We start from the raw sequence: 41,008 nt of genomic DNA, 5'->3' as shown, positions 1-41,008 counted from the left end.
TCGTCATGCCGCACGAGGGACTGACCAACCTCCTCACCTGGCACACCGCGACCTTCACCGGCACCGCCCCACGACGCACCGCCCAACTCACCGCCGTCGGCTTCGACGTGTCGCTGCAGGAAATGCTCACCCCTTTGGTGACGGGCGGTGCTCTCGTGGTGCCGTCGTCGGAGGTCCGGCGTGACCTCAACCAAGTCGTGGGGTGGATCGACCGGCACCAGGTGAACGAGATCTTCGCACCGACCCTGGTCATCGAATCGCTCCTGGAGGCGGCCGAGGCCCGGGGCAGCAAGCTGGACTCGGTCACGGATCTCTTCCAAGCAGGTGAGGCCCTCGTCATCGGTGAGCGGCTGCGCGACTTCTGCGCCGCGGTGCCGGGACGGCGCCTGCACAACAACTACGGCCCGGCGGAAACGCACGTGGTCACCGGAACCGTGCTCCCCGGTGACCCCGGCACCTGGCCGGTCGTGGCACCGATCGGCACCCCGATCAGCAACTCGCAGGCGTACGTCCTGGACGGGGAGCTGCGTCCGGTGCCGGCGGGGGTCGTGGGGGAGCTGTATCTCGCGGGTGCCGGAGTAGCGCGCGGTTATCACGAGCGGCCCGCCCTGACCGCCGAACGCTTCGTGCCCGATCCCTTCACTCCCGGTGGCGGGCGCATGTACCGCACCGGGGACCTGGCCCGCTGGAGCAGCGACGGCCGGCTGCACTTCACCGGACGTGCCGACCGGCAGGTCAAGATCCGCGGCTTCCGCATCGAACCCGGCGAGATCGAGGCGGCCCTGCGCAAGCACGACCAGGTCGCACAGGCCGTCGTCGTCGCCCGCACTGGGCCCACCGGCAAGACCCTCGCCGCCTACCTCGTCCCCGAACCCGGCACCACCCCCGACCCGGGCCTGCTCCGCCAACACCTCACCGGCGACCTGCCCGACTTCATGATCCCGTCGTCCTTCACGCTGATCGACGCGCTTCCCCTGACGCCGAACGGCAAGCTCGACGCCCGTGCGCTGCCCGAACCCGACCAGGACACCGGGGTGGAGTTCGTGGCGCCCCGCACGGAGACGGAGGCGCGGCTGACGGGGATCTGGGCCGAGGTGCTGGGCCGGGAGGAGGTCGGCGTCCACGACGACTTCTTCCTCCTGGGCGGCCACTCCCTGCTGGCGACCACGCTGATCGCCGAGGTACGGGAGGCGTTCCAGGTGGACCTGCCGCTGCGGCTGATGTTCGAGCACCCCACAGCGGCGGCCGTGGCCGTCGAGATCGAGGCCCGTACCGGACCCGGCGGTGCGGAGGTGGAGGACTTCGACGAACTCGACGCGCTGGCCGACGAGATCGCGCGACTGTCACCGCCCCAGCCCGAGGACCGGTGACGGCGCCCCGCTCCGCGCCCCCACCACCCGCAAGTCAACGAGAGGGAAAACGACCCATGTTCACCGATGAAGCGGATGACGCACGCGCCTACGCCGTCGTGGTCAACCACGAGGAGCAGTACTCCATCTGGCCGCAGGCCATGGACGTGCCCGACGGGTGGCGCCGAGAGGGCGTGACCGGCAGCAAGGCGGAGTGCCTGGAGCACATCGAGCAGGTGTGGACGGACATGCGCCCGCTGAGCCTGCGCCGTCGGATGCAGGAGCAGGTGGACGCCGGCGGGGAGCGCGCGTGAGGGCGTACTGCAAGGCCTACCGGCTGGGCGAGCTGCGGGCGTTTCCCGAATGGGACGGGCTTGCCGGCGGAGCCGACGCCGGTCTGGCGGACGACGTGATCGTCTACCTCTGGGACGACTTGACCGTGGTGCGCACACCGGTCCTGCGTGACGAGGGTGTCCTCGTCGACGAGGCCACCCCGCGGTGGCGGGAGTTCTGTGCGACCGGGCTCCGCTTCACCGCGCGGGACGGCGCGACGCCCCCGGCACCGATGGGGGCACCCGGATGAGTACCACCCCCGAACTCGTGAGGGCGGCGGAACGGCGGGACGGCGCCACCCCGGTGCACCGGCACCCGCAAGACCCCACCCTGACGGGGATACTGCGCTGGACGGCCCGGCACCACGGGGACCGGACCGCCTGCCTCACACTGGGCCCGGACGGCACGGAGAAGGACCGCGTCACGTACGGCGACCTCGACCTGCGGGCCAGGGCCGTCGCGGCGGCCCTGCGGGACACGGCCGGCCCTGGTTCCCGCGCCCTGCTGGTGCTGCCGCCCGGGCTCGACTTCCTGACGGCCTTCTTCGCCTGCAGCTACGCGGGCGTCGTCGCCGTCCCGGTGCCGAGCCCGGACAGCCCGTTCGGGGCCCAGCGGCTCCGGGACCGCCTCGACGGGATCGTCGCCGACTGCGCACCGAGCGTGGTGCTCACCACCCCCGAACTCGCCGGGGCGGGTCCGGACGGGCACACCGTGGCCGGCGACATCCCGAAGCTGGTGGTCCGTGACGTGGACGTCGACTCGGCCGCGAACTGGCGTGACCCGGGCAGCGACGGCGAGACCGTGGCCCTGCTGCAGTACACCTCGGGATCCACCAGTGCGCCCAAGGGCGTCGTCCTCACCCAGGCCAACGTCACCGAGAACCTCGCGGCGCTCGCGGGCGGCCTGGGGGAAAACGCCGGCACGAGCGACGACTTCACCTGCGTCACCTGGCTCCCGCCGTTCCACGACATGGGCCTGGCCGCGCTGCTGCTGCCCTGCTTCCTCGGCGGCCGTTGCGTGGTGATGGCCCCCATGACCTTCCTGATGAACCCACTGCTCTGGCTGCGGACCATCGACCGCTACGACGCCCGGTTCTGCACCGCGCCCAACTTCGCCTACGACCTGTGCGTGGAGCGGATCTCCCCCGAGCAGCGCGCGGAACTCGACCTGAGCCGGTGGAAGTTCGCGCTGAGCGGCGCGGAGCCGGTCCGGGCGGCCACGCTCAGCCGCTTCGCGGCGGCCTTCGCAGGCAGTGGCTTCCGTTCGTCCGCCTTCCGGCCCAGCTACGGACTGGCCGAGGCCAACGTGTACGTGAGCGGCAGCCGCCGGCCCCGCGACGTGCGCGTGCTCCGTGCCTCGACGACCGCACTGGAAAACCGTGGGACCGTCGTCCCCGCCGTCGCGGACGAACCGAACCGGCCCCTGGTCGGCGTCGGGAGACTGCCCGCGAACCTGCGGGCGAGGATCGTCGACCCCGAGACCCGGCGCCCGTGCCCCGACGGCCACGTCGGTGAGATCTGGCTGGCCGGTGCGAGCGTCGCCCAGGGCTACTGGGGCAATCCGGACGCGACCACCGCGACGTTCGGCGGCCGGATCGCGGACACCGGCGAAGGCCCCTACCTGCGCACCCGCGACCTCGGATTCCTCCAGGACGACCAGCTTTTCGTCACCGGAAGGACCGACGACCTCGTCATCGTCGACGGACGCAACGTCCACCCGCAGGACCTCGAGCTGACCGTCGAGGAGAGCCACCCAGCCGTCGGCCGCAACCGGGTCGCGGTGTTCGGCCGGCCGGACGGTGAGGTGACGCGGATCGGGGTCGTGGCCGAGATCGCCCGCCCGTACCGCGTCGTGGACACCACCGGGACGCCGTCAGGAGACCGGGAGGTTTCCCGGGAGGAGCTCACGCGGGCGATGCGCAACGCGGTCTCGCAGGCCCACCAGGTGCACATCACCGATGTGGCGCTCCTCAAGCCGGGCGCACTGCCACGGACCACCAGCGGGAAGGTGCGGCGCTCCGAGGCGCTGCGGCTGTTTCTGGAAGGCGGACTGAATGCCTGGTAAGGACGCCCCCTCCGGTGTGCCGGAGTTACTGGCCCGGATCGACGCGCTGCCGCCCCGCCGCCGGGCGCAGCTGTGGCAGCGGCTGTGGGAGCGCGGGGTGTCGCTGTCGGCACTGATGCGGCAGGGCGAGGACGAGGCATCCGCACCCGCCTCCTTCACCCAGCGCCGCATGGTGTTCCTGCACGAGTTCGACCCGCTCAGCCCCGCCTACAACTGCCCCGCACCGCTGAGGCTGCGCGGCCGGGTCTCCCCGGAGGCCGTCGAGGGGGCACTGAACGACATCCTGCGGCGACACGACGCGCTGCGCACCCGGCTCCCCGTGCGCGACGGCGACCCGGTGCAACTGGTCGCGCCGCCGCGGCACCAAGAGCTGCCGGTGATCGACCTGACCGGGCTGAGCGAACGGGAACGGGAGCGGGAGAGCGACCGCCTCGTACGCGCCGAGCAGGCGGAGCCCTTCGACCTCGCGCAGGGACCGCTGGTCCGGTTCCGGCTCGTACGGATGGCCGACGACGACGCCCTCCTGCTGCTCACCTTCCACCACGCGGTGGTGGACGGCTGGTCGTACAGCGTCATCTCGCGCGAGCTCGACGCCTTCTACGGCGCGCGGCTCGCCGGCCGGCCGTCGCCGTTGCCCGCGCCGCGGCTCCAGTACGCGGACTACGCCCGCTGGCAGCGCGACTGGCTGGAGAGCGAGGAGGCGGAGCGTCAGCTCGACTACTGGACCACTCGGCTCGCGGGGGCGCCCGAGAGCCTGGCCCTGACCACGGACCGGCCGCGCACCGCGAACAGCACACGTCACGGAGCGGTGCACCAATTCCTGCTGCTGCCGGCCCTCGGAAAGGCCGTCGACGCGCTGGCCGGGGACACCGGCTGCACCCCTTTCATGGTGCTGCTGGCCGCTCTTCAGACGGTGCTGGCCAGAATGACCGGTCAGGACGACATAGTGGTGGGGACGCCGGTCGCCAACCGCCGGTACAAGGAGTTCCACGACCTCGTCGGCTTCTTCGTCAACTCCGTGGCCCTGCGCGCCCGGCCCCGCGCGGAGCTGACCTTCGAGGAGTTCCTCGCCGAGGTCCGCACGACCTGCCTGGACGCCTACGAGCACCAGGACATCCCCCTCGACGTCATCGCTCAGCGGGTGTTCCCCGACCGAGAGGTCGGCCGCAACCCGATCTACCAGGTCAACCTGGCCCTCCACAACACGCCGCCCCCGCAGGAGACGGTGGCCGGTGTCTCGCTGCAGCCGCTCGACCTGGACCACGAGGGCGCGCGCTTCGACCTCGATCTGGTGGTGCAGGAGACGGACGCCGGGCTGGAGTGCCGGTTGATCTACGCGGCGGACCTCTTCGACGAGCCGACCGTCGTACGGATCGCCGACGGGTTCGTGACCCTGCTGACGGCCGCGCTGGCGGACCGGACCGTCCGGCTGGAAGACCTGCCGATCATGACGGCGGCCGAGTCGGCACGGGCGGTCGCGGCCGGGACCGGCCCCCGACTGGAGCGCCCCGAGCCGCTCTGCGTGCACCGGCTGTTCGAGGAACGAGCCCGCCAGACGCCGGACGCCCCGGCGGTGTCCGCCGCCGGCCGCGACACCCTCACCTACCGCGAACTCGACGGCCGTGCCAACGCGTTCGCCCACCACCTGCGCGACCTCGGAGTGCGGCACGGCTCGGTCGTCGCCCTGCTCCTGAACCGCACGCCGGACGCGGTCGCGGCCTTCCTCGGCGTCCTCAAGGCCGGCGCCGCCTACGTCCCCCTGGACCCGGCCTATCCCTCGGCGAGGCTGGAGCACATGCTCGCCGACAGCGGGGCGCAACTGCTCGTGGCCGAGTCGTCGACCACCGAACGCGTCGACGGGGGCGGGCTCACCACCACGCTCCTGGAACAGGTGCCCTGGACGTCGTCGTGCGGCACGCCCCCCGAGGTCGCGTCGCACGAGGACGACCTGATGTACCTCATGTACACCTCGGGGTCCACCGGCCGCCCCAAGGGTGCGATGCTCGCGCACCGCCAGGTCGTCAACTACCTGCTGTGGGCCGCGGAGACCTACCGGGCCGCCGAGGGCGACGGCGTCCCGGTGCACTCGTCGCTCAGCTTCGACCTCACCGTGACCAGCGTGTTCGCACCGCTGCTGGCCGGGCAGCAGCTCGTGGTCCACGGTTCCCGGGAAGGAACCGACGGCGGCGTACCCGCGTACGCCGACCACGAGGGCACCCTCAGTTTCGTCAAGCTCACCCCCTCGCACCTGCGCCTGCTGGAGGCGCACGGAGTCGACCAGCGGCCCGGCGTCTGGGCGAACGCCCTGGTGATCGGCGGAGAAGCCCTGTACGAGGAGCAGCTGGCCCGCTGGCGCGACGGCGGAACCCGGCTGATCAACGAGTACGGCCCCACCGAGGCGGCCGTCGCCTGCGCGTTCCACGAGAGTGACGGAACCGCGGAGCGGGGCCCGGTGCCCATCGGACGGCCCATCACCAATGTCAGCGTCCACGTCCTGGACCGTTCGATGCGGCCGGTGCCGCCCGGCGTCACCGGAGAGCTGTTCATCGGGGGACAGGGCGTCTCCTACGGCTATCTGGGCCGGGCCGCGCAGACCGCCGACCGTTTCGTCCCCGACCCGTACGCGACGGTCCCCGGTGCCAGGCTCTACCGCACCGGTGACCTGGCCGTCCGGCGGGACGACGGTTCACTGGTCTATCTCGGCCGGGGCGACGAGCAGGTCAAGATCCGCGGACACCGGGTGGAGCCCGGCGAGGTCGAGGCGGCCCTCACCGCCCATCCGCAGGTGCGGCAGGGCGTGGTCGTCGCCGACGCCGACCGCCTCGTGGCGTTCTTGCGGGCCGACCCGGAGGACACCGTCCCGGCCGGCCCCGACCGGGCCGCCGACGCCGACCGGGTGGCCCAGTGGCGCCTGCTGTACGACAACACCTACGGCGCCGACGAGGGCCCGGAGACCCTGACCGGCTGGGACAGCAGCTACACCGGCCAGGCCATCGAGGCCGAGCAGATGCACGCGTGGCTGGACGACACCGTCGCGCGCATCGAGGAGCTGCGGCCCCGAAGGGCGCTGGAGATCGGCTGCGGCACGGGCATGATCCTCGGCCGTGTCGCCCCCGGGTGCGAGCACTACCGTGGCACCGACCTGTCTCCCGTTGTCGTCGAGCACCTGCGCCGCGATGCGCGGGCCGCGGCGAGCGGGACCGTGGAGCTCTTCGCGGCACCCGCGCACCGCGCCGTGCGCGACGGCGACACCTTCGACACGGTGATCCTCAACTCCGTCGTCCAGTACTTCCCTTCGGTGACCTACCTGTTGCGGGTGCTGGACACGGCCCTGGCCGCGGTGCGGGACGGCGGCCACGTCTTCATCGGCGACGTACGCAACCTCGACCTGCTGGAGCTCTTCCAGACCTCGGTCGCGGTCTATCAGGCCGCCGCCGGCACCAGAGCGGGCGATGTGCGGGCCCGGGTGCGGCACATGGTGGAGAGCGACGAGGAACTCTGCCTGTCGCCCGGCTTCTTCAGGGAACTCGGACGCCACCGGCCGCAGATCTCCGGTGTCCGGATCATGCCCAAGCGGGGCCGCCACCGCAACGAGCTGACCTGCTACCGGTACGACGTCGTCCTCACCGTGGGAGGACCGGCGACGCCCGAACCCCGCTGGCTGGGCGCGGACCACGCCGGCGCAGACCGGCTCGCCAAGCTGCTGGAGGACGAACGGCCCGACAGCGTGGGCCTCAGGTCACTGCCCAACGCCCGCCTGCAGTACGACCTGTCCCTGCGCCGGCTGTTGCGGGACGCGCCCGCCGGCCTGCCCGTAGCGGAGGTGCGGATCCGGTCCGCCGCGGCCACCGAGCCCGGGCACGACCCGGAGGACTACGCCGCGCTCGGCGACCGCGGGCCCTACGAGGTGGAGCTCGGCTGGGCCGACGGCGGGGACGACGGCACCTTCGACGTCGTCGTGCGCCGACGCGACGCGCTCCCGGGACCCGCGACGACGCATACCGCGCAACAGCCGGAGCTCGGGGCACCGCGCTGGGCCGAGTACGCCAACGACCCCCTGTGGCGGGAGGCGTGCGCCACCGCACTGCCGGGCATCGAGACACATCTGCGGCAGCGGCTGCCGGAGCACATGGTGCCCTCGCGGTTCCTCTTCGTCCGCGACATCCCGCTCACCCCCAACGGCAAGGTGGACACCGCCTCCCTGCGGTTCCTGATGCACGCGCAGGGGGAGCGCGGGGTCCGGGCCCGCTCCGGGCGCCGCCCGCTGACCCCGACCGAGCGGAAGATCGCCGCCATGTGGCGCGAACTGCTGTCCTGGGACGACATCACAGCCGACGACGACTTCTTCACCTTGGGTGGTCACTCGCTGCTGACCTTCCAGCTGGTGCTGCGCCTGCGTGCGGAGTTCGGCGTGGACGTCCCCACCGGGCTGCCCTTCGAGACGCCCGGTCTCGCCGCGATGGCCGAACGCATGGACGACCTGTGCGCGGGGGACGCCGGCACCGGCGGAACGCCACGGCTGGTGAGCAACCCTCGCAAGCCGCTGATGCCGACGTCGTCGGCGCAGGAACGGCTGTGGTTCCTCCACCAGCTCGACCCCGGAAGCCACTCCTACAACGTGCCGATCTTCTTCCGGCTGTCGGGCCGGCTGTCCGTACCGGCCTTCCACAAGGCACTGGACGGCGTGGTGCGGCGGCACGAAGTGCTGCGCACGCTGTTGGTCAGCCAGGACGGCCGCCCCTTCCAGGAGATCCTGCCGCACCGGCCGCTGGACCTTCCGGTGCTGGACCTGACCGGCCTGCCCGGAGAGACGTCGCAGGAGGAGGTCACGCGGCTCGCCGCCGCCGAGTACGCCCGTCCCTTCGATCTGGCCCGTGAGACGGCCCTGCGGGCCGCGCTGCTGCGAGTCGCCGAGGACGAGCACGTCCTGTTGCTGTCCTCCCACCACATCGCGTTCGACGGCTGGTCCGGCGGCCTTCTGCTGTCCGAAGTGGTGCAGCTGTACACCGCGGCGCTCGACGGCCGGCCGGCGGAGCCACTCCCTCCCCTGGAGGTCCAGTACGCCGACTACGCCCTGTGGGAACGCCGCATGGCCGACGAGGGGCACTTCGACCGGCTCGACGCGTACTGGGTCCGGCAGCTGGAAGGCGTCGCCGACCTGCCCGGCATCCCCCTGGACCGGCCGCGGCCCGCGCGGCCCGCGCAGCGCAGCGAGAGCCTCGGCTTCCGTCTCCCCGCCTCCGTGGCCGAGCCGTTGCGTGCCCGATGCCGGGAACAGGACGCCACCCTCTTCATGGGGCTGCTGGCCGGCGTGTACGCCGTGCTCCACCGGCACAGCGGGGCGACCGACGTGGTGGTGGGAACGGACGTGGCCGGCCGGACGGACGTGGGGACCGAGCGGCTCATCGGATTCTTCGTCAACCAGGTGGTGCTGCGCGCCGACCTGTCCGGCACCCCGGACTGGCCGGAACTCGTGCGGCGGGTACGCACGCTGGCCCTGGAGGCCTACGCGCACCAGGAACTGCCCTTCGACCGGGTCGTCCGCCAGGTCAACCCGCGCCGCGGACGCAACCGCAGCCCGTTGTTCCAGGTGAAGGTGACGCTGAACAACACGCCGCAGGAACACACCACCATGCGCGGAGTGGAACTCACCCCGCTCCCGCTGGCGCACGGCGGAGCCCGCTCGGACGTGGCGGTCGAGCTGTCGGAGGAACCGGACGGCGCCGTTTCCGGGGTGTGGGAGTACGACACGGAGATCTTCGAGGCGGCCACCATGCGGCGGCTCCTCGACTGCTACCTGTCCCTCCTGCGGACGCTGGCCGACCAGGTTCCCGGACCGGTCGCCGACCTCCCGCTGCCCGGGGAGGAGCAGTGAGGACCGAAACCGGGGGACAGGGTGCGGCCACCGGCCGGGACGCGGGCATCCCCGGGTCCTTCCGGGTGCTGTGGGTCGCCTCCACGTTGTCGACGCTCGGGGACGGCATCCGCACGGTGGCCTTCCCCCTGCTGGCGGCCGGCATCACCAAGGACCCCCAGGCCGTCTCGTTCATCTTCGTGGCGGGCTACCTGCCCTGGCCGCTGTTCGGACTGGTCGGCGGCGCCATCGTCGACCGGACCGACCGGCGGCGGCTGATGTGGACGACCGACCTGGTCCGCGGTGTGCTGATCGGCGGGTTCGCCGTACTGGTGAGCGCCCAGGAGTCCCCGGTGCTGCTGCTGGCACTGGTGTCCTTCTCGCTCGGCGTGGCGGAGACACTGTTCGACAACGCCGCGTCCGCGATGGTGCCGATGCTGGTCCGGGGGCCCGCCCTGGAGAGGGCGAACGCCTGGCTGTTCTCGTCGCAGACGGTGATGACGACGCTCCTCGGGGCGCCCGTCGGGGCCGCGCTCTTCGCGGTCTCCCACGCGCTGCCCATCGCCGTCGACGCCGTGACCTTCATCCTGGCCGCACTGCTCGTGTTCTTCCTGAAGGGCACGTACAGGGTCCGGGTCCCGACCGCCCGGACCAGCCTGCGGCAGGACATCGGGGAGGGCCTGCGCTGGCTGCTGCGCCACCGGCTGCTGCGCACCCTGTGCGTCCTGGTCGGGCTGACCAACGCGGCGCTCGCCGCCGCCGAGGCGGTCCTCGTGCTCTACACCCTCGACGTCCTGGGCGTGGGCAACCTCGGCTACAGCCTGCTCCTCGCGGTCCTCGCCGTGGGCGGCGTCGTGGGTTCCGCCCTGGCCTCGACCGTGCGGCGCCGGCTGAGCACCGGGACCGTCCTCATCGGCGCCATGCTGGCCCAGGCCGTGGCGTTCGCCGCACCGGGAGTCTTCCCGAACGTCCCCGTCGTCGTGATCGCCCTCGCACTGGCCGGCGCCGGCGGCGGCGTGTGGAACGTGGTGACTGTCTCCCTGCGGCAGAGCCTGGTGCCCGCCGAGATGCTGGGCCGTGTCACCAGCGGCTACCGGACCGTGGCCTTCTCGGCGATGCCGGTCGGGGCCGCGCTCGGCGGGTTCACCGCCGACCATTTCGGGCTGCGGTCCCCCTTCGTCATCAGCGGTGCGCTGCTCCTGGTGGCGACCGTTCTCTGTCGGCCCCGGATGAGGGCCATGACCTTGGAAGTGGAAAGGAAGGAGGCGTCAGAATGAAGAAGAGCGATTTCTCCGGCATCGGCCGCGCAAGGTCACTCGTTCCCCGCCCCGCCGCCCCCCGGGCGGAGGAGGCCGTACGCAGGTCCGCCGTCGGTGCGGGAGCCACCAGGCTGGCCCTGGTCGAGGCCACCGGCCCGCAGGCCGACCTGCCCGGCTGGGCCGGGGACAACGTGCCGGAACTCTCCGCCATGCTCCGGGAGAACGGCGGGATCATGTTCCGCGGTTTCGGGGTGACCGGCCCGGACACCTTCGAGAAGTTCGCCTCGGTCTTCGTCGACGACCTCTTCAACGAGAACGGCGAACACCCTCGTGCCTCCGTCTCGGGAAACGTCTACACCCCGGTCTTCTACCCCCCGGAGGAACGTCTCCTGTGGCACAACGAGAACTCCTTCAACCGGAGAGGCCCGACCCGTATCTGGTTCTGCAGCGTCAAGAGCGCCGAGGTCGGGGGAGAGACCCCCGTGGTGGACAGCCGTGAGGTGTTCGCCCGCCTCGCCCCCGCGGTGCGCGACCCCTTCCTGGAGAAGGGGGTCATGTACGTACGCAACTACGGCACCGGTCTGGGCCTCCACTGGCGGGACGTCTTCCGCAGCGCGGACCCGGACACCGTCAGCGAGCGGTGCCGGGCCGACGACCTGGACCACGAGTGGATCGGCGACCGGCTGCGCACCCGGGCGGTGCGTCCGGCGGCCATCCGCGCGGACGACGGCCGGATGTCCTGGTTCAACCAGTTGCAGCACTGGCACGTCTCCTGCCTGAGCGAGGAAACCCGGGCGGCTCTGGAGTCCGTCTTCGACCCGTCCGACATGCCACGGAACTGCTACTACGGGGACGGCACCGTCATTCCCGACGAGGTCGTGTCGGAGATCCTCGCCGTGTACCAGGACCTGGAACTCGCACTGCCCTGGCAGACCGGCGACGTCATGATGGTCGACAACCTCGCGATGGCGCACGGACGAAACCCGTTCCAGGGGGAGCGGAAGCTCCTGGTGGCCATGGGCGGCATGGTCGACTACTCCGCGGGAGAGGTCCCCACACCATGACGACCGGCGCGAACGGCTTCGAGACGTCGTGGCAGCAGAAGGAGACGTGGCTCGCCGGGCAGGAAGGGCACCGGGTGCGGACCCAGGCCCTGTTGCGCGTCGACGGACCGGCGACGGCCGAGGAGATCACCGCCGCGCTGGAGGGAGTGCTCGCGCGTCACGGGACGCTGCGCACCCGGTTCGTCCGGACCGGCGGCCGGCGCTACCCCCTCCAGATCGTCGGCGCCGACGCCACGGCGCCGGTCCGGGACCGGCACGACCTGACCGGCAGGCCGGCGGCCGAACAGGACCGGGTGATGGAGCGGGCGGCCGGGACAGCACGGGAAGCCCTGCCGGAGCCGGACGCGCTCGGCGCTCCGCGGCCGGTCCTCTTCTCGCTCGGCGGCGACCGTCACGCACTGCTCATCACCGCGCACCCGCTCCAGGCGGACCGGGCGAGCCTGGTCAACCTGGCGGCCGAACTGGCCGAGGCACTGGACGCCGGCGGTCCGGTCGATGAGCCTGCCCTCCAGTACGTGCAGTTCTCCCAGTGGCAGCAGGAAGTCCTCGACGGCGTCGTCGAACCCATGACCACACCGGCCGACGACCCCCGGGAGAGCTGGCCCGACACGGTCGCCGGTGAGGTCGACGGCCGGGGAACGGTGCGTACCGGTCTGACCGGTGAAGCGGCCCGTGGCCTCGACGCGTTCGCCCGGGAGCACGGTGTGACGGTGGAGGCCGTACTGCTGGCCGCCCAGCACGTCCTGCTGACGCGGGAGCCGGGCTTCGGCGCGCCGCTGCTGTCCGTGTACCGCGGCGGACGCGGGCACGAGGAACTGAACGATGCCGTCGGCCCCTACGCCTTCCACGCGGCGATGCCGTACGAGACCGACCTGGGCCGGCCCCTGGCCGAACTGGCCGCCGGCTGGCAGGAGGAGCTGGAGACGGCGGACGGATCCGCGGCCCCGCCGCCGCACGGCGGCGGACACGGCGCGGCGGGGCACTTCGAGTACCACGAGGACCCCGGCCCCTTCCGGGTCGGCCGCGTGTCCGTCTCGGTGCTCCGCGCCACGGCCCACGACGACCGGCCCGGCCTGAGACTGATCGCCGAACGGCACGACCGGGCCGACGGCCCCCGGTTCGTCTTCCGCTGGGAGCACGACCGGAGGCTGATCGCCGACGCCTACGCGGCCAGGCTGGCCGAGCGCTACGGGGCCCTGCTCACCGCCGCAGTGCGCGAGCCGGCCGCAGCCGCCGGCGACCTGCCGCGCACGGGACCGCAGGAACGCGACGACCTGCTCGTCGCCTACCAGGGGGGCGCCGCCCCCGCGAGCAGCGGCCCGGCGCACTCCCTCATCGAGGCGCAGGCCGCCCGGACGCCCGAGCGAGTCGCCGTCGTCGAGGGGCGGCGCTCCCTGACCTATGCAGGCCTGCTGCGGGAGGCGACCCGTCTGGCCGCCCGGCTGAAGCGGCTCGGCGCCGGCCCCGGGACCCGGGTCGGCGTCCGCGTCGGTCACACATGGGAACTTCCGGTGGCGATCCTGGCCGTCCTCAGGACCGGCGCGGCCTTCGTCCCGATCGACCCCACCCATCCCGGGCGGCGGGCGCTCGACCTGCTCGCCCAGGCCCGCAGCACCGTGCTCCTGACCAGCGGCGACCACACCCTGCCCGAATTCCCCGGCACACACTGCGTACTGGGGGAGCAACCGGACGACGCGACCGGCTCCCAGGCCGCCGCCGACGCGGAAGCGGACGACCCGGGCACCGGCCCCGACGACCTCGCCTACGTCATGTTCACCTCGGGGTCCACGGGGCGGCCCAAGGGAGTGATGGTGCAGCACGGCGCGCTCGCGCACTACCTGGCCTGGAGCGCCGACAGCTACCTGAGCGACGGCGAGGGCAGCTCGGTCGTCCATTCGTCCATCGGCTTCGACCTCACGATCACGTCGCTGCTGACCCCACTGGTGGCCGGACGCACCGTGAGGCTGCTGGCGGACGCGCCCCGCGACGTCCTCGCGCTCTCCCGCGCCCTCGTCGAGCACGAGGACATCAGCTTCGTGAAACTGACGCCCTCTCACCTGCGTCTGCTGAACGGCCAGTCGACCCGGGAGCGGATGGGGGACCGCCCCGTGACATTGGTGATCGGCGGCGAGGCCCTCGTCTCGGAAGACCTCACCCCCTGGCAGGGCGCGCGGATCGTCAACGAGTACGGACCCACGGAGACGGTGGTCGGCTGCACCGAGGCGCAGTGGGTCCCCGAACGGCACGGTACCGGTGCGGTACCCATCGGCCGGCCCATCACCGGCACCAGCGTCCACGTCCTCGACGGCGCGCTGTGCCCCGTCCCCGTCGGCTCACCAGGCGAGGTGTACATCGGCGGCCCGGCCGTGGCCCACGGCTACTTCGACGAGCCGGCCCGCACCGCCGAGGCGTTCGTGCCGGACCCCTTCTCCGACGAGCCGGGCGGACGTCTCTACCGCAGCCGGGACATCGCCTGCCGTCTCCCCGACGGCCAACTGCGCTACCTGGGGCGCGACGACGCCCAGATCAAGATCAGGGGTGTCCGGGTCGAACCCGAGGAGGCACGCGGTGTGCTGCTGCGGCACCCCGGCGTCCGGGACGCCGCCGTGGTCGCGCGGCGCACGGAACGGGACGACAGCGAACTCGTCGCGTTCGTCGTCGCCGCCCCCGGTACGGCCGTCCGGCCCGCGGAGCTGCAACGCTTCGTCACCGAGCGAGCACCCGGCCACCTGGTCCCGGCCTCCTTCCACCCGGTCGACGAGCTCCCCCTCAACGCCAACGGGAAGACCGACACCGGCGCCCTGCTGGCCCGCGCCGAGAGCGCGGCGGCCGGGCACCCCGACGGTGACGACGCTCCGGCGGCACAGCCTCGCGACGACATCGAGCTGCGCCTGCTCACGCTCTTCGAGGAACTCCTGAAGCGGACGGACATCGGGATCGGGGACGACTTCTTCGACCTGGGCGGCCACTCGCTGCTCGCGGTCCAGCTGGTCGCGGCCATGGACAACGTGTTCGGGACGACCGTCCCCCTCCCCATGCTCTTCGACGAGGACACGACCGACGCCGCCACGGTGACCGGCCTCGCCCGGGCCCTGCGCTCCGGCACACCCGGCAGCGGCGCCGGGGACCGGCTGCTGTGCCTGCAGCGGAGCGGCGAGCTGACTCCGCTCATTCTGGTCCACCCGGGCGGCGGTGAGGTCCTCGGCTACCGGGACCTCGCCCGGCGACTGGGCCCGCACCGGCCGGTGTACGCGTTCCAGCACTCTCCGGCGGACACCGGCTCAGGGCTCCACGCCGACGTGCCCGATCTGGCCGCAACCTACTGCGAGACGCTCCTGGAGCGTTTCCCCGCCGGCCCCTACCTGCTGGCGGGCTGGTCGTTCGGCGGTGCCGTGGCCCACGAGATGGCGCGCCGCCTGCGTGCCGACGGCCACCCGGTCGGCCAGGTGCTGCTCCTGGACAGCTACCTGCGGGTGCCGGAACCCTCGTCGTCCCAGCTCCTGACGGGCTTCGCCGAGGAGTGGGGGAGGATCCTCCAGGGCCGCATCCCGGTGTCCGAGGAGTTCCTCGGCACCTGCACCCCCGCCGAGGGAATCAGCCACATCGTCAGCCGCGCGGAAGCGCACGGCCTGATACCGGCGGGTCACGACAACGACTACATGCGCCGCCGGTTCGAGCTCTACCGCGCGCATGCTCTCGCACTGCACCGCTACCGCCCGTCACCCGCTCCCGGCACGGTGACGCTCCTCCAGGCGACCGACAGCGACCCCCGCGACCGCGAGGCCGCCCTCTCAGCCTGGCGGGACGTCACCGACGGGGTGTCCCGGCACATCGTCGCCGGCGACCACTTCTCGATGATGCGTCCTCCGCACGTCGACGGCCTCAGCACGCTGCTGCGGCAGGCACTCGGCGACGACTGACCGATCACCGGGCGGCCGGCAGACGCCGCCCGGTGCCCTGACCACCATGTGAAGGAAGAACATGCAGACTCTGGTCCTGACACAACAGCACGTGGGAAAGATAGTCGGCCTTCTGGGCCGCGACCGCTTCACGGAGCGGGTCATCGACCGGCTTCAGGCGGCTCTGGGCGACCCGCACCACGGTACGGCGCCCGCACGGGACGGATTCACCCGCTGCCCCGGAGACTCCGGGGTGGTCGAGTGGATGCCGTACCACGTGCCGGACGAGTCCATGACGTTGAAGACCGTGTCGTACACCCCCGCCAACCCCACAAGCCGGCACCGGCTGCCGACCATCAACGGGACGCTGACGCGTTTCGACGACGAGACCGGCCGACTGGTCGCGGTGTGCGACGCGGGACTGCTCACCGCGGTGCGCACGGGCGCGGCCTCCGCCGTGGCCAGCCGACTGCTGGCCCGCCCGGACAGCCGGGTGCTCGGCCTGGTGGGAGCGGGCGCTCAGGCGGTGACCCAGGCCCACGCGCTGAGCCGGGTCTTCCCCATCGAGGAGATCCTCGTGCACGACTGCGAACCCGACCACGCGGCTTCCTTCCTCGACCGTACGGACTTCCTGAACCGCAAGGTGCGACAGGCGGATCCGGCGGAGCTGGCGGCCGCGGCCGACATCATCTGCACGGCCACCACCGTCGGTGTCGGACAGGGCCCGGTGCTGCCCGACGAAGGTCTCCGTGACCACGTCCACATCAACGCGGTGGGCGCCGACCTCGTCGGCAAGACGGAACTTCCGCTCTCGCTGCTGCGCTCGGCGCTGGTCGTGCCCGATCACCTGGCCCAGGCCCGGAACGAGGGGGAGTGCCAGCGGCTGGCCGAGGACGAGATCGGTCCCGATCTGTCGACCGTGTGCCGCGACCCCGAGAGCTGGGTGAAGCACCGGGAGGGCAGGACGGTGTTCGACTCCACCGGGTACGCCCTGGAGGACCATGTGGCCCTGGACGTCCTCATCGAACTGGCGGAGGAGACGGGCATCGGCGAGCGCATGCTCATCGAACACCTGCCGACCGACGCCCTGGACCCCTATGCGTTCGCCAACTGAGCACCCGGCAGGCCGCTCCCTGTCGGCGAGGAGGACGCCGTGACAGCGGCCTGCGTACTGGAACGGCTGGCCGGGTGGATGCCGCCGCTGCGCGTCACCAACGACGAACTCCCCGCCTCCTGGGGGGTGTCGGACGACTGGGTCCGCTCACGCACCGGCGTCGTCAGTCGCCACCGCGCGGGCCCCGGCGTCTCGACGTCGGACCTCGCCGCCGAGGCGGCCGAACGCGTGCTGGGCGGCGATCGCCGGGTGGACACGCTGATCCTCGCCACCTCGACCCCCGACCATCCTCTGCCGGCGACCGCACCGGCGCTCGCGGCCCGGCTCGGGCTCGGTACGGCCGCCGCGTTCGACGTGTCCGCGGTGTGCAGCGGCTTCGTCTACGCGCTGGCCACAGCCGCCGGCCTGGTCACGGCCGGAATCTCCGAAAGGGTGCTGCTGGTCGCGGCCGACGTGTACTCCACCCTGCTCGACCCCGAAGACCGGTCGGCGGGCATCGTGTTCGGCGACGGCGCGGGTGCAGTCCTGATGCGCCGGGGGGAGGCCGGCGAGCCGGGGGCCCTGCTCGGATTCGACCTGGGCAGTGACGGAGCACATGCGGACCTCATCAGGGTGTCCGCGGGAGGCTCCCGTCACCGCGCCACCGGACAGTCGCCCGCCGACGGCGACCACTTCTTCCGGATGCGCGGGTCGGAGGTCTACAAGCACGCCGTGATCCGCATGACAGGATCGGTGCGGTCCCTGCTCGACCAGGTCGGCTGGCACCCGCACGACGTCGACCGGTTCGTCGGCCACCAGGCGAACGCCCGCATCCTGGCGTCCGTCCGGGAGCGGCTGGGAATCCCCGCCCAGAACAGCGTGGGCAACCTCCAGGAGGTCGGCAACACGGGGGCCGCCTCCATTCCGCTCGCCCTGGCCCAGGCACACTCCGACGGCCTGCTCCCCCCTGGCCGGCGGGTCCTGCTCACCGGCTTCGGAGGCGGCCTCACCTGGGGGTCCACCGCGCTGATCTGGCCCGACCTCAGCCCGACCCCGACGCCACGTCCTTGATCGTTCCCGATCGCCGGGCCGAGGGCCCGGAAAGGAGACCACCATGTCCACCAGCACCAGCACCGTCTACGGAACCCTGCGCGAGACCCTGGTGACCAAGTTCGCCATCCCCGACGAGGAGATCCGGCCGGGCACCACCGTCGGAGAGCTGGACCTCGACTCGCTGGCGCTCGCCGAGTTGGCGGTCGTCATGAGTGAGGAACTCGGCATCACGGTGACCGAGGAGGGCATCACGGCCGACACCAGTCTCGAGGAGTTCACCGAGCACATCGCGAGCGGCGTCCCGGCCGGAGGGGACGCCGCGTGAAAGGTCTTCCCGCGATCGCCGTCACCGGTCTGGGGGTCATCACCCCGGCCGGTGACGGGACCGACGCCACCTGGGAAGGAGTGTGCGGGGGCAAGCCGACCGCGGCTGCGGACCCGTCACTGGACGGCCTGCCCGTGGAGTTCTCCTGCCGGCTGCCGTCCGGGAGCGAACCGGTCCGCGGCATACCGCGGCGTGCCGCCTGGCGCATGAGCCCGGTCGGGAAGGCGGCCGTCGCCGCCGGCCACGACGCCGTCCAGGACGCCGGGCTGGACCCGGCGTCCTGGGAGTCGGCCCGGGTCGGGGTCGTCATCGGCTGCGGAGTGGGTGACCTCGCCTCATGGCGCGCCCAGACCCTCCGCCTGACGGACAAGGGCGCCGCCAGCGTCTCCCCGTTGACGATGCCGATGGCGCTGCCGAACATGCCGGCCGGAGAGGTGGCACTGGCCCTCGGGATCCACGGGCCCAGCCTGGGGACCGCGACCGCCTGCGCCTCGGGCGCCAGCGCGCTGATGACGGCCCGGTGGCTGCTGGCGTCCGGGCAGTGCGACATCGTGCTCGCGGGCGGGGCGGAGATGGCGGTCGACCCCCTGTCCGTCGCCGCGTTCCACCGCATGGGAGCGTTGTCGATCCGAGGCGACGACATATCCGGCGCATCGCGGCCCTTCGCCCCCGGGCGGGACGGTTTCGTCATCTCCGAGGGCGCCGCGGTCCTGGTCCTGGAGCGGACCGAGGACGCGGCTGCCCGTGGCAAGGACCCCCGTGCCCTGCTCGTGGGCTGCGGTGCGAGCACCGACGCACACCACCCCACCACTCCGCATCCGGAAGGGGCCGGCACGGAGGCGGCGCTGCGCCAGGCGCTGGCCGACGCAGGACTCGTTCCCTCCGACATCGACCACGTCAACGCCCACGCCACCTCGACTCCGTCCGGCGACGCGTCCGAGGCCGCGATGATCGGCCGGGTCCTCCCGCACGGACCGAGCGTCACGGCGCCGAAGGGTGTCCTGGGTCATGCGCTGGGGGCGGCCGGGGCCATCGAGGCGGCCCTGACCGTCCTCACCGTCGAGCGGGGCCTGGTACCGCCGACGGCGAATCTCGACGGAACCGTCGCCGAAGGAGACCTCAACCACGTCACGGGCAGTGCCCGCCCCCAGCGGGTCCGGGCCGCGGTGAGCAACTCCTTCGGATTCGGAGGGCACAACGTCGTCCTGGCCTTCACCTCCGACGCCCCGGCCTGACCCGGAGCCCGGGGCCGGCCGTGCCCGGGGCCGACCGGAACAGACTCGGCCGGCGCGCCGCCCGGCGGCGCAGGGCGGGGACGCGGCGGCGGACCAGCATGGTGCTGCGGGGTCTGGGCAGCGCAAGGCGGTGAGTGACGCGGTCCGGTTGCCGGTCGCACCGCGGGACGGATCCGCTCAGGAGTTGTGCCGAGGAGGAGGCTTGTATGCCGTGGGCGGGCGGCGGACGCGGTGACCTCGACGCCGACCATCGGCGCTAGCAGCGCTAGACAATCGAGCATCAGCAGTATTAGCGTTGCCTCGACAGCTAGCGCCGCTAGATGCCGCTCGGGAGGGGTCACCATGCTCAACGCACTCGAGGTCTTCACCACCGTGGTCGTCGGCCTGATGGTGGGGGTGGAGTTCTCCGTCGCCTTCGTCATGAACCGGATCTTCAACGCCCTTCCCGAGGACAGCGACCAGCTCGCCCGCGCCCACGGGGGCCGGATGCTCGGCGCCGTCATGCCGTTCTGGTACATCGGTTCGCTCGTCCTCAGCGCGCTCTGGGCCTTCGCCGGATGGGACCGTCCCGGCTCCGGGCTCGTCGTCGTCGCTGCCGTGCTGCTGATCGTGAGCGTGATCATGTCGCTCCTGTTGCTCGTCCCGATCAACAACCGGGGCAAGACATGGACCCCCGAGAACCGTCCCGCGGACTGGAAGGAGCAGATGAACCGCTGGGACCGCTACCACTACGTCCGCGTCGCCGTCATCGTCGCCGCCTTCGCCGTGCTGGTCACGGCCCTTGTGTGAGTGACGCGTACGGAACCACCCGGGTGATCGCGCGGCTCGACCCGCTACCGCACGATCCCGGAGACCATGCCTTGGCCGGAAGCCGTGCCCGCCGGAGCGCCCGAGAAGGTGGCAACTGTCAACGCCGACCGCATCGCCGTCCGGCAGTAGTAGTAAGTGTGGAAACTCCCGAGGTCAGCCCCATGGGAGGGTTCCGTGGTGTTCTTCGACTCATGGCGTGACATGCACGAGCACTCCGCACCGCTGCCTCCTGTGATCGGAAGGCGCTGCGGGCGATGCCGGACGGCGGCGCCTACGCGAGAGGAGTCGTCCCGCACGGCTAGTGTGCTCGGATGACCGCACCGATCGCTACTGTCGCCGAACTGCTGGACGCGTGGCCCGCTTTGGCGCCGTACGCGCGTACCGCGACACTGCTCAGGCCTTCGGCCGGGAGGCCTTCTCCGTACGAGAGTTCCATCGGTGGACGGCTGTTGTGGCCCGAGGGCGAGCCCTGGCCTCGATGTCGGCAACCGCACCTGGTGTACGTGCGGGAGAAGCTGACCGACACCGAGCGGGAGGCGTGGCGGGGCATCGAGCGGAACCGCGGCCGGCGCCGTCGTTCCGGTGGTGCACACGTGATGACCGCCGAGGAGGCGGAGACCCAGTCGCGGATCATGGACGGTGGTTCGCTGGACCTGGTCGCCTGGGAGCGGGTCCGATTGGTGCCGCGGCCGGTACCCGGCGACGGACTTCCGATGGTCCCGGTGCTCCAGCTCTGCGCCCGCGACGCTCCGACTCTGGACTGGCCGACCGGGACCGATCTGCTCCAGCTCCTGTGGTGCCCGCAGGACCACGCCGAACCGGAGGGACAGCCCCGGTACTGGGGCCCGGTCGTGGAGCTTCGCCACCGGGCCTCGGCGGAGATCGGTGTCCCTTCAACGGCGCCGCCCGTACCCGGCGGAGCCAAGGAGGTGTACTTGCCCACGCCATGCCGGCTCAGCCCTGTTGAGGTGCTGGACCTGCCGGATCAGGACGAGCTGCCACGGGAACTCTACGCAGCCGTCGAGGAGTGGGCCGGGGAGCGTGGAACCGACTACAACCAGGTGCTCGGGTGTCTCCCCGGATGGAAAGCCGGCGGTTGGCCCAGCTGGCACCTCACCGACTTCATACCTCTGGACTGCAGGTGTGGGGCCCGGATGAGGCTGCTGCTCACCCTGTCCAGCGGAGGGGACCCGGGGCTTAATGTGGGACGCTACGGAGAGCTCCGGGTGTTCCGCTGCCCAGAGAACACGGACCACCCGATGCGCCTGAACCTTCAGTGAAGGTACGGGTCGCGGCTCCCCCCTCGCGTTCGCTCGGTGACAGCAGCCTCGGGCGAGCCAGGAGGTGTCTGAGATGTGCTCGTGGGGACTGGTGGAACCTGGCGCGGCGCGGTCTGCCCCACACGGGCGGTCGTCGGGTGTGCCGGTTGCCGTTCCCCCGTGACAGAAGAACCGATAACCATCGAATTCATACGCGATCAGGCTTGCCGAACTCCGACGAGCGTCTGAAGGCGGCGCGTCAGCGCCTGCGCCGAGGGACCAGCGGCAGGTCTTCGACGGGATCTGGTGGCGGGCCAGGACCGGCTCACCGTGGCGGGACGTCCCCGGGCGGTACGGGCCGCCGTATGCGCGACGTCAGGAGGACCCCAGGGCTCGGGATCTGTCACGTAGTGGCCCCGCTGAACGGTGGAAGGTGCCCGGCGTGTCTCCTGGTCCCGGTCGCGTGCGTCGTCTGAGACGTCGGGGATGGAGACGAGCTCGGCCAGCTCCGGCGTGATCGCGGTGCCGCACTTGGAGCAGAGGAAGACAGTCATCCTCTCGCTCTGGGCCGCGGACCGGTCCACCTTCTTCCGCGGATCGAACCCGACTCCAGGACGTCGTCGCGCGACTCGGTTCCGGCTGGCGGTAGGCGGGGGCGAGGGAGGTCCGCTGCTCTCCGGGGCCATCGACCAGCTGATGTACGACGGCGGGCGTACACGCATGCTGTCGACAGTCGAGTCAGAGCGCCGCGTCGGCCGGGCACAGGCCGGCTTCCTCCGCCGAGTAGGACGAGGCAAAGGTGAACGCGTCCGGGCCCGGCCCCTGGGCGCGCAGTGTCGCCAGTCGCTTCAAGGCCTCCTCGATGGTGGGGATGTGACCGACCGGGACCCACCAGAGCACCAGGTGTGCCTGCACGTGCCGGTCGAACCATTCGCGTCGGCGCCGCATCACCTCGAGATGCCCGCTGCGGTAGGTGAAGTCCCACAGCGCCTCCTGGCTCTCCCATACCGAGAGGTTGACGACCACGTCCTCGCCCGCGGGCCGCAGTCCGGTGGCGTCGTTCGCCCCGTCGGCCACAAGCCGCCAGACGAATCCCGGTGCGGCATCCGCGTCGGCGTTGATCGGGTCGAGCTGTGCGACGAACTCTGCCATGTGCGGGTCGTCGAAGGAGTGGCGAAGCGTGACGACGTTCAACTCGGCCAGGTGGAAGGCGCGTTGGGGTGTGGTCATGCTGACATCCCAGCATGAGCCCGTTTCTATGTCAATGAGAGTTATTTTTAGAGCTTCCCTCTGTCCCTGAGTCTTCGAGGACCACGCAGCACCCTCCTGGCCGAGCCTCCATCCGCACCGCCACCGGGCCGTCTCCGATCAGCCCTTCGAGCAGGGCCAGATTCATACCGCAGACGAGCGGCGGAAAGCGTTCGGCGACCGTGTGGAAGGGACAGTTGCGCATCCGGACGACGCGAGGGGCCACCCCGCCGTCCTCCTCTCCGCCGCCCTCCAGGTGCGGCGCATAGCCTCGGGCCGCCAGCACCCCCATGGCCTCCTCCAGGTCCCCACAGGGCGTCACAGGTCCACGGTCGGCCTCGCCCCGTCGGCGGGCCGTCGCGAAAAGCCGACTGTCGAGCCCAGCTTCCTCGGCCGCTTCCGCGAGGAGACTGGCTACCGTGCGGTAATCCCGGGCGGGCAGCGACACCGACCGCTCCGCGCGGGCGGGGGAGTAGACCTTGGCAGGGCGGCCCGCGCCGGGCCCCGAACGGCCGGTCAGGCGGCGGCTGCCGCTGTTCAGCAGCCCGACCTCGGCGAGCTTGTCCAGGTGGTGCGCGGCCAGGGTCCTCGCCACGCCGACCGCTTGGGCCGCCTCGTTGCGCCCGACCTCACGTCCCTGGTCCACCACGTACTCGTACAGGCGCCTTCGCACCGAGTCCTGCAAGGCCGCGATCGCTTCGATGTCTTCCACCCGGCCAGTCTATGAACAACGCAGGTTGGCGGTAGAGAGGTGCGGAAGCTGCTGGTCCGGTGCCCGGCGGACTCACCGCACGACGAGACTGCCGCGACGTCTTCTGCATGCCCTCGACGGGTTCAACGCCACCCACCCCTGGGAGCACAACGCCCACTACCACCGGTGGATCATGCGACAGATTCCCGGGGACTTCGGCACCGTCCTGGACGCCGGCTGTGGCACCGGTGAGCTGGCCAGGCGGCCGGCACGGAGTCCGGCTTGGCTGCGACTGCCGAACCACTCGGTGACCTTTGCGGCAGCTGTCGGCTTCCCAGCCGACGCGCCGTCACCGATCCTCAGTCGCGGTACGCCGGAACGCGACGGCGACTACGCTGACCGAGGCGGTCCTTACGCTTGGGGGGCATCGGATGGATCCCGCAGTCATCGGCACACGCCTGGCTTCGAGCGTGGTCGCACCGCTGGTGAAGAAGCTCCTCGTGAAGGAGGAGCCAGGCGCCGGGCTGGTCAACAGGCCCGTGCGGCTGTCGGCCCTGGTCTCTTTCCGTGGCGAGAAGCGGACCTTGACCGAAAAGGATGTGCGCGTGCTCGCCGCCCGCTTGGTCCGGGAAGCGGTGGAGTCGCCGGGAGAGGTGCCCTTCCCCGAGCAGGAGAAGACGGCGGTCACTGATGCGCTGACGGCCAAGTTACTTGCGCTGGGCGAGCTCGACATGGATGACGTCCAGGCGGTACAGCTCGGCTACAGGGAGCTGACTCGCAAGCTTCACCATCAGGCGCCCACCCGAGGCCTGTCAGCCGACGCCTCGTTGTTCGTGGACTCCCTCACGGAGTGGGCCTGCGTTCACATCATCAACTTCTTCACCCAACGCTCGACCTTCGTCGCCCGCACGCTTGTGGAGCAGAGCCGTCAACAGGCCGAGGTCATCGCCAAACTGGACGAACTGATCACCCGGAATCCACGGCCGGACGCCCGGGACACCGCGTTCGAGCGACGCTTCCTCTCGTACATAGCGAAGAAACACGGCCGGCTGCAGATTTACGGCATCGACCTGGTCAATTCGGCGGACAAGTGGCCACTGGACGTTGCCTACATGCGCCTGGAGGCCATATCGCCGGTGGACGCGTATGAGGACTACCTGCGTCGGCAGCCTCGGCTCCGGCAGCGGCAGCACCAGCCCGCAGACGAGGCCCTCGCCGGCCATGACCGCGTCCTCCTGCGCGGTGAGGCGGGCTCCGGCAAGACGACGCTCATCCAGTGGCTGGCCCTCTCCGCCGCACGCCGCGACCGCGACGACCGCATGACGTATCTCGCGGACCTGATCCCCTTCGTCCTCCCACTGCGCAGCCTGACCCGCCACGGCGGTCACCTCCCCGCCCCCAAGGATTTCCTGGCCGCTGTGGGCGCACCCCTGGCCGGTGAGGAACCGCCCGGCTGGCAGTCCCGCGTCCTCACCGCTGGCCGCGGACTGCTCCTTGTCGACGGCATCGACGAAGTTCCCGAGAGTGAGCGGGCGCACGCGCACGGCTGGCTCAGCGACCTGGCCGCCGCCTACCCGGGCAACCGCTGGCTGGTCACTTCCCGCCCGTCCGCCGTCGCCGAGGACTGGCTGACGGCTGAGGGCTTCGTCGAACTGAGGCTGTCCCCGATGCGCCCCGCGGACGTCCAGTCGTTCGTCGGACGCTGGCATACGGCCGCACGCACGGGCATCACCGAGGAGGACGAGGTTCTCGCCTCCTACGAGGCCCAGCTCCTTCACGCCATCCGGATCAAAACCGATCTGGGACGACTCGCCACCAACCCTTTGATGTGCGGCCTGATCTGTGCCCTTCACCGGGACCGCCACGGCTTCCTGCCGATCGGACGCAAGGAGCTGTACCAAGCCGCGCTCACCATGCTCCTCACCCGTCGTGACCGCGAGCGCGGGGTGACGGGGACCGAGCTCAGGGAGGAGCCGCAGCTCCAGATCCTCCAGCGGCTCGCGTACTGGTTGATCAAGGACGGTCGTACCGAAATGACCCGCGACCGAGCACTCACCGAGATCGGCAAGGCACTGCCCGCCCTGCCGGAGGTGGCAGCCTTGGGTGAGGCCGAGACGGTCCTCACCCAGCTGATCAACCGCAGCGGTCTGCTGCGAGCCCCCGCCCTTGAGACCATCGACTTCTGCCACCGCACCTTCCAGGACTTCCTGGGCGCGCGGGCGCTCCTGGACGAGGGCACATTCGGGATGGTCCGCAAGCATGCCGCCGACGACCAGTGGGAGGACGTCATCCGCATGGCGGTGGCGCAGGGGCGTCCGCGCGACCGGGCGGACATCCTGCGCGAGCTCTTGCGCGACGGGTCGGCCCGTGCCGTCGTGCTTGCCGCATCCTGCCTCGAACAGGCTACGGAACTGGACCCTGCCGTGAGGGCCGAACTTGAACGCAGCATGTCCGCGCTGCTTCCGCCGCGGACGCCCGAAGCGGTGAGTGACCTCGCGTCGGTGGGACTGCTCGCTCTCGACTTCCTGCCGGGACCCGAGGAACTGAGCGCCGCGTGGCGTGCCTCGGACAGCGATGAGTACGCCCAGCTGTGCATCAGAACGGCTGCCCTCATCGGAACCGACGAAGCGATTCCCTACCTGGCTCGCTTCAGGAAGCACCCGTCATCACGGGTGCGTAGTCAACTCGCGTTGTTCTGGCACCGGTTCGATCTGGAGGCGTACGGCAGCGAGGTCATCGCCCAGCTGCCGTACGACGACCTCTACTTCATCGCCCAGTCCGTGGCGGAACTCCGCGCCCTACGGGAACTGGGGGGCCGCCCGTGGATAAGACTGGTGGGCGACTTCACGGCCGTGAGTCTCCTCGTGTACCTGGACCCGGGCCAACTCGCCCGCCTCGACCTGCGAGGCACCGTGGCCGACATGGCAGTGCTGGGTGAATTCCCCCTCTTGGAAGTCGTTTCGGTTTCCGAGTGCCCTGAGCGCACCTCACTGGCCGGTCTGCAGAATCTCCCCAAGCTGCATCAGCTGGGGCTGTCGGCGCGACATGCCTCCTACGCCGCGCAATCGGGACTGCGCTTCCCTCAGATCCGACGTCTCGACCTGCACGACACGGAGACCGAGGCGATGCTGGACCCGCTGCCGCAGGCTTTCCCCTCGATCGAGACCCTGCATCTGTCCGTCGCCCCGGGCCCGGGCAACCGCGTGGACCGCATCAGCCTTCGCACCCTTTTCCCTCAGGCGTCGATCAGCGTGACCGAGTAGGGCCACCCTCAGGAAGCGACAACGGTCCAGCCGCAGCGCTGCTGCAGGCCGACCCGAGCGGCCGTCACGACTCGTAGCCGACCCGCTGACCTCAGCGCCCGCCTGCTCGGCCCAGGACGTCTTTTCGCCTCCGGCTGACGCATCCCGAGGTCACCGTCTTCGGTCCGGGCCGCGACCACATAGAAGACGCGCCGCCTCGGCCGCCGAACCGGCACCAGGATCGCCTGAGACGCAAGCGAGGACCAGGATCTCGTCTGGTTCCTGCGAGAAGGGCGAGGCACCGAAAGCGGAACGAACGAGTTCGCCTTGAACTCCGTCATGGTCATGAACTGATCGGCGGCCGCGTCCTGGGTCCAGACGTCCCAGGGGGCAAGCGGCACCCGGGGAGACGGAGCGCGCACACGCTCCGGAAGGAGCCCACCGATGCGAACCAGCATGTCAAGCCGACGTATTGCCGCCGTGCCGACGCGGTCGCGGCAACTGCCGTGGTATTCGACCATGGTCGTGATCGCGGCCGCGCTGACGACCGCCTGCACGGCGCAGGGCGGCGGCGGGGAGGCCGAAGGCTCATGCGCGATCACCGCCCTGTACGAGGGCCGCACGTATACGCAGGTGGCCAACGTCAAGTTCACCCTTGGTGAGGAACTTGGTCCCGTCGAGGTCCCGCCCTGCGATGACACGCCGGGCCACAACGACAATGCCGTACAGTCCGAACCGACCACGGCCTATGTCGTCGACGGCTTGAATGCACGCGTGGCCATTGCGATGCGGTACGCCTCGGACGAGGTCATGCTCCTCGCCGTCCAACCCGGTGGCAGCCTGCCCCCAGAGGTCAAGGACCTGGTACAAGGCTAGGGTCGGATCGTTCGGGCGGCCGATGGAAGGCCGCCCGCCACGTGCAATCCAGCCGGGTGGACGGCCGCCGTCTTCGCACACAGCGAGTGGCGACGCCTCGCCCCTGCTTGACCGGATCTTCTACGACCTGCCAGCACCGCGCCGACGCGACAGACCTGATCACCGGGGACATCAACCGGAGGTCTCCGGGGCTCGGAACCGGCCGCGCAGTGACCCGCTGAACGGCGGAAGGTGGCCGGCGCTTCTTCTTGTCCCGGTCTCGCTCGTCGTCCGAGACGTCGGGGACGGAGGCAAGCTCGGTCGGCACCGGCGTGATCGCGTCGCCGGCCGAGCCGCAGGGCCGTCCCCGGAGGTGGGTTCTGGCATCCGGATTGATCACAGTGCCTGGGGTGACTGGGCGGGAGGGCCCCGGTTGCGCAGCCACAACAGCCGGTGCGCCATGAATTCACCAAGGCCCGGGGCGTTCATCCCGGGCTCGTGGTTGGTCAGGCAACCGCCCCGCCCGCGTTACGGATCAGCTGCTGGAGCACCTTCAGCGTGATCACGTAGTCGGCGTCGTCGATGCCTTCGTGCAGGACGGCACGGATTGCGGGGGCGTTGCGGGCCAGGTCGACACGGGCCTGTTCGCCCTCCGTGGTGAGCCGCAGCCGGTCCTTGGCGTCCCGGGTCAGCCAGCCGCGTTCCAGGAGCACCGCGGCCTCCGCCGCCAAGTCGTCCTCGGGGCGGATGTAGGAGGCCATGGCCCGGCGCAACTCGGGCAAGGTCATGCCCTCGCCGTCCGGCGAAAGGTCGTTCTTCGAGAGGTGGCGCAGTAGCCAGAACTGGGGCTGGGTGTAGCCCTTTTCGGCCTGTTGGGCGCGGGTGTAGGCGATGAGCGCCTCGTAGGCGACGCCGGTCCAGTACGCGGCGGGTTGCCCGGCGAGTTCGGTGTCGGAGATCTGCTCGGTCGTCATGGGGTGTCCTCTACAGGTTCTTCTCAGCGGAGCCCGCACACCGTGCAGGCCGGGGGAAGAACGTAGGACCTCAAGTCTGGTTGAGGACAAGCGTGCGATCGTCCGGGCGACTGTCGAGGTGGGAACTGGGACCTGCGGTGGTGTCCGAGTTGTTCCCGCTCCGGATCACCGGCCAGGTGACCGTCCTGGGGGCGCGGAGGTCTCGTGAACGGGGAGTTACCGGTCAAGGACGGATGAGGGCCTTGAGGGCGCGGCGGACGGCCATCGCCCGGTAGGCGTCCGGAGTCCGGTCGAGAGGGAAGGTTTCACTGAAGACGAGCCCGGGGACGATCGTGCCGTCCAGGACGTCGGGCAGCAGTTGCGGGATGTAGGCGCGGGCGGGGCTTGCGCCACCGGTCAGGGTGACGTTGCGCATGAACTCGGCGGGACCGAGGGAGACTTGTGCGTACTGGGGCACGCCCAGGCGGCTGACGGTGCCGCCGTCCAGGACGGCGCCCAGTGCGGTGTCGAAGGCGGTGCGGGTACCGACGGCCTCGATGGCCTTGCCGACGCCGCCGGTCAGCTCGCGGATCCGCGTGATGCCCTCCTCGCCGCGTTCGGCGACGACGTCGGTGGCACCGAAGTCGCGGCCCAGGCTGGTGCGGGTCTCGTGGCGGCCGGCGAGCACGATCCGCTCGGCGCCCAGCCGCTTGGCGGCGAGCACCGCGCACAAGCCGACCGCGCCGTCGCCGATTACCAGCACCGTGTCACCGCGGCCGACGCCGGCGGTGACGGCGCCGTGGTGGCCGGTGGTCATCACGTCCGATAGGGCAAGGAGCGACGGGATGAGCGCGGAATCGGCGGCCACGGGCAGCCTGACCAGGGTGCCGTCCGCGTACGGGACACGGACGGCCTCGCCTTGCCCGCCGTCGACGCCGTCGAAGCCGTACCGGCCGCCGTTGCGGCAGGAGATGTGCAGGCTCTTGGCGCAGTAGTCGCAGGTGTTGTCGCTGTAGGTGAACGGTGCGACGACGAGTTCCCCCGCCGTGAGGGTGGTGACGTCCGTGCCGGTCTCCTCGATGACGCCGAGGAACTCGTGCCCCATGGGGCGGCCGGTGCCGGTGGCGGGCATGGACGCGTACGGCCACAGGTCGCTGCCGCACACGCAGGAGGCGACGACGCGGACCACCGCATCGGTCGGCCGGACGATCTTCGGGTCGGGCCGGTCCTCGACACGGACGTCGCCGGCTCCGTACATCACTGCAGCACGCATGGGGTCTTGCTCCAAACAGGGTGGGGGGATCGCAGAGGGGCGTCGTCAGCGTTCGAGCATCCGGGCCTGGCCCTCCTTGTGGGTGGCGCCGGCGGCGGGGGGCAGGCCGGAGAGCCGCTCCAGCTGGTCGGCGCTGAGCGTGAGGGCGTCGGCGGCGGTGTTCTCCTCGACGCGGGCCACGCGTTTGGTGCCGGGGATCGGGGCGATGTGGTCGTCCTGCGCGAGCAGCCAGGCGAGCGCCACCTGCCCCGGTGTGGCCCCGGCCTCGTCGGCCACGGCCCCGACGCGGTCGGCCAGGGCGAGGTTGTGCTGGAGGTTGTCACCGGTGAAGCGGGGGTTGCCGTGCCGGAAGTCGTTCTCGCCGTACTGGTCCGTGACGCGCACGGTGCCGGTCAGCAGACCGCGGCCCAGCGGGGCGAACGGCACGAGACCGATGTTCAGCTCCCGCAGCACCGGCAGGACGCGGTCCTCGATCCCGCGGGTGAACAGGGAGTACTCGGACTGGACCGCGGTGACCGGCTGTACGGCGTGGGCCCGCCGGATCGTGTCGGGCCCGGCCTCCGAGAGCCCGAAGGCGCGTACCTTGCCCTCGGCGATCAGCTCGCCGACAGCGCCGGCGGTCTCCTCGATGGGTGTGTTCGGGTCGACCCGGTGCTGGTAGTACAGGTCGATGTGGTCGGTGCCGAGCCGCTTCAGCGAGCCCTCGACGGCGGTGCGGATGTTGGCCGGACCGGAGTCGAGATTCCAGGCGCCGCCTCCACGATGGGAGACCATGCCGAACTTGGTGGCCAGCACCACCTGGTCCCGGCGCCCCTTGAGCGCCCGTCCCAGGAGTTCCTCGTTGACGTACGGGCCGTAGATCTCGGCGGTGTCGATCAGCGTGACGCCCAGGTCCAGCGCCCGGTGCACGGTCCTGATCGACTCCGCGTCGTCGGTGCCCGAGTCCGTGTAGCCGTGGGACATGCCCATCGCGCCCAGCCCGATCCGGGAAACCTCCAGGTCACGCAGGTTGATGTAGCGCATCGTGCCCTCTTCGCGTCGTAGCGTCGCCCGGCGTCCTCATCGTCGTCCCGGCCGGCGGACGGTGCCCGTGCCGGGCCGGTCGAGGTGATCAGGATGTCGGCGTCTTGCTGCTTCACCTTCGCCCGGATTCCGGCGGTGCGGCAGGGCGGGCTCTTCGGGGGTAGTGGCAGGGCCCCTCTCCCGGCTTCGCGGCAGGCGCGCGGTGCGTGAGACTGGGACCATGGCATCCCAGAGCGCACCCGGTGACGGCGCCGAGCTGGGCCGTTACCTTCGCGCCCGCCGGACCCAGACCAGCCCCGAGCACGTAGGGCTCACTCCCGGCGCCGGCCTGCGGCGCACCCCGGGGCTGCGCCGCGAGGAGGTGGCCACCCTCGCCGGCATCAGCATCGACTACTACGTCCGCCTGGAGCGCGGCAAGGAGACCCGCCCCAGCCCCGCCGTCCTCGACTCCCTCGCCCGCGCCCTGCGCATGGACGACCAGGAGCACCAGCACCTGCGCGAGCTCGCCGCCCGCGCCGCCCGCTACATCGGCGAACCGCCACCTGCACCCAGCCCGACCGTGCGCCCCCACCTGAAGCTGCTGCTGGAGTCACTGCGGCCGAACCCCGCCTACGTCATCAGCCGCAGCATGGACATGCTCGCCTCGAACCCCGGCGGCCTCGCCCTGTACGCGGGCCTGGACGACTGGCCCGTCAAGCACCGCAACCTCGCCCGCTACCTCTTCCTCCACCCCGCTGCCCGCGATCTGTTCCCCGACTGGGACCGGCAGATCACGGGCTGCGTCGCCCGCCTGCGCGCCGTCGCAGGCACCGCCCCCGACGCGCCCGACCTGACGAACCTCGTCGGCGAACTCCTCCTCAAGAGCGCCGACTTCGCCGGCCTCTGGGAACGCTACGAGGTCACCGGCCGCAAGCCTGCCCACAAGACCTTCCACCACCCACAGATCGGCACCCTCGTCCTCACGTCCCAGTCCCTGCACGTCGAAGGCACCCCCGGTCAGCGCATCGGCGTCTACACCGCCGAACCCGGAACCCCCGACCACGACGCCCTGCTCCTGCTCGACATGAGCGCACCCGCGATCTCACACGGCTCGCAGCTTCCCTACCCACCCTCCTGAGATCACCCGACACACCGGCTGCACGTGGCGACGGCGTCCCGGACCCCAGGGGACCTGGTCGCCCACGCATTCGAGCCGGGACGACGATCGCCGCGTACGGGTGGACGTCCGGCTCCGGGACTCGCGGTGCGGGCTTCGGCCGCACCGTCCTTGCGGGGCGCTGCCACGCCGTTCATGGAGGGCGGGATCGCCGGACGCCGGACGCCGGACGCCGTACGCCTCGTCCAGTTGGATCGGTGCTCCTGACCCACGGCCCGGCAGACCTCGAAGCACTGCGGGCAGGCGCACCACGGGCTGCCTCCGAAGGCCGTTCAGGAGCAGGCGACTAGCCGACTTCATGTCAGCTCCTTTGCATCCGGGGCGACGCGCTTTCGCCGTGCGGCGGCGAGATCCGGTGTCCCGGTCCGGCAGGTTGGGGGCCACGGCTGCGCGCCTCAGCGCGGTGTCGAGCAGAATCTCAGGCGGACACCTCCGATGAACGAGACGCGTTCGCCGCCGCTCCGGGGCCCTGGTCCCCAGGCGCCGACCATGATCAGTCCGCCCCCGACCAGCAGTCACCCGTGTGTGCGTGAGGCGTGCGCGCCTACATCGGCGCTGCGTTGCGAAGTGTCTTCCGTGGGATGCGGCTTCGGGACGCCCCGCCCGCGCGTCCGGTCCATCTCGCGCCATTCCGGGCGCAGTCCCGCCAGATTCGTGGTGAGGAAGTACACGGCGCCGCAGGTGACCAGCACCGGCCCGAGTCCGGCAGCAGTTACCGCGGCCCCGGCGAGAAGCCCGCCGAGAGGGATGCCGGACCAGGCCAGCGAGTCACCGAGGGCGTTGACCCGGCCCAGCATCCGGCGTGGCACCCGCTCGACGAGGACGGCTCCCAGTACCGGGTTGACGAAGCCGGCGCCGAACCCGCTGATCGCGAAGACGGCGATCACCACCCCCAACGGGGCATCGAAGGCCAGGATCAGGAATCTCGGGGCTCCGGCCAGCAGAAACCCGGTGAGAACCACCATCCGTCGCCGCAGCCGGTGCGCGACCACCGCGGCGATCAGACTCCCGGCGACCCCCGCGCCCCCCATCACGCTGCCCATCAGGCCGATCGCGGTCGGCCCGTTGCTGGATTCCCTGGCCCAGACGGGTACGAGCACCGAGGTGATCGCCGCGTCCAGCAGGTTGGTGATGCCGACCATGACGATGACGGTGAGCAGCAGCGGCTCGCCGCGCAGGAAGGTGAAGCCTTCGCCGAATCGCCGCCAGTAGCCGGGTTCCGTCTCCCCGGCGGGCGCGGGGGCTTCCTCGGCCGTGTGTCCCATACCGCGAGGCAGCGCGAGTTTGATGATCACCGAACCCAGGGCGAAGCATCCCGCGTTGACGGCGAGCCCGGTCAGGGGACCGAGCAGCGCCACCAGGGATCCGCCGACTGCGAGGCCGACGGTGGAGGCGAGCCGCTCGATCACGCCGGACAGCCCGGTGGCCCGCTCCAGCGGTACCCGACCGCGCTCGGCCGCCTCCGGGACCATCACCTCCTTGGCCAGGTCGCCGGGTCCCCGGGCCGCGCCGATCAACGCGACCAGAACCAGCAGAAGGGGAAAGGAGAGCAGGTCCAAGGCATGGAACAGGGGAACCGCAGCGGCCGCGGTCGCGCTGGCCAGATCGGTGGTCCAGGAAACCGCTCGCGGTCCGATCCGGTCCACCAGCGGTCCGGTGAACGCCTTGACCATCACGTAGGGAGTCATCTCGCAGAAGGCGACCAGTCCGGTCTGGGTGGCGCTGCCGGTGGTCACGAGGACGAACCAGGGCAGTGCCACAACGGAGATCCGAGTGCCGGTCAGTGAGATGGCCATGGCCGCCAGTACCCCGCCCAGCGGCCGTAAGGCCCTGTTGCCGGGTATGCCGGCGGGCTCCGAGGCGTCGTCGGTCATGACGTCGGGCTTCCTTCCTCTTCCTGCGGGTCGGAAGGAAGGGACGACACGGCAGGCGCATCCAGCTCGGGCAGGATCTGCGTGATCACGGCGACCCGTTCGGCTCCCTCGGGGGCAGTGGCCGCCGTCTCCGGCGCGTCTCGCCGATAGCGCGCGATGACCTCCGCCAACTCCCGATACAGGGCAGCGGCTTCCTCAGGTGTGAGCCGCAAGGCCCAGTCGCTCATGTCGAAGGTGTTCCGCCATGCGCGGGGCATCGTCTGAAGCCCGTTGAGGGTCTGCTGCGTGCGCAGGGTGTAGATGGCGGCCACGGACTGCTGGTAGGCCAGTGCGGCCTCGGGCTCCCGCTCTGCCAGCTCCGGATCGCTGAACCAGGTCGTCCGGTGCACCGACCGCCACCAGCGCTCTCGCGCATTGCCGCGTTCGGTGTCCTCCTCGACGAAACCGGCCGCGCCGAGCTGCCGGAGGTGGTAGCTGGCCGTACCGGAATTCACGCCCAACCGCTCCGCGAGGCGGGTGGCCGTCGACGGGCCGTACTTCCTCAGCAGCCCCACCAACTGCACACGCACCGGATGCGCCAGGGCACGCAACCCCTTGGCATCCAGGACAACCGAGTCCTCTTCTAGGTTCGGGCCATCCGGCATCTCCACTGCATCAGCCATACGGCACACAGTAGTCTGCAAAGGAGTCTTCGCAAAGAGGTCTTCGCAAAGAGTTCTTTGTGGTTCACCTAGCTGGCGATGTGCTTCTGCTCATCTGTCGACCGGTCGACGAGCAAGATCCGTAAGCGTGGTTACCAGGTCGGATCGGGGCTGGACCACGCCCAGCGAACGGTGTCAGAGGGTCGATGTGGTCAACAGATCGGGTCACGCCATCTGCTGACGATCCGACAGATGCGCCTACCCAGGTTGACGACGCCGCTGAAGTCCTCAGGAGCAGTGGAAAGCCCTCGGCTTCCCGCGCGCAGGCGACACGCTAGTCGTCCCGTCGCTGGACCAGCGGGGCCGCTCTCTCCAGGACCTCGGTCCGGACCAGCGCGGAGTGCGCGGAGGGGGCGTCGGCCGGGGGACTTGGCCGGCCTTGGCCCCGTGACGCGTCGGTCGAAGCCTCCGCGCTCCGGCAGGAAGCGGACGCTACACGAGCCGGTGACCGCAGAGCGGGACCACACCCGAGAGTGGGATGCCTGTCGGTGGGAAGACAAAACCGCGGTCCGGTGTAGCAGGCCGTCGCGGTGATCCGCGGTGCACGCGTTTTGGCGCTCGCGTCCGGGTTAACGCGGAGGGCGCCCGTGTACGTGTGATCTGGAGACTGACTGATGGCTGACGCGCGTGAGGTTCCTTCTGCCCGGCCGGACGAGGCCGGTGAGCCGACGCCGCCGTACCGGTTCGAGCGGCAGTCGCGGCCCGGCCTGGAGTCGAAGATGTCGACGCCGCCTCGCTACATGGCGCCGCGCTACCGAGGGTCGGGCAAACTGCGGGGCAAAGTGGCGCTGATCACCGGTGGCGACTCGGGCATCGGCAGGTCCGTGGCCGTGCTGTATGCCCGTGAGGGCGCTGATGTGGCGATCGTGTATCTGCCAGAGGAGCAGGAAGACGCGGAGGTGACCCGCGAGGCGGTCGAAGGCGAGGGGCAGCGATGCCTGCTGATACCGGGTGACCTGTGTGATCCGGACTTCTGCCGAAACGCCGTCACAACGACGGTGGGCGGTCTGGGCGCCCTGAACATTCTGGTGAGCAACGCGGCTCGCCTCAACAGCCAGAACTCGCTCGAGGACCTGTGCTTCGAGGACTTCGACCTGGCGTTCAAGACGAACGTCTACGCCTACTTCCACCTCGTGCAGGCCGCTCTGCCGCATCTGAAACGGGGGGACGCGATCATCGCGACGGCGTCGGAGGAGGGTCTCAAGGGCAGCGACATGATGATGGACTACGCGGCATCGAAGGCCGCGCAGATCATCTTCACGAAGTCGATCGCCTCTCACCTCGTCAAACGCGGGATCCGTGCAAACGTCGTAGCCCCCGGTCCCACCTGGACCGTCCTGAACCTTGCCAGCCAGCGCTTTCCCGACGACTACCTGAAGGAGAACCTCGCTGCCGCGGATCCCATGGGCCGTGCGGCTCAACCCGAGGAACTTGCTCCCGCGTACGTCTACCTGGCGTCCGAAGCTGATTCCAGCTACGTGATCGGCGAAACCATCGCGGTGACCGGCGGGATGACCGACAGCCGTTGACACAGCGGCCAGGCGGGTTGCGAGCCTCGAGTAGCTGCCCCCTTCGGCCGATCGCGGCGGCCGAACCCTGTCCGGGCCGCCTTCCGACCGGCAACTCGATGTCTGCAGGCAGGGCTTGGAGAGCAGCTTCGCTCTCCTGAGCAAGAGACGCCGCGGTGCCTGCGCACGCCGCCAGATCGCCACCGGGCCGGGGCCGCAGGAAATCAAGCCAAGGTCTCAAACGTCGTTTCACCTGGTGAGTCGACGGTAGTTGATGAGGCTGGTGGCTATGGCGGTGAAGGCGAGGAAGTGCTCGGGCCTGCGCTCGTGGCGTCGGTGCAGTCGACGGCAGCCGGTAAGCCAGGACATGGTGCGCTCGACGACCCAGCGGTGTCGGCCCAGTCGCTGCGAGGACTCCTTCCCGCGACGGGCGATGCGAGGGGTGATGCCACGTGCTCGGAGCCATCGGCGCTGGGCGTCGTAGTCGTAGCCCTTGTCACCGTGCAACTTGTCCGGGCGCCATCGGCGCGGGCCGCGACGGCTGCGAACGGGCAGGATGGACCGCACCAGCGGCTGCAGGGCCAGGCTGTCATGAGTGTTGGCGCCGGAGATACGGCTGCGAGAGGGATGCGTTCGGCCGGTGAAGCGGGCAGGCTTTTAGGTGCCGTCCGCGAGGATGAGGCGGGTCTGATCCTGGTCATGCCCTTGCTGTTCTTGCCCGCGTTGCAGCAGTCGTCGGCGTGCACCTAGACGAGCGGGCTGTGCCCGTTCAGGCCCTGTTCCAGGAGCCGGTCGGGCAGGAACCAGGGGCGGGGTGAACGGAGCCGTCATGGAACCCGCCGATCTGCTCGCCCGGCACGGCATCGACCCCGTCCACCTGGACCAGGCCCCGGCTGCGTCAGCCCGCCCGCAGACGCTCGCCCGCGTCCAGGAGACGCCGCCCCGGGGGCTGTGTGGTGTGCGGCGCCATGGCGGCCACCGCTCGTGCGGTGCTCTTCCCGGGAGCAGGGCCGCGCTGGGTGGCTCTGCGACCGCCCGGATCAGGGGGAGCCACCACCCTTCCTCCGAGGGCACGACCGGAAGGAGTGGTCTGACCACTAGACCACCTGTCCGCCGAGTTCTAAGGTGCGCACATGCCCTTGCAACCAGTCAACCGGCGCTCGGTCCCTGACGAAGTGTTCGATCAGCTCTTCGGAGAAGTCATCAGTGGCAGCCTCGCACCGGGTGAGAACCTGCCCAGTGAGCGCCGGCTCGCGGAGGTGTTGGGAGTTTCGCGCCCCGCAGTACGCGAGGCACTGCAACGACTTGCCCACGCCGGCCTGGTGGAAGTGCGCCAAGGAGATGCCACCACGGTGCGCGACATTCGTCGGTCCGGCGGCCTTGACCTGCTGCCTCGCCTCCTGTTCGCGGGCGGGGAGATCGATCTGGCGGTCGCCCGGAGCATCCTCGAAGCGCGGCTCCACGTGGGCCCGAAGATCGCCGAACTGGCAGCCCGACGCCGGGGACCGGCACTGGTCCCTCAGCTCGAGGCCGCTGTCCAAGCACTGAAAGACGACGGCGATCCGGTCGCCCGGCAGCGACATGCGCTGACTTTCTGGGAACACGTCACGGACGCCGCCGACTCCGTGACCTTCCGCCTGATGTTCAACAGCCTGCGAGCAGCCTACGAACCCGCGCTTGACGCTCTGGCCCAGGTCATGGCCACGGAGGTGGACCGGACCTGCGCCTACGACGCCGTGGTCGCCGCCATCGCCGGCGCCGACGCCGACGCCGCGTACAGCCGTGCCGAGGCCTTGCTCCGCCCGGCCACCGAGGCCCTGATCGAAGTCATCAATCAACTCGAGGGGTGAGCAACCTTGCGCAAGACGACTGCGCAGCAGAAACGGGACCACGAGAACGCCGTGACATCGGACGCCCGTGCCCGCGTGCGAGCGGACGAGTCCGCCCTCTCGGCGCCGCGCCGAACCGATGTGACGCTGGGAGGCGCCTTCCGCGCATTCTGCCGATACCCGTCACCCTGGATCATCAGCGCGGTGCTGGGCGTACTGCTCACCGGCCGCATAGCCGTGGGGGACTGGAGCGCTGAGGACGCCTTCGCACCGCTCGTCCTGATCCTGCTGTTTCCCCTGCTCGAGTGGCTGATCCACGTCTTCGTCCTGCACTGGCGTCCCCGAAAGGTCGCGGGTGTCACTCTCGACACCCTGTTGGCGAGGAAGCACCGTGAACATCACGTCGATCCACGCGACACCCCCCTGGTCTTCATCCCTTGGAAGGCACTCATCTGGGTGATCATCGGCTACAACACAGCCGCCCTCGTGGCCTTCCCGCGACTCGGCCAAGCCCTGACCTTCATGGCCACCGTGACGGCCGCGGGATTGGTCTACGAGTGGACGCACTACCTGATCCACAGCGACTACCGCCCCCGGAACAGGGCCTACAAAGCTGTCTGGCGCAACCACCGGCTGCACCACTACAAGAATGAGCACTACTGGTTCACGGTCACCACGACCGCAAGCGCCGACCGCCTCCTGGGAACCTACCCCGACCCGGCTGCCGTGCCGACATCGCCCACTGCCAAGAACCTGCACGGCCAGCGGTAACGCGCGAGCGCCCGTACCTCAGAGGCAGGGGCAGCGACGAGGGCCCGCGAGGGCGCTACCTGGTGATGGCGCTGCTGTGCACCCGGCTTCTCGGCGACCGACGCAGCAGCCCCCTCGCCGCGGACCCGAGCGTCGGGGAGAAGGGCTCTCGGGGTGACGGTGCGCCGTTCGGCCCTGTCCGCCGGTCGCGGGCAGCCCGGCCCCGTGTCAGGGTCACACATGACTGACCCCGCGTGGCCGGATGCCGGGGACGCCCATGTGCCCGGCCCGACGGCCGTCGCCCCCGCATGCGCACGTCCGCGGCGCCCACGAGTCGAAGGAGCAGAAGCGCAATGACCGATGTATCGAGCCAGGGTCCCGCTCCCGGCGATGACCGCAGGGTGCTCACCAACCGGCAGGGACATCCGGTCTACGACAACCAGAACCAGCGCACCGTCGGCGCCCGCGGACCCGCGACGCTGGAGAACTACCAGTTCCTGGAGAAGATCAGTCACTTCGACCGGGAGCGCATCCCCGAGCGCGTCGTGCACGCCCGCGGAGTCACCGCGTACGGCTACTTCGAGGCGTACGGTGCCTGGGGCGACGAGCCGATCGACCGCTACACCCGCGCCAAGCTCTTCCAAGAGCGCGGCAAGCGCACCGACATCGCCCTGCGCTTCTCCACCGTCATCGGCGGCCGCGATTCCTCCGAGGCGACCCGCGACCCACGTGGCTTCGCGGTCAAGTTCTACACGGAGGACGGCAACTGGGACCTGGTCGGCAACAACCTGGGCGTCTTCTTCATCCGGGACGCCATCAAGTTCCCGGACGTCATCCACGCCCTCAAGCCCGACCCGGTCACGTTCGAGCAGCAGCCCCGGCGCATCTTCGACTTCATGTCGCAGACCCCGGAGTGCATGCACATGCTGGTCAACCTCTTCAGCCCGCGCGGCATCCCCGCCGACTACCGCCACCAGCAGGGGTTCGGCGTCAACACCTACAAGTGGGTCGACCGGAGCGGTGAGACCAAGCTGGTCAAGTACCACTGGATGCCCAAGGCCGGCGTGCGCAGCATGACCGAGGAAGACGCCGCGCAGGTGCAGGCAGACTCCCTCGGCCACGCCACCAAGGACCTGTACGAGGCGGTGGCCCGCGGCGACTACCCGGAGTGGGAACTGCTCGTCCAGATGATGGACGACCACGACCACCCGGAACTGGACTTCGACCCGTTGGACGACACCAAGACCTGGCCCGAGCAGGACTTCCCGCCCAAAGCGGTCGGCAAGATCGTGCTGAACCGCATGCCGCAGAACTACTTCGCGGAGAACGAGCAGATCTCGTTCGGCACCGGTGTCCTCGTCGACGGCTTGGACTTCTCCGACGACAAGATGCTGGTCGGTCGGACCTTCTCGTACAGTGACACACAGCGCTACCGGGTCGGCCCGAACTACCTGCAACTCCCGGTCAACCAGGCCAAGAACGCCACCGTGCGCACCAACCAGCGCGACGGCCAGATGGCGTACCACGTCGACGGCGGCGAGAACCCGATCGTCAACTACGAGCCCTCCATCACCGACGGCAGCCTGCGCGAGGCGCAGTACCCCACGCACGACGAACAGGGGCCGGAGATCCGGGGCCGGGTCACCCGCAAGCGCATCCCGCGCACCAACGACTACCTCCAGGCCGGCCAGCGCTACTGCCTGCTGGAGCAGTGGGAGCGGGACGACCTGGTGAAGAACTTCGTCGACCTGATCTCGCAGTGCGAGCGGCCGGTGCAGGAACGCATGGTCTGGCACTTCCTGCTGGTCGACAACGACCTCGGTCTGCGCGTCGGCGAGGGCCTCGGTATCAGCGCTCAGGACGTGGCGGGCCTGAAGCCGCTGGCCGGCCAGGAGCTCACGGACGAGGACCGCGAGCGGCTGTCGAACCTCGGCAAGAACCCGCCGCGCGATGTCGAGGGCCTCACCATGACCCACTGTGTCCCGAACGAGCGGCACGTCGTCACCCGCTGACGACGCCGACCGGGAAGGCCTTCACCGCGGCCTCGCCGATCGGGAAGGCCTTCGCCTTCACCTGCCTGCAAACCTGCAGGTGCCGCGACCGTCGCTTCGGCAGCGTGCCGCTCCGGACGAACCGCGGAGGGGTTGCCTCGAACGCCGTGACGCGGATCATGGCCAGTGCTCAGCGCGTGTCGTCTCCTCGGTCACCGTCCGGGGGGGGGGGGGGCGGGGGGGGGGGGGGGGCGGGGGGGGGGGGGGGGGGGGGGGGGGGGGGTGGTGGGGGTGTTTTGTGGTGTTGGGGGGGGGGT

At 70.6% G+C, this 41,008-nt stretch carries 30 protein-coding genes and 2 pseudogenes; 23 read left to right on the top strand and 9 right to left on the bottom strand.

The features are described 5' to 3' along the window. The 15 genes from ACIBCJ_RS35340 to ACIBCJ_RS35270 all read left to right on the top strand — a co-directional run. On the top strand, positions 1-1,370 hold a 1,370-nt coding region (locus ACIBCJ_RS35340), incomplete at its 5' end, for an AMP-binding protein (RefSeq protein ID WP_399284324.1). Between the two features lie 56 nt (positions 1,371-1,426). Then, positions 1,427-1,663 (top strand): MbtH family NRPS accessory protein, encoded by a 237-nt coding sequence (locus ACIBCJ_RS35335; protein ID WP_362106882.1) that lies wholly within the window; start codon positions 1,427-1,429, stop codon positions 1,661-1,663. Continuing rightward, positions 1,660-1,932: a hypothetical protein gene (locus tag ACIBCJ_RS35330; protein ID WP_365981084.1), complete on the top strand. Its 273-nt coding sequence runs from the start codon at positions 1,660-1,662 to the stop codon at positions 1,930-1,932. The genes ACIBCJ_RS35335 and ACIBCJ_RS35330 overlap by 4 nt, the downstream gene beginning before the upstream one ends. Continuing rightward, positions 1,929-3,746: a fatty acyl-AMP ligase gene (locus ACIBCJ_RS35325; RefSeq protein ID WP_365981083.1), complete on the top strand. Its 1,818-nt coding sequence runs from the start codon at positions 1,929-1,931 to the stop codon at positions 3,744-3,746. The genes ACIBCJ_RS35330 and ACIBCJ_RS35325 overlap by 4 nt, the downstream gene beginning before the upstream one ends. Next, complete coding sequence (locus tag ACIBCJ_RS35320) at positions 3,736-9,621, top strand: amino acid adenylation domain-containing protein (protein WP_399284321.1); 5,886 nt, start codon at positions 3,736-3,738, stop codon at positions 9,619-9,621. Before ACIBCJ_RS35325 ends, ACIBCJ_RS35320 begins: the two co-directional genes overlap by 11 nt. Beyond that, on the top strand, positions 9,618-10,877 hold the full coding sequence (locus ACIBCJ_RS35315; protein WP_362106870.1) for an MFS transporter: 1,260 nt from the start codon (positions 9,618-9,620) through the stop codon (positions 10,875-10,877). Before ACIBCJ_RS35320 ends, ACIBCJ_RS35315 begins: the two co-directional genes overlap by 4 nt. Further along, positions 10,874-11,923 (top strand): TauD/TfdA family dioxygenase, encoded by a 1,050-nt coding sequence (locus tag ACIBCJ_RS35310; protein ID WP_362106867.1) that lies wholly within the window; start codon positions 10,874-10,876, stop codon positions 11,921-11,923. Before ACIBCJ_RS35315 ends, ACIBCJ_RS35310 begins: the two co-directional genes overlap by 4 nt. Then, positions 11,920-15,843, top strand: coding sequence for an amino acid adenylation domain-containing protein (locus ACIBCJ_RS35305; protein WP_365981081.1), 3,924 nt, complete (start codon positions 11,920-11,922; stop codon positions 15,841-15,843). Before ACIBCJ_RS35310 ends, ACIBCJ_RS35305 begins: the two co-directional genes overlap by 4 nt. A 61-nt stretch (positions 15,844-15,904) precedes the next feature. Then, a complete protein-coding gene (locus ACIBCJ_RS35300; RefSeq protein WP_362106861.1) occupies positions 15,905-16,936 on the top strand; it encodes an ornithine cyclodeaminase family protein in 1,032 nt (343 codons plus the stop codon). A 39-nt stretch (positions 16,937-16,975) separates the two neighbouring features. Then, positions 16,976-17,986, top strand: coding sequence for a beta-ketoacyl-ACP synthase 3 (locus ACIBCJ_RS35295; protein WP_362106858.1), 1,011 nt, complete (start codon positions 16,976-16,978; stop codon positions 17,984-17,986). 43 nt (positions 17,987-18,029) lie between these two features. Beyond that, positions 18,030-18,293 carry an acyl carrier protein gene (locus tag ACIBCJ_RS35290; protein WP_362511211.1) on the top strand — a complete coding sequence of 88 codons (264 nt, stop codon included), beginning with the start codon at positions 18,030-18,032 and terminating at the stop codon, positions 18,291-18,293. Then, on the top strand, positions 18,290-19,528 hold the full coding sequence (locus tag ACIBCJ_RS35285) for a beta-ketoacyl-[acyl-carrier-protein] synthase family protein (RefSeq protein WP_365981080.1): 1,239 nt from the start codon (positions 18,290-18,292) through the stop codon (positions 19,526-19,528). Before ACIBCJ_RS35290 ends, ACIBCJ_RS35285 begins: the two co-directional genes overlap by 4 nt. A 342-nt stretch (positions 19,529-19,870) precedes the next feature. Continuing rightward, positions 19,871-20,317: a DUF1772 domain-containing protein gene (locus ACIBCJ_RS35280; RefSeq protein WP_365981079.1), complete on the top strand. Its 447-nt coding sequence runs from the start codon at positions 19,871-19,873 to the stop codon at positions 20,315-20,317. Positions 20,318-20,649: 332 nt separating this feature from the next. Continuing rightward, positions 20,650-21,618 (top strand): hypothetical protein, encoded by a 969-nt coding sequence (locus ACIBCJ_RS35275; RefSeq protein WP_365981078.1) that lies wholly within the window; start codon positions 20,650-20,652, stop codon positions 21,616-21,618. 196 nt (positions 21,619-21,814) lie between these two features. Then, positions 21,815-22,114: a transposase gene (locus tag ACIBCJ_RS35270; protein ID WP_399284330.1), complete on the top strand. Its 300-nt coding sequence runs from the start codon at positions 21,815-21,817 to the stop codon at positions 22,112-22,114. A gap of 221 nt (positions 22,115-22,335) precedes the next feature. Here ACIBCJ_RS35270 and ACIBCJ_RS35265 read toward each other — a convergent pair whose 3' ends face one another. Then, positions 22,336-22,827 carry a DUF3291 domain-containing protein gene (locus tag ACIBCJ_RS35265; protein ID WP_365981077.1) on the bottom strand — a complete coding sequence of 164 codons (492 nt, stop codon included), beginning with the start codon at positions 22,825-22,827 and terminating at the stop codon, positions 22,336-22,338. A 31-nt stretch (positions 22,828-22,858) separates the two neighbouring features. Continuing rightward, a complete protein-coding gene (locus ACIBCJ_RS35260) occupies positions 22,859-23,557 on the bottom strand; it encodes a transcriptional regulator (RefSeq protein WP_362106840.1) in 699 nt (232 codons plus the stop codon). Between the two features lie 88 nt (positions 23,558-23,645). Between ACIBCJ_RS35260 and ACIBCJ_RS35255 the strand changes: the two are divergent. The 3 genes and pseudogenes from ACIBCJ_RS35255 to ACIBCJ_RS35245 all read left to right on the top strand — a co-directional run. After that, a pseudogene (locus ACIBCJ_RS35255) lies at positions 23,646-23,798 on the top strand (SAM-dependent methyltransferase); the annotation flags it as partial. A 169-nt stretch (positions 23,799-23,967) separates the two neighbouring features. Then, a complete protein-coding gene (locus ACIBCJ_RS35250) occupies positions 23,968-26,799 on the top strand; it encodes an NACHT domain-containing protein (protein ID WP_365981076.1) in 2,832 nt (943 codons plus the stop codon). A 423-nt stretch (positions 26,800-27,222) separates the two neighbouring features. Next, positions 27,223-27,654: a DUF6281 family protein gene (locus ACIBCJ_RS35245; RefSeq protein ID WP_365981075.1), complete on the top strand. Its 432-nt coding sequence runs from the start codon at positions 27,223-27,225 to the stop codon at positions 27,652-27,654. 485 nt (positions 27,655-28,139) lie between these two features. Here the strand turns inward: ACIBCJ_RS35245 and ACIBCJ_RS35240 are convergent, their stop codons facing one another. From ACIBCJ_RS35240 to ACIBCJ_RS35230, 3 genes are all read right to left on the bottom strand, one after another. Then, positions 28,140-28,607 carry a MarR family winged helix-turn-helix transcriptional regulator gene (locus ACIBCJ_RS35240; protein ID WP_365981074.1) on the bottom strand — a complete coding sequence of 156 codons (468 nt, stop codon included), beginning with the start codon at positions 28,605-28,607 and terminating at the stop codon, positions 28,140-28,142. 223 nt (positions 28,608-28,830) lie between these two features. Next, positions 28,831-29,859 (bottom strand): zinc-binding dehydrogenase, encoded by a 1,029-nt coding sequence (locus ACIBCJ_RS35235; protein WP_365981073.1) that lies wholly within the window; start codon positions 29,857-29,859, stop codon positions 28,831-28,833. 45 nt (positions 29,860-29,904) lie between these two features. Then, the gene (locus ACIBCJ_RS35230) at positions 29,905-30,882 is read right to left on the bottom strand and encodes an aldo/keto reductase (protein WP_365981072.1); all 978 of its coding nucleotides are present in this window, start codon (positions 30,880-30,882) and stop codon (positions 29,905-29,907) included. 220 nt (positions 30,883-31,102) lie between these two features. Here ACIBCJ_RS35230 and ACIBCJ_RS35225 point away from each other — a divergent pair, with 220 nt between their 5' ends. Next, entirely contained in the window at positions 31,103-31,999 is an 897-nt protein-coding gene (locus ACIBCJ_RS35225) for a helix-turn-helix transcriptional regulator (protein ID WP_365981071.1), read from the top strand. A gap of 554 nt (positions 32,000-32,553) precedes the next feature. On the opposite strand, the gene ACIBCJ_RS35220 is transcribed toward ACIBCJ_RS35225, so the two are convergent. Together ACIBCJ_RS35220 and ACIBCJ_RS35215 are read right to left on the bottom strand one after the other, a co-directional pair. Continuing rightward, positions 32,554-33,912: an MFS transporter gene (locus ACIBCJ_RS35220; protein WP_365981070.1), complete on the bottom strand. Its 1,359-nt coding sequence runs from the start codon at positions 33,910-33,912 to the stop codon at positions 32,554-32,556. Next, a complete protein-coding gene (locus ACIBCJ_RS35215) occupies positions 33,909-34,574 on the bottom strand; it encodes a helix-turn-helix domain-containing protein (protein ID WP_362511254.1) in 666 nt (221 codons plus the stop codon). Before ACIBCJ_RS35215 ends, ACIBCJ_RS35220 begins: the two co-directional genes overlap by 4 nt. Positions 34,575-35,227: 653 nt before the next feature. Between ACIBCJ_RS35215 and ACIBCJ_RS35210 the strand changes: the two genes are divergently transcribed. Then, positions 35,228-36,142, top strand: a complete 915-nt coding sequence (locus ACIBCJ_RS35210) for an SDR family oxidoreductase (RefSeq protein ID WP_365981069.1) — start codon at positions 35,228-35,230, stop codon at positions 36,140-36,142. Positions 36,143-36,370: 228 nt separating this feature from the next. On the opposite strand, the pseudogene ACIBCJ_RS35205 reads toward ACIBCJ_RS35210, so the two are convergent. Beyond that, a pseudogene (locus ACIBCJ_RS35205) lies at positions 36,371-36,733 on the bottom strand (transposase); the annotation flags it as partial. Between the two features lie 521 nt (positions 36,734-37,254). Between ACIBCJ_RS35205 and ACIBCJ_RS35200 the strand changes: the two are divergent. From ACIBCJ_RS35200 to ACIBCJ_RS35190, 3 genes are all read left to right on the top strand, one after another. Then, entirely contained in the window at positions 37,255-37,971 is a 717-nt protein-coding gene (locus ACIBCJ_RS35200; RefSeq protein ID WP_365981068.1) for a GntR family transcriptional regulator, read from the top strand. A 6-nt stretch (positions 37,972-37,977) separates the two neighbouring features. Then, complete coding sequence (locus ACIBCJ_RS35195) at positions 37,978-38,721, top strand: sterol desaturase family protein (RefSeq protein WP_362106806.1); 744 nt, start codon at positions 37,978-37,980, stop codon at positions 38,719-38,721. 332 nt (positions 38,722-39,053) lie between these two features. Then, positions 39,054-40,712 (top strand): catalase, encoded by a 1,659-nt coding sequence (locus ACIBCJ_RS35190; protein ID WP_365981067.1) that lies wholly within the window; start codon positions 39,054-39,056, stop codon positions 40,710-40,712. Here the strand turns inward: ACIBCJ_RS35190 and ACIBCJ_RS35185 are convergent. Continuing rightward, complete coding sequence (locus ACIBCJ_RS35185; RefSeq protein WP_365981066.1) at positions 40,702-40,872, bottom strand: hypothetical protein; 171 nt, start codon at positions 40,870-40,872, stop codon at positions 40,702-40,704. The genes ACIBCJ_RS35190 and ACIBCJ_RS35185 overlap by 11 nt on opposite strands. Positions 40,873-41,008: the final 136 nt, after the last annotated feature.

The organism is Streptomyces sp. NPDC051136, from assembly GCF_044455745.1.
Taxonomy (GTDB): Bacteria; Actinomycetota; Actinomycetes; order Streptomycetales; family Streptomycetaceae; genus Streptomyces.
The sequence above is the reverse complement of the archived record's forward strand: the minus strand, read 5'-3'. Positions and strand labels throughout refer to the sequence as shown.

Excerpts from the sequence above, each read along its gene's own strand:
- ACIBCJ_RS35275 (WP_365981078.1), top strand. The coding sequence starts at position 20,650 with ATGACCGCACCGATCGCTACTGTCGCCGAACTGCTGGACGCGTGGCCC.
- ACIBCJ_RS35230 (WP_365981072.1), bottom strand. The coding sequence starts at position 30,882 with ATGCGCTACATCAACCTGCGTGACCTGGAGGTTTCCCGGATCGGGCTG.
- ACIBCJ_RS35245 (WP_365981075.1), top strand. The coding sequence starts at position 27,223 with ATGCGAACCAGCATGTCAAGCCGACGTATTGCCGCCGTGCCGACGCGG.
- ACIBCJ_RS35215 (WP_362511254.1), bottom strand. The coding sequence starts at position 34,574 with ATGGCTGATGCAGTGGAGATGCCGGATGGCCCGAACCTAGAAGAGGAC.
- ACIBCJ_RS35280 (WP_365981079.1), top strand. The coding sequence starts at position 19,871 with ATGCTCAACGCACTCGAGGTCTTCACCACCGTGGTCGTCGGCCTGATG.
- ACIBCJ_RS35235 (WP_365981073.1), bottom strand. The coding sequence starts at position 29,859 with ATGCGTGCTGCAGTGATGTACGGAGCCGGCGACGTCCGTGTCGAGGAC.
- ACIBCJ_RS35220 (WP_365981070.1), bottom strand. The coding sequence starts at position 33,912 with ATGACCGACGACGCCTCGGAGCCCGCCGGCATACCCGGCAACAGGGCC.
- ACIBCJ_RS35305 (WP_365981081.1), top strand. The coding sequence starts at position 11,920 with ATGACGACCGGCGCGAACGGCTTCGAGACGTCGTGGCAGCAGAAGGAG.
- ACIBCJ_RS35300 (WP_362106861.1), top strand. The coding sequence starts at position 15,905 with ATGCAGACTCTGGTCCTGACACAACAGCACGTGGGAAAGATAGTCGGC.
- ACIBCJ_RS35240 (WP_365981074.1), bottom strand. The coding sequence starts at position 28,607 with ATGACGACCGAGCAGATCTCCGACACCGAACTCGCCGGGCAACCCGCC.
- ACIBCJ_RS35225 (WP_365981071.1), top strand. The coding sequence starts at position 31,103 with ATGGCATCCCAGAGCGCACCCGGTGACGGCGCCGAGCTGGGCCGTTAC.
- ACIBCJ_RS35185 (WP_365981066.1), bottom strand. The coding sequence starts at position 40,872 with ATGATCCGCGTCACGGCGTTCGAGGCAACCCCTCCGCGGTTCGTCCGG.
- ACIBCJ_RS35200 (WP_365981068.1), top strand. The coding sequence starts at position 37,255 with ATGCCCTTGCAACCAGTCAACCGGCGCTCGGTCCCTGACGAAGTGTTC.
- ACIBCJ_RS35210 (WP_365981069.1), top strand. The coding sequence starts at position 35,228 with ATGGCTGACGCGCGTGAGGTTCCTTCTGCCCGGCCGGACGAGGCCGGT.
- ACIBCJ_RS35290 (WP_362511211.1), top strand. The coding sequence starts at position 18,030 with ATGTCCACCAGCACCAGCACCGTCTACGGAACCCTGCGCGAGACCCTG.
- ACIBCJ_RS35190 (WP_365981067.1), top strand. The coding sequence starts at position 39,054 with ATGACCGATGTATCGAGCCAGGGTCCCGCTCCCGGCGATGACCGCAGG.
- ACIBCJ_RS35335 (WP_362106882.1), top strand. The coding sequence starts at position 1,427 with ATGTTCACCGATGAAGCGGATGACGCACGCGCCTACGCCGTCGTGGTC.
- ACIBCJ_RS35265 (WP_365981077.1), bottom strand. The coding sequence starts at position 22,827 with ATGACCACACCCCAACGCGCCTTCCACCTGGCCGAGTTGAACGTCGTC.
- ACIBCJ_RS35310 (WP_362106867.1), top strand. The coding sequence starts at position 10,874 with ATGAAGAAGAGCGATTTCTCCGGCATCGGCCGCGCAAGGTCACTCGTT.
- ACIBCJ_RS35250 (WP_365981076.1), top strand. The coding sequence starts at position 23,968 with ATGGATCCCGCAGTCATCGGCACACGCCTGGCTTCGAGCGTGGTCGCA.
- ACIBCJ_RS35320 (WP_399284321.1), top strand. The coding sequence starts at position 3,736 with ATGCCTGGTAAGGACGCCCCCTCCGGTGTGCCGGAGTTACTGGCCCGG.
- ACIBCJ_RS35325 (WP_365981083.1), top strand. The coding sequence starts at position 1,929 with ATGAGTACCACCCCCGAACTCGTGAGGGCGGCGGAACGGCGGGACGGC.